This is a genomic window from Acinetobacter sp. XH1741 (genome assembly GCF_041021895.1).
GTDB lineage: Bacteria > Pseudomonadota > Gammaproteobacteria > Pseudomonadales > Moraxellaceae > Acinetobacter.
In genome coordinates, this window is record NZ_CP157428.1 from 113,714 (window position 1) to 171,384 (window position 57,671).

A 57,671-nucleotide genomic window follows, 5' to 3' on the forward strand; every position below is an offset into this window, starting at 1 on the left:
TTGAGAACTTGAAACTGATCTACGAAATGACCTGTTAATAAAGCGTAGGCAAAATAAATCCCATTGCACAAAGCAAGTACAATAAAAAGATATGGCAAACCATGTTGAAGTAACATTTTACTCAACCCTGCCCAAGGTGGTTCTTTTCGATTAATTTTACGCATTATTACAATAAATGTTGAACTATTTCACACTTTGTTATTTTATAACAAAACTGAAAAATAAAAAAGGCCAGTATTTCTACTGGCCTTTCTTTAAACTAAATACTTGCTGATTAACGGTCGAATTTACGACGCGGTTTATCATCAAAGCTACGACGTGGACGATCTTCACCACCGAAGCTGCGTTTTGGACGATCTTCGCCACCAAACGCTGGACGCTCACCACGTGGTTTGTCGTCAAAGCTACGACGTGGCTTGTCATTAAAACCACCTTCGCGACGTGGACGATCTGAGTTGAACTCACGACGTGGACGGTCTTCACCACCAAACGCTGGACGTTCACCACGTGGTTTGTCGTCAAAGCTACGACGTGGACGATCTTCACCACCGAAGCTACGTTTTGGACGATCACCAAAACCACCTTCGCGACGAGGTTTATAATCTACACGGTTACCACGGTTGTCATCATTCGAGTCAAAACGCGGTTTATCATTGAAACCACCTTCACGACGTGGACGATCTGAATTGAACTCGCGACGTGGACGGTCTTCAAAACCACCTTCACGACGTGGGCGATCAGAATTGAACTCGCGACGCGGACGGTCTTCACCACCGAATGGACGATCACCACGTGGTTTGTCATCAAAGCTACGACGTGGACGGTCATCACGACCACCTTCACGACGTTTGAAGTTGCTTTCGCCTTCAAAACGACGACCACCACCGAAACCGCCACCACCACGACGACCATCACGACCACCGTTGCCACCACGACCACGACCACCGCCATCACGACCTGAACGAGCAGGAGGTGGAGATGGCTCTAAGCCTTCAATTTCAGAAACACTTAGACGTGCTTCTAAATATTCTTCAAGTGCACGAATCTTACCGCGCTCACGATAAGTCGCTAAAGTAATCGCTTGACCTGTACGACCAGCACGACCTGTACGACCAATACGGTGTACATAATCTTCGTGCTTCATCGGAAGACCAAAGTTAATTACGTGTGAAATAGTTGGTACGTCAAGACCACGAGCAGCAACGTCAGTCGCAACTAAGATCTTTGCACGGCCTTCACGAATGCTACGTAAACGACGGTTACGAACTGTTTGTGGCATTGCACCATGAAGCGCAACAACTGAATGACCTGCTTCTGCAAGTTCTTCAGCCAACATGTCTGTATCTTCTTGAGTGCTTGCAAAAACTACAGCTTGATCTAAGTTTTCATCACTTAACCAATGGGTAAGTAATTTTTTCTTATGCTCAAAACCGTCAGTCCAATGCAATGTTTGCGTAATATCTGTATTGGTTGAATGACCTGTTTCAATTGCGATACGCATTGGATCTTTCATCATGCATGCTGCAAGACGAATAATACGATCAGCAAATGTTGCAGAGAACATTAATGTTTGTTTACGGTTAGCCGCTAATTCACTAATTGCTTCTAAGTCTTCAGAGAAACCTAGGTCAAGCATACGGTCCGCTTCATCAACGATTAAAGCATCTACTTGGTCTAATTTAATTTGACGACGATTTACCAAGTCAAGTAAACGACCTGGTGTTGCAACAACAACTTGCGCGCCTTTTAACTGTTGGATTTGTTTTGCAAATGGCATACCACCCATAATGGCAGCAATACGAACACCTTTCATGTGACGTACAAATGCAATTGCATCTTGACTTACTTGCTGTGCCAATTCACGAGTTGGTGAAATTACCAAGATGTTCGGTTGAGTTACAGCTTTCATGCGTTCTTTGAATGGAACGAATGTTTCTTGACCTGCCAAGTTATTTAATGTTGGCAATAAGAATGCAGCAGTTTTACCAGAACCAGTCTGGCTTGAAACTAGAAGGTCTTTACCTTCTAAAGCTGCAGGAATAGATTGTTCTTGCACAGGAGTCGGGGTAGTAAAACCTAAACCTTCAAGCGCTTGTTGTAAGGTTTCATGCAAAGAAAATTCGGCAAAAGTTTTGCTCATAGAGAGTTTCACCCTAATGGGTGCTCCATTTTTAATAAATACAAAATAGACATCGGCACAAAGCGGCAAAGCAAAATGAGCTGAATCTTATTATTCAGCAGCGATCCGAGTAACGACGATGTGGACTAAACGCACGCTTGATTACGGCCGAACCTGAAGAATCGCTGAGCGATCGGGGCGCAAGTAATGGTCCTCTCTATGGACAGCGTGCGCTTACAATGAATAGAACAGAATGTTCAGGTAATGAACGGAAATTTAAGTGCGTGGGCGGATTATAGCAGAAAGAATTTAAAAGTCATGTGTTTTAATCAACTTTCTCGTTATTTCTATTATTATTTGTATTTTACCGATCATTAAAAAGTTAAAACCCTCTATAAAAAGAGGGTCTTAACCGAGAAACTATTTCTAAATTATTTTGCAGCTTTGTCCCAAGCTGGAACAACGGTTTGCATTAATGGCTTTAACATTTTAAGTGAACATGCAATCACTTGACCATTTTCAAGTGAATCATTTCCACCACGAGCATCAACAACTACACCACCCGCTTCTTTAATAATAAGCTCACCAGCAGCGATATCCCATGGTTTTAAACCAAGTTCAAAGAAACCATCAAAACGACCAGCAGCAACATACGCTAAATCTAGAGCAGCTGAACCACCACGACGGATTTGAGCACCCGCTTGAGTCACAGCTAATAATGAAGCAAAGTGTTGTTCTGCATAAGATACAATTTCACCAGCACGTTTAGCGCGGTAAGGATGACCTACTGCCAAGAATGTATTTTCTAAAGTATCTTTTACATTTACACGAATACGGCGTTGGTTCATCACTGCACCGCGACCGCGACTTGCAGAGAATAATTCGTCACGTACAGGGTCGTAAATTACGCCGTGCTGAGTAACGCCTTTGTGTTGAACTGCAATAGAAATACAGAAATGAGGGAAACCATTAATAAAGTTTTGCGTGCCATCAAGTGGGTCAATTACCCAGCACCAGTCTGCATCGTGGCCTTTACCTTCTTGCAAACCGAACTCTTCACCTAAGAAGCTGTGGTTTTTATAACTTTTACGTAATGTATCAATCGTCAATTGTTCTAAATAACGATCTACACGTGTTACTGGGCCATCAATGCCTTTCTCTTCAACTTGTAAATCGAGTTTATGACGATTTTGATGCGCTTTTAAAAGCTCTTGACCAACTGTTTGAGCCGCACGCGCAGCCATAACCACCATAGGTTCCATTGAACACCCACTACAAGAAATTTGAAGATTTTGACAAAGAATAATGCATAAAAGCGCAAACATTTTAGCAAATGAATGCGCTTTATGGGAAAAAATGTTTCAAAAATTTTATTAAAGGCTTAAACCACCTGATTTAGCTTAAGCCAAGCTCTCTCAATTGAGTTCAAAATTCCCTTAGCATCTAGGCCACAATCTTGGAGCATTTGATTATGTGAAGCCTGATGCAAGAATGAGTCTGGCAAACCTAAGTTGATGATAGGTTTCACAATTTGTTCTTGTGCCATGAACTCGTTCACTGCACTACCTGCACCACCCATAATCGCATGTTCTTCAACTGTTACGAATAAATGAGTGTGTTCAGCCAAGTCTCGAATTATTTGTTCATCCAGCGGTTTTACAAAGCGCATATTTACAACACGCACGCCAACATCATGTTTTTGTGCAAATTGCTCAGCAGCATCTATAGCCACCATGACACGACTACCAAATGCTAGAACCGTAATTTGTTCATCACTATTTGTTTTAATTTCTGCAACGATTTCAGCTTTGCCTAATTCAAGAACAGTCATTTCTTTTTGAATTTCGACACCCACACCTGCACCACGTGGGTAACGTACCGCAGCAGGTCCATTATAGACATAAGCTGTATGAAGCATTTGACGGCATTCATTTTCATCTTTTGGTGCCATGATGACTATATTTGGAACAGTCCTCATATAGGCATAATCATATGCACCAGCATGTGTTGGGCCGTCTTCACCCACTAAACCCGCACGGTCAATCCCGAAAGTCACATCCAGATTTTGTAATGCAACATCATGAATAAGCTGGTCGTAACCACGCTGCAAGAAGGTCGAATAAATAGCGACAACTGGTTTTAAACCTTCACAAGCCATACCTGCTGCAAGTGTCACAGCATGCTGCTCTGCAATGGCTACATCAAAGAAACGCTGTGGAAATTGCTTGGCAAATTTAACCATGCCTGAACCTTCACACATCGCAGGTGTGATCGCAAGCAGGCGTTCATCTTGCGCAGCTTCATCGCATAACCACTCACCAAACACATCAGAATACTTAGGTGGTGTTTTACCACCTGAAGTCGCATTAATTTTACCAATGGCATGATAAGTAATCGGATCTGCTTCAGCAGGAGCAAAGCCTTTACCTTTTTTGGTATAAACGTGGACTAAACGAGGACCTTTACGTTTTTTGAGTGCATTAAAAACTTGAGCTAACTGAGTGACATCATGTCCATCAAATGGACCAAAATAATCAAAACCAATTGCTTTAAATAAGTTATCTGCTGCATCGGTTGCTGATTGGTGTAAACGAGAGTTATAGGTCCATTTTGGGTGGGGCTGAATATAAGCCTCACCATGTTCATCTACATTGACTAAATGACCTTTTTCCCAGATTGCAGCCAAATGCTTAGCGAAACCACCTGTACTACAAGAAATCGACATATCATTGTCATTAAGTACAACAATCAAGTCAGCATCATGTGCAACAGCATCATTCATCGCTTCAAAAGCCATGCCTGCTGTCATCGCACCATCGCCTACGATACAAACCACTTCACATGGGTCATTTTGATAACGGCGTGCAAGTGACATTCCCAAACCAGCCGAAATAGCTGTTGATGAATGCCCTACCCCGAAGGTGTCAAATACCGATTCATCTCTGGCAGGGAAAGCAGCTAATCCATTTTTTGAACGGATAGTGGTAATTTGATCACGGCGACCAGTCAGGATTTTATGTGGATATGCTTGATGCCCCACATCCCAAACTAAACGGTCATTTGGTGTATTAAAGCAATAATGCAGCGCTACCGTCAGCTCAACCACGCCGAGGTTAGCACCGAAATGGCCACCACTCTGGCCTGCTGCATATAAAATATATTGACGCAACTCATCAGCCACCTGTAGCAATTGGCTATGCTCGAGCTGACGTAATTGTTGAGGATGATCAATCGCATCTAACAATGGCGTAACAGGGCGTTGAGTAGGAATTTCGGTATACAACATATGTGGCAAAGCCTTTATAAGCCTGGCAAATCCTAAGCTGGGTCAAAATGGGTCGATCATACAATCGAATGAAGTCACCTTCAATCAGCCACATTTGCGAACGAGATCATGCAAAGCAGTCTCTCATACATTATGGGTATGGTTGGCAGATTATCCTGAATAATCTGACTATTTATCAACTATTATCGTCTTCTTTATACAAAAAAGAAAACCTTAGTGCGCAAAATGATTATGACAATTCGACCAATCTCCCAGCATTACGCTATACTTTAAACCGTTTTCGGTTAAAAGATGAGTTAATCTGTGCCTATAGAGTTCATTGCAACATCAAAACTCCCGACCGCTTTTGGTGAATTCAATATTTCTGTGTTTCAAGATCCGGCAACTGGTGAAGAACATGTGGCACTTTCTAAGGGGTTAGAAAATCCACCCACAGGCCCTGTTTTAGTCCGTGTACATTCTGAATGTTTAACAGGTGATGCTTTTGCGTCATTGAAATGTGACTGTGGCCCTCAATTACAAGCGACACAAAAACTCATCAATGAAGCAGGACAAGGTGTAATTTTATATTTACGCCAAGAAGGCCGTGGCATTGGTTTAACCAATAAAATTCGTGCTTATGCCCTACAAGATCAGGGACACGATACTGTAGATGCCAACTTGCTACTCAATTTACCTGCCGATGCACGTCGTTATGATATGTGTAGCATTATGCTCGACCACTTAAAAGTAAAAGAAGTGAAGTTAATTACCAATAATCCTTTGAAAATTCAGGCACTCAAAGATCAAGGTATTAACGTCGTAGACCGCGTACCTTTAACCGTAGGTCGTAATCCGTTTAATGAACAATATTTAAAAACTAAACGCGAAAGAATGGATCACCTTTATCAAAAAGATGATTTTTAATTCCGAGTCTAAAATTTTAAAACGAATACTTAAGGGATTTTTTCAAGATTTAGAAAAAATCCCTTACTTTTTTTATGGTTTTATGTTTTGATGTATTTAATTTATATCAATCATCTTTGAGGGTCATTATGCAACATCCGACTTCCACAGATATTCAACGTGTCCGCGAATTTCTCCTCGATTTACAAGCCCGTATTTGCGCTGGTTTAGAACAACAAGAAAAAGCTGGCGGTGGTACGGCAGAGTTTATTATTGATGATTGGGAACGCCCTGAAGGAGGCGGCGGTCGTTCACGTGTACTGCAAAATGGCACAGTGATCGAAAAAGGTGGTGTGATGTTTTCTCACATCAACATTAGCAAACTCCCTGCCTCTGCGACAGAACGTCATCCTCAAATTGCAGGTGCTAAAGCTCAAGCACTTGGCGTGTCTTTAGTTATTCACCCTAAAAATCCCAATATTCCAACCTCTCATGCCAATGTTCGTTTATTTGTGGCAGAACGTGAAGGACAAGACCCGATTTGGTGGTTTGGAGGTGGCTTTGACTTAACGCCTTTTTATCCAGATGAACAAGATGTTTTAGCTTGGCATCAAGCTGCTCATGATTTGTGTAAACCCTTTGGCGACAACGTTTATGCCGAACACAAACAATGGTGTGATGACTATTTTTATTTAAAACATCGTGATGAACAGCGCGGTGTCGGTGGTTTATTTTTTGATGATTTAAATTGCTGGGATTTTGAGACTTGCTTTAAATATATTCAAGCTGTAGGCAATGGTTATTTAAACGCCATTTTGCCTATTTTCGAAAAACACCGTGAACAGCCTTATACCGAAGCTCAACGAGAGTTTCAGCTTTATCGCCGCGGCAGATATGTTGAATATAACCTAGTGTATGACCGTGGTACTTTATTTGGTCTGCAAACAGGCGGCCGTATTGAGTCTATTTTAGTGAGCTTGCCTAACTTAGCTGCATGGTCGTATCGTCCTGAATGGGATGAAGACTCTCCAGAGAAACGTTTAACAGACTACTATTTAAAACCACGTGATTGGTTAGGTCTAAAAGAAAAAGTCGCTTAATTTTTTGTTTTGGAGATTCTTTGGCTTCCACCCTAAAGAGTCTCCTTTTTTGATTTCAACTTTTCTAACACCCTCCAAATATTTTTTCTTGTGCTAATTTGTCTTATAGTGAGGTCTGCTGAATATTCAGTATAGGCTTTATCTGCTTCATGCCATTTTAAAATTTTGGATACAAGAATGACCAAACAGTTTGCAGTAATTGGCAACCCCATCGAACAATCACGCTCTCCTGAATTGCATCATGCTTTCGCTGAAAAAACAGGTGTTGACCTGAACTATCAAAAACGTCTCGCCCCTCTCGATGGTTTTGAATCAAGCATGCGCAGCTTCTTTGCAGAAGGTGGAAGTGGGATGAACGTTACGGTTCCGTTTAAAGAGCAGGCTTTTGCTTTATGTGATGTATTAACCGAGCGTGCTCAAATTGCTAAAGCTGTAAATACGCTATGGATGAAAAATGGCAAATTGCATGGTGACAATACTGACGGTCAAGGCTTAGTTGCCGCAATTCAAGCATTAGAGTGGAACATTGAGAATACAACTATTTTAATTTTAGGAGCTGGTGGTGCAACTCGTGGTGTCATTTACCCACTTGTACAAGCTGGCGCTAAAAAGATTGTGGTTGCAAACCGGACTTTGGCTCGTGCAGAGCAACTGGTAAACGACTTAAAAACAGCAGTTCCACAAGCTCAATTACAAGCAATTTCTCTAAACGATTTAGAAGGAAATTTTGATATTGTCATTAATGCAACTTCTGCAAGTCTTTCAGGTGATGCTCTACAATTACCTGAAAAATTACAATTCAAACATGCTTACGAAATGGCTTATGGCAAACCTTCTAGTTTTCTAGATCAGGCGAAACAACGTAATGTGCCTTATGCAGAAGGTTTTGGCATGTTAGTTGGTCAAGCGATTGAAGCTTTTTATATTTGGAATGGTGTAAGACCCGACTTAAAAGATTTCCTATAAACAAAAAAAAGAACCTACATAGAGTAGGTTCTTTTTTATCTCATTTACTATTTTTTAGTAGCAACCATTTGCTTATAAACATCTCGGAAAATTTCATAATCAATAAATTCATTATGTTCAGGTTTTAAGTTCTGAATTGTTTTTTCCGTGAGCTGTTGTTTACGAGCGGCCACATAAACGTTCCCTAAAATATCAGCCGTTTCTGATAACAAATGCTTTTCTTCAGCAGAAACACCATTTTGTTTTTCAAATTCTAACTGATACTGTTTTGAGAACAATTGAGCTGGCTGTTTATATTGCTTCTGTAGCTTCTGCCAAGCTTCACGACCTGTTTTACCTTGTATCGTCGTGATGACAACATGATCGACAGCACGGCCTAATTCATGGTCAAACTGTTCATCTTGCTCAAGATGATGTTTTTTCTGTAAAGCAGTAATACGTTCTAAAGCTTTACCTTGAGGATTATAGGTATCTTCATCTGAGAACCAATAAGCATAAACCTCAGCAATTTCTTGTAACTGTTGAACCGAGTAATATTTAATATACGACGGTTTTTCCGCAGTCAATTTGGCAATGAATACGGCTTTATAAGTTTTGTCATAAGCATGCGTTGCATCATAGGTTTTATCTGCAAGTACAGCTAGATTGGTATCTAGATCTTGTACATCGCTATGCGTGCCCACTGGATGTTCTAAAACATCACCTTGACCCAGTTTGTCTCCAAAGCCTTTGATAAAGTTTTCCAGCATAGAACCTTTACTTGCTTCAGCTACAGACTTGGCTTGTTTAAGCTGATGTTGATCAATTGAGGTTGCTTTACCGTAGTTTAAAATTTGCATATCAGCTTTAATATTAAAGCTGTGTTTAAACTCAACTGGCGTATAAGCAACATCATAAGTCATGTTGACTGCACGACCTTTGTCATCTAAAGCCACATCAATCGTGATTGGATTTCTTTGCTTCGGTAAAGCTTGTTCAATCTCAGTCTTATGTTTTAACCATAAAGCTTTGAATGCTTCATCATTGATAAACTGGTTTTGGTTATAAGCTTCAAATGTTTGTTTTAAAGCGTCTCGGCGAGACTTGGTTTGAACTTTTTCAGCACTTGCAGCGCTCTGATCAAGCACATCTATACCGTAGACTTGGCAATAATCAATATCACCTAAAACAACTGGTTTTTTCAGTAACTTTAATTCAATACATTGATCTTCGGTGAGGGTTACAGCATCTTCACCTTGCGCATCTTGTACACCATCTGCAGCAGCGTCATCACTGGCACTATCTTCATCTGTTGAAGCAGAGGCAGCAGCCACGGCTTCTTTTGCAGTAGGAGTATAAGTATCCTCTTCATCACCATATTCAGAAGATGATGTATGACCAAAGTGAGCATTAACAAGTGAATAAAGTTGTTGGCTCACGGCAGCGGCATCATCAGAAGAAATCTTTTGTTCTTCTTTATTCGGAGCACCTTTTTTTGCCTCAGAGGCAGCGAGCTCGTTTGCTACCTTTTCAGCCATCTTTTGGTTGTCGAAACCTAACACACTTTTTTGCAAATATTTATCATTGACCTGACCATACAGCTCAACTTCTAAAAGCAACTCTTCAATGGTGGTTTTCAAACGAATTTTATCAACGGCTCCAGCCTTACGATCGGTATCTGTCAAAGATACACGTTGTAAGTTTTGCGGGTCAGCCAAACGATAAGAGACCGCACTAGATGATTTAACATATTCAATAAACTTCTTCATATCGACATTTTTAAAGAAGTCTTTGTACTTTGAAAAATCGATATAAGCTAAATTATTTTGATTCTCTTTGTTGACTAAATACGGCATCAAACCAAAATAATTTACGTAAAATTTATAATTTTCTAGATCAAGCACCATTGGCAATTTTGCCTGAACCAAAAGTGTCGGTTTTTCATATTTCGCAGTCAGGTTAAATGAACCCATTTTTTGACGATAATGAATTGAGCCGTCATAACTAAACTGAAGATCATTTAATAAGTTAAATAATACGGTATCAACTTTTTCTGAACGTGCTGATGAAGTAAGCCCCAAACTGCCTTGTTCATTCGCAATTGCTGCGTATAAGGTCTGTTTCTGCGCTTTATTTAAAGTAACTTTTTGCTCACGTAAATATTGATCTACTTTCTTTTGTAATTCAGCATCAAGTTTAGGTTTGTTCTCGGCTTTTACATTTTGTTTTGTTTGTGACGGGTCAACCGTGATTTTAAAGTTTCCGCGATAATCATAACTTGGGTATTCATACATCGCATTAACACTTTGTATGGCTTTTTGCTCTAAATTCGCAGATGCCACTTGTGGACGTACGCCATGCTGTGCACATGCCGTCAAACCCAAACTAAACAAACATAAACTGAGATATTTTAAATGCATAACTTTTTTTAAAACCTTATCGCTTTATCTTTTCAGCAAAACTTGCTAAAAATAAAAAATTAGTTGTTTTTTCACATAAAAGTATAAGATCTGACTTTATCAGAAAATATAATTTCCAGTGTATTTATTTTCGACAAAATTCGCTTTTCTGACACTCTTTTCGAGTGTGATTAACATTGTATTTTTATCATGCGAGTGAATAATCAAATCATCGATTCAGATAATCCCACAATGATTCAAAATTAGGATTAAAGCCATGCCAGCATATAAAGCTCCCCTACACGATATCCGCTTCTTAATGAATGAAGTACTAGATTACCCTGCTCACTACAAAACTTTATCAAACGGTGAAAATGCAGATCCAGATACAGTAGATATGATTCTTGAAGGTGCGGCAGATTATTGTGAAAACGTATTGTCACCTCTTAACCAGTCTGGTGATGAAGAAGGTTGCCATTTTGACAACGGCGAAGTTAAAACACCAAAAGGGTTTAAAGAAGCTTATGACCAATTTGTAATGGGTGGTTGGCAAGGACTTTCTTATCCAGAAGAATTTGGTGGTCAAGGCCTCCCAATGTCTTTAAACCTCATTAAATCAGAGATGATGGGTACTGCAAACTGGTCATTTACCATGTACCCAGGTTTAAGCTCAGGTTGTATGAACACTATTTTGCAATTCGGTACAGATGAGCAAAAGCAAACATATATGCCTAAACTTGTTGAAGGTACATGGAGCGGCACAATGTGCTTAACCGAACCTCAATGTGGTACAGACTTAGGTCAGGTTAAAACCAAAGCCGAACCTCAAGCTGACGGTACTTACAAAATCACGGGTACAAAAATCTTTATCTCTGCCGGTGAACACGATTTAACTGAAAACATCATTCACATCGTGCTTGCTCGCCTTCCAGATGCACCTGCGGGTACTCGTGGTATCTCATTATTCATCGTACCAAAATTTATGCCTACAGCTGATGGCGGTGTTGGTGAACGTAATACAGTAACTTGTGGTTCAATCGAACACAAAATGGGTATTCGTGCTTCAGCAACTGCTGTGTTGAATTTTGATAATGCAACAGGTTACCTAATTGGTGAAGTAAACAAAGGTTTACATGCCATGTTTACCTTCATGAATACAGCACGTATTGGTACGGCTGTTCAAGGTATTGCACATGCTGAGTTATCTTTCCAAGGTGCTCTACCGTATGCTAAAGACCGTATGTCTATGCGTGCGCTTTCTGGTAAGAAAGATCCAGACAAAGTTGCGGATGCAATCATTCACCATGCAGACGTACGTCGTATGCTCTTAACTCAAAAAGCAATCGCTGAAGGCGGTCGTTCAATGATTTACTACGCTGCTCAAATCGCTGACAAAATGACAGACGCTTTAACACGTGGTGATCAAGCTGCTTTTGAAGACTACGATGACAAACTTGGCTTCTATACACCGATCTTAAAAGGTTTCTTAACTGAACTTGGTTTAGAAGCTGCGAATCACGGCATGCAAGTTTACGGCGGCCATGGTTATATTAAAGAATGGGGTATGGAACAAATCGCACGTGATGCACGTATTGCGACCCTATACGAAGGCACAACAGGCGTTCAGGCACTCGATTTGATTGGTCGTAAAGTGTTGTTAAGTTCAAAAGGTAAAGTGGTTCGTGAATATACTGCTGAAATCTTAAAATTCTGTGCTACACATGCTCGTAATAAATACTTACGTCGTTTCGCTTGGGATTTAACAAAGCTTTGTGCGCAGTGGAATACCTTAACAGTTCGTATCATGCTTGCTGCACGTAAAGACCGCGACATCGTATCTTCTGCTTCTGTCGATTTCTTGATGTTCTCAGGCTATGTCATGATGGCTTACTTCTGGGCTCAACAGGCAGTTGTCGCTTCTGAGAAATTAGAGGCTGGTAATGGTCAAGAAACTCCTGAATTCTATAAAGCAAAAATTAAAGTTGCTGATTTCTACTTCGACCGTTTACTACCACGTGCTCAAGGTCATGCAGAATCAATGGTGACCACATCTCGTACACTCACTTCATTACCTGTTGAACACTTTAGTTTCGACTACTAATGACTTGTAAATACTGAAATTAAAAGAGCGCAATTTATATTGCGCTCTTTTTTATTATATTAAAATTAACTCTATTCTTTTTTAAGGATATAAGCTTTTGTAGGAACAAAATAATTTTGTTCTAGAAACTCACGATTTTTACCATAATCACTATAAAAGAGTTTTTCTACATTCACAGATAATAGTCGTGCTGAATCGATATTAAAGTAAAAATTCACATCTGATGTTGGACAATGAATAATTAGATCATGTTCTATGTCATCTACCTTCCACGTTAAAGTAGGACACAACTGATTTACAGCAGCACTTTTAGAACCATCTTTAGTACCTATACGCCCGTAATGGATTACGTTCCAATAAGCAGAGCCGTCCGCTAATAAATTTAAAATGTATTCAGCTTCACCGCTCTCACAATCGGCAAAAGTATCTGCACAAGATATTCGCGTATGGTAGCGACCAACGTATTGTAAGGATGTCCCTGACAATTTCTGTATTTGGTCTTGTGAATTATTCGGTAGAAAAGTCCGCCCGGCTACATCATCTAAAGTTTTTACTGCCGAATTATTTTTTATTGAATTATTTTCATGCTTAGAAGCCGTCGTAGATACAGGGGAATGATCTTTCGATTCCGTATGGTTTACATCACAGGCACTTAACCCTATACCTAGGATAATCATCAAACCTAAATGCTTTATTACAAAACCAGACTGCTTCAAAGATATATACATCATTTAAGTACGACAGCAATGTTACAAGTTTATCTTTAATCCAAGACGTATTTACTCATATTAAAGAGTTTTAGCCCTGAAAAAGTGCATTTTAGTTGATGTTTCTTTCATTCCCTTAAATCGTTTACATATTTTAACTATTTTTAGTTTGAGTAAGGTTTAATTCATTAATTTTGACTCCATATTTCTATTAACCAAGTGAATAAATGATTGCTTGTAACTTATATATATTTTAGGAGAAATAAATGGCCAATTCTGGTTTATATCGCTCGAACCGACAAAGCATGATCGCCGGTGTAATGGGCGGTATTGCTGAACGTTTTGGTTGGAACGCAAATTTATTACGCATTATTTTCGTGTTGGTTTCGGTAATGAGTGCGGCTTTCCCAGGAATTTTAGTGTACTTGGTTTTATGGTTAGTGATTCCAAAAAGACAACCTGAACAAGTCCAAGGTTATCAACAACCTGTTCGTACTGTACGAGAAGAACAAATCCATTAAGTAACTTAGTTTATTTTGGTCGCTACGGTTGCATCCCCTAATCAACCGTAGCTTTTTTTATTCTGAAAATCACAACTTACGATTTAACTGTTGCTGTAAAGCCGCAATCATATCTGCACGACTAATTATTCCAATCAGTTTACTTTCCTTGACCACAGGAATGTAGTTAAACGACTTTTCAACAAAATATGGCACAAGATCTTGGATAGGTTGGGTTGGTAATACAGTGACCACTCGACGGCTCATAATCTGCTTTACATAATGCTGCCAAGAGTTTCTTGGATCAGCTGCGCCTTTAAACCATTCTACAACTTCATACAAAGCCAAGGTCCCTACCAAATGATTGTCTGCATTCACTACAGGCAAACTCATCAGATTTTCATGCTTAAATTTATCTAATGCTTGATGAATATCGTCATCTTCATGCAACTTAATCACATCACGGCTCATAATATCTTGACAGATATATTGGTTCACCATGCGTTCATTGGCATGTTCTTGCGCTTCTAAAATGATTCTTTCTAAGTCGTACTGGCTGATATCTAATAGTTCAGTGTGATGCTCTAATGCGTATTCAATATCTTTTGGCTGAATCGATACCTTTTGGGTAGGTGTTGGATCTTTAGTACGTTCATTTAAATGCGCAGTCACTGGATAATGCCGCCCAATGAGTTTATTAAAGAAAATAGCAAAACCAAGTAAAAGTAACGAGTTGAGTAAAACCGGATAAAAAACGAAATAAAAACCTAACTTATGGATGGCTGCACCACCCAGCACAGCCGTAATCGCAACCGCTCCACTCGGTGGATGTAACGAGTCGGTGGTCATCATTAGGAATATGGCAAGCCCTACCGCCACACTAAAAGCCGTAGTTAAATCAGGAATCCACTGTGCACAAGCAACGCCAATAATACCTGCTAGCGTATTACCAACAATGATATTCCACGGTTGAGCCAATGGGCTGTTCGGCACAGCAAACAACAAAACAGATGAAGCGCCCATTGGGGCAATGTACCAAGCATTAATTCCGCCAAGAACATACCAGCTAATTAAGGAAGAAATTGCTAAACCACATAGCGCTCCTACGCCACAAAGCAACCGTTCTTTTAGTGGTAAAACCTTAAAATTTGGCTTTAAAATCTGTAACCATTCTGGCTGTATAACACTCACAGTACACCTTTGGGGATATGCCGTTATTTATAACGGGCAAAAGTATACGCCCAAAGCCACATAAAGTGCATTTAAATTATATCTTTTAATGTTCAGAGAACTTCTTGAAGGTATTCTTACTATTTTAAGGTTTTAATATTCCATCATTTTTTCATTTAAGTAGCGCCAGTAACGTTTTGGCAAATACTGCACGTGAAGTTTTATATTCTGGCGTTCTGTAATATTGACGCTATCAAAATAATCTTTCCAAAGCTGATCATATAAGACCTCTTGCTCATCTAGCTCAAGCTGAAAGCTTTGACTCATTCCATTTTTTAAATTACGGTCAATGTCAAAAGCTTCGAGTGAAACTTCATGTACTTCTCTTAAGTCATAATAAATACCAAACTTACGTTGCTCGTCATAAATCAGCCAGCGTTGGTCTTGATAACGCCGTTTAAAATGTGGCTGAATAAGGGGTAAAACATTAAAATCTGGGCGTACTAAACTTAAAAAAAGCTCATCTTTGGTTTTTTTAAAACGAATAAAAGCTTCCATTCGATGCTTCTCACGTCCCACCTTTTTCGTCCACTGTGCAATCGCTAAAACACTAGGATTTGAATAATCTTTTTCTACAGACGAATGGCTAGTAAACACATAAATACAGTAGTTAAATAAATGTTGATAGGCATCTAAAGATTCAGACAAATAGGCAAAATAAAATTGTCTTAATGAAGAAGATAAAAGCTTGTTTTGTAGCGCAGACCAAACACGTTCAGCATGGTGCTCGTTATTTGCAACCTCAATTTTATCGGTAAATAAGCCATGTTGAGCCGCATCATTTAAACAGAGTCTGACCTTTAATTCTTTAAACTGAAATGCACGAAACACACAACTCAGTAGCCCCACCATTGAACCATCAAAATAGTAAGCGACTTCCTCATTAAACATGGCTAAAACCCAAGACTTAATTGTGGCGAGAGTTGCTGCACATATTTAGAAGATCCCTGCGTTAAAATCTGCTGTCGAATGTACCCTGAAGATAACTCTTTTTGGAATTTTGGACTGTCTTCACAGCGAATAAAGTATTTGGCACGCTGGTAAGCCACACCGAGTTTTTTAAGTAAATCGATATGGATTTTACCAAAACGACGAGCCTGCACAATTTTCTTGGCCGATTTCACCCCTATACCCGGCACACGTAAAATCATTTGATAATCTGCACGGTTTAAATCTACTGGAAACTGTTCAGGATGCCTTAAGGCCCAGCTTAGTTTAGGGTCTACATCAAGATCCAAATTTGGATGTTTTTCATTGACGATTTCATTGACTTCAAAACCGTAAAAACGCATCAACCAATCACTTTGATAGAGTCTGTTTTCCCGTAATAATGGCGGCGCAGAACCAACTGCTGGCAAGTAATTATTTTCGGTATTAATTGGGATATAACCCGAAAAATAGACGCGCTTGAGTTTAAATTCTTTATAGTGCTTGTCTGCCATAAACAAAACATCTTGATCTGACTCTTGATGAGCACCTACGACCATTTGGGTGGTCTGCCCTGCTGGTACATATTTTGGTACATGCTTAATGATTTGACGTTCATCTTTAAGCTGAATGAGTCTGTCACGGACTAGTCCTAAATCTTTTTGTACTTCCTGATGTGATTTTTCTGGCGCAAAAGTCTTTAGCCCAATCTCGGTTGGCATCTCTAAATTAATACTCATACGGTCAGCATATAAACCTGCTTCATGAATTAGTTCAGGCGATGCTCCGGGTATGGTTTTTAAATGAATATAACCATTAAAATTTTCTTCAAGGCGCAATTTCTTCACGACTTGAAGCATACGCTCCATCGTATGATCGGCTGATTTAAAAATGCCCGAGCTTAAAAATAAGCCTTCGATATAATTACGGCGGTAAAAATTAATAGTTAAGTCTACGACCTCTTGCACCGTAAATGCTGCACGCTGAACGTCATTAGAACGGCGTGAAACACAGTAGGCACAGTCAAAAATACAGACATTACTAAATAGAATTTTTAAGAGAGATACACAGCGGCCATCTTCAGTATAGCTATGGCAAATCCCCGAATGACTGGCATCTCCCAAACCTTTATCTTTATTTTTACGGTCACTGCCACTTGATGAACAAGACACATCATATTTAGCAGCATCAGCAAGAATTTGTAGTTTTTCTCGAATGCGATCAGACATATCAAACGACTCATTTATGGCATCGTTTAAAAAATATCATTTCGCATGCGTAAATTTAATCCAGTGAAGTACGCTCAGCGTCATGAGGTGACGTTTAAATTGAACTGGCTTAATTAACGTATTCTTCTAATTGCTTTACACGCTTTGCATACTCCTGCATTGGGCAATATGAATACATCGGTGAGCCAATGTATGAACCTGCATTACTACATTCTTGATCTACATAAGCTTTCCAGAGTCGCTGAGATTTTAAAATATTTTGGTAACGCTCTGGCTGTTTGTATTCTTCGCTTTGTGCACGAATTTGATCAATGAGAGCAACAATTTTTTCCTCATAAGTCTTTTTAGCTTGTTCAGAACAGCTATGCACGACCATGTTATTAATGCTTTCAAGCTTCATTTCTTTAATAGTCTGGTCTACGCATTGACTGTATTCATCTTGCTCATCAGGCTCGGTTTGTGCGTATAGCCATGGACTATAAAAAAGGCTGGATAAAACAATGAGTTTGCAGCAAAATTTCAACATAACTTCTTCTCATTTCTATAATTTTTAATATGCTTCAATATAACAAAAAAACGATTATTCGCGCACTTGCGCTTGCGCCCATCCCATTGCTGAGTTTATCTGCCTTAGGAGTAATGACATTAAATGCTGAATTTAGCTTTTATTCGATTGGAGTTATTTTTCTAGCCCATTTCTTATTTTATTTACTTTTTTATGGCGTTCTGATTATTCCTTTCGCATATATCATTTCATATTTTCTTGCCCGTAAAAATGGTTTAAATCTGATGAGCATTTTCGTCAGCGCAACTGCAATCTGGATTTTGATTAGCCCTATTGCACGTTTGATTTTTGTCGGATCATTCCCATCTCCTTGGTGGCATATTTATAAGATCTACAGTTTTTATCTCATGATTTTATTTACCAGCTTTTGCTACTGGTTAAGCTTGAAGTGGCTAAGCCGAAAACAAATAGGCTAATCATGCATTCCTTTGATTAAGCCTTTGCCACTCCCCTATAAAATCCTTATACTTAGGGGCAATTTTTCTCATAAATTCGTGGATGCTACATGAGTCGCGCCATCTCGCATATTGATACATTTCAGGGTTTAATTCTTGCCCTACAAAATTACTGGGCCGAACAAGGCTGCGTCGTATTACAACCTTACGACATGGAAATGGGCGCTGGAACATTCCACACCGCAACATTCTTACGTGCTTTAGGGCCTGAGACTTGGAACGCGGCATACGTTCAACCTTCACGTCGTCCAAAAGATGGCCGCTATGGTGAAAACCCGAACCGTTTGCAACACTACTACCAGTTCCAAGTGGTACTTAAGCCAAACCCAGACAACATCCAACAGCTATATCTTGATTCTTTAAAAGCAATCGGGATTGATACGCTTACTCACGATATCCGTTTCGTAGAAGACAACTGGGAATCTCCAACTCTTGGGGCTTGGGGCTTAGGTTGGGAAGTTTGGCTTAACGGTATGGAAGTAACTCAGTTTACTTACTTCCAACAAGTGGGTGGCGTTGAATGTTACCCAGTAACAGGCGAAATCACTTACGGTTTAGAACGTCTTGCCATGTATCTTCAAGGTGTTGACTCGGTTTATGACCTTGTTTGGACCAAAGGCCAATTTGGTACTGTGACTTACGGCGACGTATTCCATCAAAATGAAGTTGAGCAATCGACTTATAACTTTGAATACGCTCCAGTTGAAAAACTATTTGAACTGTTTGATTTCTACGAGTCAGAAGCAAACCGTTTAATTGAAGCAAAACTTTCTCTTCCTGCTTATGAGCAAGTGGTTAAAGCGTCTCATACCTTTAACTTGCTTGATGCACGTGGCGCAATTTCTGTAACTGAACGTCAACGTTACATTTTACGTGTACGTACTTTAGCGCGTGCTATTGCACAAAGTTATGTACAAGCACGTGCAGAGCTTGGCTTCCCAATGGCAGAACCACACTTACGTGATGAAGTATTGGCACAGTTAAAAGCACAAGCTGAAAGTGAAGCAGCAAAGGCGGAGAAAAACTAATGAGCAAACATACTGTTTTATTCGAACTTGGCTGTGAAGAGCTTCCACCAAAAAGCTTAAAAACTTTACGTGATGCATTACAGGCAGAAACGGTAAAAGGCTTAAAAGATGCGGGCTTAAACTTCGCATCAATTGAAGCTTATGCAGCGCCACGTCGTTTAGCACTTAAAATTGTTGATATCGATGCTGCTCAGGCAGATACACAAAAGCGTTTTGACGGCCCTGCTGTTCAAGCGGCTTACGATGCAGAAGGCAAACCAACTAAAGCACTTGAAGGCTTTATGCGTGGTCAAGGTATTAGTGTTGATCAGCTTTCTACATTCCAAGCAGGTAAAGTTGAAAAAGTTTGCTATTTAAAAGATGTAAAAGGTCAAAGTCTTGATACTTTACTTCCACAAATTTTACAAACTGCATTAGACAACTTGCCAATTGCAAAACGTATGCGTTCTGCTGCAAGCCGTACCGAGTTTGTACGTCCAGTGAAATGGGTTCTTTTACTCAAAGACGATCAAATTGTTGACGCAACTATTCAAGATCATAAAGCTGGTAATGTGACTTATGGTCACCGCTTCCATGCACCTGAAGCTGTACCTTTAGCACATGCAAATGACTACTTAGCTGCGTTAGAAAAAGCTTACGTCGTTGCAAACTTTGAAAAGCGTCAAGCAACCATTCAAGAACAAGTGAAAAAGTTAGCTGATGAAGTTAATGCAACTGCGATTGTTCCAGCTGACTTACTTGATGAAGTAACAAGCCTTGTCGAATGGCCTGTGGCTTTACGTGCAAGTTTTGAAGAACGTTACTTAGCTGTTCCTCAAGAAGCACTTATTACCACTATGCAAGACAACCAGAAGTATTTCTGTTTAATCAATGCAGAAGGTAAATTACAACCTTACTTCATTACTGTTTCAAACATTGAGTCTAAAGACCCGACTCAAATTATTGAAGGTAACGAAAAAGTTGTTCGTCCTCGTTTGTCAGATGCTGAATTCTTCTTCTTACAAGATCAAAAGCAACCGCTTGCATCTCGTAAAGAAAAATTAGCAAACATGGTATTCCAAGCACAGCTTGGTACGCTTTGGGACAAATCAACACGTATTGCAAAACTTGCTGTTGCATTATCTTCAATCACTGGTGCAAATCCAGCAGATGCTGAAAAAGCGGCATTACTTGCTAAATGCGACTTAACGTCTGAGCTTGTAGGTGAATTCCCAGAACTTCAAGGTATTGCGGGTACTTACTACGCGCGTATTGAAGGTGAAAACACTGAAGTTTCAGAAGCTTTAGGTGAACAATATTTACCAAAATTTGCTGGTGATGTTTTACCAAAGACTAAAACTGGTACAACCATTGCTCTGGCTGACCGTTTAGATACGCTGGTTGGTATTTTCGGTATTGGGCAAGCGCCTACAGGTTCTAAAGACCCGTTTGCTCTTCGTCGTTCAGCAATTGGTATCTTACGTTTAATCATTGAAAATGAATTAGATGTAACGATTGAAGAGCTGGTTAATCTTGCACTTCAAGGTTATGGCGATATCGTTAAAGACCACGACAAGACGCGTGCTGATGCTGTTGCGTTCTTGGAAGGTCGTTACCGTGCTAAGTATGAAGACCAAGGCGTTGCTGTTGACGTACTTCAAGCCGTTCAAGCACTTGCACCAAAATCTCCACTTGATTTTGACAAGCGCGTAAATGCTGTTAACCACTTCCGTACATTACCTGAAGCTGCTGCACTTGCGGCTGCAAACAAACGTGTTGCCAATATTCTTGCAAAAGAAGCAGCACCGGAAGGTTCTGTCGTTGAAGCGAACTTGGTTGAAGATGCTGAAAAAGCATTATTTGCTGAGCTTCAAGCAGTGACTCCTGTAGTTGAACCATTACTTGCAGCAAAAGACTACACGGCTGCTCTTTCTAAGCTTGCAGCACTTCGCGCGCCGATTGATGCATTCTTTGATGGCGTAATGGTTATGGCAGATGATGCTGAACTAAAAGCAAACCGTTTACGATTATTGGCTCAGTTACGTAACTTGTTTACTGCTGTAGCTGATGTAAGTGTGTTGCAGGGTTAATTCTTTCGTTATTAAATAAAGGGATCTTTTATAGATCCCTTTATTTTTTAAATTAAACAAGCTCTTTAATTTTTTCTAAACTTTTCGATGGCTCAAACCACATAAAATCATAATCAGCCACATCATGAATATAAAATGGGTCATTTTTCATGATTTCTTCTGCTTCTTGAATCGAAGGGCTTAAAACTAAAATCACCCCTCCTACTCTATTTTCGCGGCGCCCTGACGCCAAGAATTTTTTCTGTTCATAGTAATGGTCTAAAAATGCAATATGCTCTTTTAATACAGCATCAACTTCAGCCAATGATTTTTTATAGGTCAAGGTAACAACAATCATCTCATTCTCTTAAAGCAAGTAACACATGACATAGCATCAATCTACAGATTGTTTAATTATCTATAGCTTATCCGATAGTACGCCTATTCCCCCAATTCATCCACACCAAACTTTCTCCAATAATCACTCCACCGAGTAGCACAATTATTAGAGCTACATAATTTTTTCACCATGCTATCTAACACAAATATTTTTGCATATATAACTCGACATAATAGTTTGATATTTCTAAAAAATTTCGTTATAAGTTTTCGGGTTTTAGCATTAATATCATCTAGAGTTATAAATAAATGAAAAAGAATATTTTATTACTTGTTATTTCTATGTTGTCTGTTGGACAAATGGGCTGTTCTATAAATCCTCATCGGATCAATTTACCTAAGACGGCAAATCCACCTACTGTAGAAAAGATTAATGTAGTTGGAATGTCTCGGAATGAATTTCTAAATAAATTCCATCCGCCTGTAGTAAGTAGACTCATTGGTGATAAGAGGATAGATACCATCACTTCCTATAAAATTAACAATAAATCAAAAGCCTATGGAGTAGCTTTATATAACGGTTTAATAGCGAATACAATTGTGTCGTCACTACATAGTGTAATGCCGAGTGAATTATCGCTCGATTCCGTGGACGAAACTCTATTAATCCCCGACTCAGTAGTTAGCAGAGAGAAAGTAGTGATTGCAATTACATATAATTCTTCTGACTATATTGAGAAAGTAGAAAGGATAGAATAATTCCATTATCAATATTTTTGAGTTCTATCTAATTTTTATACTGCAATAATTAAGCTATAAGATATAGATATAGCTATCGAGATATGCTGATTTAAATGATCGTTTTTTTAATAGAATTTATCCTCTCATCTTAAATCAGCTCTCAATAACAATAATATTCAATTATTAATTATTGAGCGGCCTTAAAGAATTATTTTTTCCAATTCATCCACACCAAACTCCCCACAATAATCATTCCACCGAGCAGTACAATCATTGATGGTTTTTCATTTAAGAAAATGACTGCCAAACTCATTGCGACAATGGGTGAACAATATAAAAAGTTGGATGCAATCGTTAACGGCATATTTTTAAGTACATAGCCCCAAAGTACATACGCCATTGCACTTGGGAAAATACCCAACAAGACAACCGACATATTGGCCTGCCAAGTGGCATGTAAAATCTCATTAGGCAAATGAGCACTATAAAATAGTAAAGGAATGGTTCCAAACCAGATGATGTAACACATCATGCTCAAGGCATCATAATTTAAAGCAAATTTTTTATATAAATTAAAGTAAAGTCCCCATGCTATTGCGGCTAATACAATCAACAGACTATAAGGACTTGGTACACCCAAACCATGATCTCCACTGACCACTAATACGGCGCCGCAAAGCCCTAGCAAAATACACAACCACTGTTTAAAACTGATTTTTTCTTTAAAAAGCAAAGCTGAAATAATAAAGGTAAATAACGGAATAGATTGACTTAAAATACTTGACGCGACAGCAGTCACGTATTGCTGCCCTGTATTTATAAGCAAGTGATGCAAGGTTACAGAGAAAAATCCTAATACTGCAAGTGCAGGAGCATCTTTCCACTTTAAAGGCTGTATGCCTTTTTTCATAATCAATAAAAATAAAAAAACTGATGCAATCAAAAAGCGAAGCAAGGCTATATGCTGCGGTGTATATGAATGCAAAGCACTATGTACTCCAATTGGTGAATAACCCCAACAAAAGACAGTCACAGCAATACATAAATAGAGCTTAAATGCGGGAGGCTGGGTTTCGGCAGCAAGAGAAATTGCCATGTTAAATCTACACGAATGAAATGGTACTCTTTCATCATATGCGCATGGATAGTTGAATAAAATTAACTTATATTGATTCAAATATTCATTAAAAGTGAATGATAAGACATGGATATCACCCAGTTAAAAATGTTTCAGACCGTGGTTGAGTGCGGCACAATGGCTAAGGCATCACTGCAATTACACTGCGTACCATCAAATATTACGGCGCGTATTAAACAACTTGAAGAAGAGCTGGGTACACCGTTGTTTTATCGTGAAGGGAAAAGTTTAAAACTCAGTCCTTCTGGAGAGATTTTTCTTAATTATTGCCATCAAATTTTAGCGCTCTGCGATGAAGCAAAACGAAGTATTCATCCTGATGCCCCACCTTCTGGTCCATTAAAAATTGGGGCGATTGAATCTTCTGCTACAACCCGCCTCCCTAACTTACTTGCCAAATATCACCAACGCTACCCAGAGGTTTCCATTCAAATTATTACTGGCACATGGAAACAGTTACTAGTCGATATTTCTCAGCACAAACTTGATGGTGCAATTGTCGCAGGCAATATTGAGTTTCCCCTACTGAATAAATTGGGTATCTATCAAGAAGAAATTGTTTTGATTGCTCCTGAATCTTTTGGTGAAATTCACTGCCAAGAAGACCTGATTGGTAAAGAAATTTTTATGTGGACTGAAGGATGTCCTTATCGTGCTGCTCTCGAAGACTGGCTGAGACTTAAAAATATTTCTCTACCCATTACTAGCATTACCAGTTATGCAACTATTCTTGGTTGTGTAAGCGCCGGTTCTGGCGTGTCTTTGGTTCCGAAAAGTCTTTTTGAGCAATATAAAAATTTAACCAACATTCGTGGTTATAAATTTGAACACCTTGCCTTTATGCAAAATCACTTTTTCTGGCACAAAAATGTCAGCAACCATAAAGCAAGAGACATGTTTTTAGAGCTAATTAAGTCTGAATTTTATTTATAAGTACTCTTAATAGTGATTCTATTGCTATCAAATGATGATTTATCGTAATCAAATCGTATGGGTTTTATCTCATGACTGCACAAGGTTTATTTTTAACAGTAAGATCAGCACTTCATCTTTTAAAGTCATTGGGGAGTTTGATCTAAAATGAAAACCATACAAGTGTTATGTGTTGCAGGCGCTATATTGGCTTCATCAACCCTCTTTGCTGAAACCAACCAACCTTCGCAAATTAAAGATACATCTTCTAAAGAAATCCCTTATGGTGACAACCCAAGTTTAGGCCGTGTACTTTTATATAAGACAGGCAAAGGCCTACAAAATTTAGGTGGTTCTATTCAAGGTGCTTCAGAAAAAACCTCGAATAAAATTAGTGAAAAATGGCAAAGTACTAAAGAATTTACGGCTGAAAAAGCAGAAGTCGTTCAACAAAAAGCAGATACAGCAAAAGTATTTACTGAACAGAAAATAGAGCAAGCCAAACAAAATATGACCAGTAGCCGACATGGTGAAAGCGTTCCGATAGAACAAGGTGAGTTAAGCAAATCTAGTACCACTGCTAACTAATTTTTTGGATAGCGCGATAACTTCGCGCTTATATACAAATATAAATACTCAATTACAAAGAGCTAGGAATCTGCCTTATGAATAGTCAAAAACTTCTCTTTTCAACACTATGCTGTGTCGCATTAACTGCATGTGCGACCACTAGACCGATTTCTTCTTATTCTCAGGCACAAGTTTTAGAACAAGATACCAATATTGAAGCTTACCCAACCACAACAGGTAATGTAGCCAAGCTCATTAAACATGATAAACAAACTTGTATGATTGAATTTACGGGCTATTTGGGTGGTGGCCAAGTCACTGAACACTGGATTTTCAACGATAAAGGCCTAATTTCAGCTCAATCATTTACCCAGCAGTATCCGGATTCTTCCGGCATATTAAGTCAAGCCATCAATTCAACAACCAAAAGCTCAACCACTTTTAATATTCAAGATCCAGAGATTCAAAATAATTTTAAAAAGCTCCAGAGCAATTTTAGTAAAGCTAATTTAGCGAAGTGTGATTAAATAATTTCATAAAAAAACTCGTTGCAGAAGCAATCTTTTGCAACGAGCTATAGCCATTTAAATTTCTTGGACCTAATAAAAAATTATAAATGTGCCATTTAGTTAGCGATTAAACCATTAGTCGCTGCCAGTAAATCAATACGCGGGAAAACTAAGCCTGTTCTTGTGTCAGTGATAGGTTTACCCGTAGTTTTTAATCGATTAATGGTCTGGTCTATAGTTTCAGTTGGCGTAACATTATTTGCTCTTAATAAAGCAATCGCACCAGCCACATGTGGTGTCGCCTGAGACGTACCCCCCATAGTATAGCCACCTGCGGTAATCATTGCTCCTGGTGCTAATAAAGTCACAAGGCTTCCCCCGTTACTAAAGCATGCCACCTTGTCCGCTGCCGTAGTTGAGTCCGTACATTTCAATGGATTCCCCCATGCTGCACGACCAATATTACTATCATACACAGCGCCTACCCTTACAGCACCAGCAACACAAGCAGGTGACGAAATACCATCAGGGAACGCATCATTACCTGATGCTACTACTGGCACTACACCGGCAGCTCGAGCATTTGCGAACGCTGTTGCATAACTACTATTACTACATTCAGATGTGTATTTAACACCGGGAACACCAAGGCTCAAATTTATCGCTTTAATATTGTATGTTTTAGCGTTATTTACTGCCCAGTTAATGCCCGCAAGGATATCACTATCATAGGCTGAGCCTGATCGAAAAACGTCTATTCCAATAATTTTTGTTTTGGTTGCAACTTTAGACACAATCGCTGAAACGTTACTACCATGACCATTATCGTCTAGTGCGCCATCATCTGGGGCACTATCAAATGAATAAACGACACGACATGTACTAGATGGTGTATTGACTGCCGTACAGCCAAAATCCGAATGTAAATAATTTACCCCTGTATCCAATACAGCAACACTAGAACCAGCTCCCGTAAACCCTTTGGTGTTGGCCTGAGGTTGATTAATTAAAGGCAAACTTTCTGTTGTGGTAGGCTGATTAATTCGATTTGGATAAACTGCTTTAACATTTGGATCGTTAAGCAACTCGACCAAAGCTTCTCGATTACTAATCCGATAAAAGGCTAAAGGTAAATTATTGTAGTCCCGAAGTACTTGTACCCCAACACCACGATTAAATCTTGACTGTATATTTTTTTTATTTGTAGCAATATAACTCCGCCGTTCCAAACCGGAGACTATACTTTCCGAAGGAATATTGTATTCAACAATAAGGTCATTAGACTCGTTAGTGACCAAGGTATCTAAGTTAATTTTACCCTGAAACACTTTTTGTTTTGCTGCCTGATTTAACTGCTGTTTGGCACCATTAGAGTCCAAAGGAAGAGCAGATGCAGTTGTACTCAAGATCGTACATAGACCTAATAGAAATAACGTTTTACTTTGCATTATTTTTCTCCGTAGTTTTTTCAACTAACAATTTACTTATTTCGCTTTTATTTCATTTGCTGGATCTTTGTCTGGATCAATCGGTTGAATAGAAAGATCACTTTTTGTGTCATAAAAAGGAACAGTATCTGTTGATACTGGTTTGGATTGAGTTGCGTTTAAAGATACGTTTTTAGGTTGAGCAGGCTCCTTAAGTTTAGAAAGAAAAGATGAAGTGGCTGGTTGTGATGAATTCGGCTCATGTAAAGCAGAGTTGAACACCTCAGATGCATCGCTTGTTGGCTTAAAATAGAGAACAACGGCGACTAAGCCGACCAATATAAAAAGGGAAGCAATAATTTTCATCATTTAAGATCTCTGTTTTTTTGTTTATAGACATCTATATTTATTTTTGATTATTCGAAATAAAGTGCTATTTCTTAAGATATATTTCATGTGAAATTTCTATTTCATAAAATATATAAACATGAGAAAAGCTAAACTACCTTTTCCCGAATAAGCAAAAATACTGTTCTACCCTCTACATTTATATTTCTGGCAGAATATGGTTCATAAAAGCGCAAAAAAGCGCCTTATTCTCATAATAAGCAATAACTATGCCGTTAACTCCAATAAAAAATGGAAAAAGAATCATCTTTAGAGATATAGAAAAATAATCGTACTGAATGCTTATAGTTATTTTTATTTCGGAAAATGAAAAAATGAAAAATACTTTGCTCGTTTTTAAATTATAAAATATCGATATCTATTTCACTTTATTATTAATATTTCTTCTTCTCCACAATTTCTCCCTTATGTGTTGATTGACTGTAATGCTGTTGTAACGTTTTGATGAAGGTGATTCCCAAGCGAATCAAGGTTTGACTATGATGCGATTGCGTTTATGAAATACCTCACTAAAAAGGTATATTCTTTGAAGGATATCGCAATGAAAATGATGAAAACAGCTATCGTGACTGCAAGTGTTCTTGCTTCTGCTTCTATTTTTGCACAAAGTGCGGGCGTTAATGCAGATGCCTCTGCCCAAGTTAATGTACAACCAGGTGGACTTGTTAGTGGCGTAGCCAATACAGTCAAAAATACTGCTCATACGGTAGATCATACTGCAAAACATGCTGGTCATGTCGCTGCGGACACTACAGTTAAAGCAACTAAAAAAACAACAGGTAAAGTGACTGAACTTTCTTCTGAAGCTGCAACAGGCACTAAAAATTTAGCTGTTGAAGCAAAAGCAGGGACAAACGCGCATCTTAAGGCTGTAAAAACTAAAGTTGCAGAAAAACAAGCTGAACAAAAAGAATTTACCGCTGAAAAACAAGCTGATGCTCAAGCACGTGTAGATGCTGTTAAAGCTCGTGTAGCTCAAAATCAAGCTGAGCAAAAAGAATTCGTAGCAGGCACTAAAGCTGATGCTCAAGCACAATTAAATGCAGCTCAACCAGCTCACGCAATTAATGCTCAAACTGGTGTAAATCTTGGCGTTAATGTTGCTCCAGTTGGAATTAGTGCAAATGCAAACGTAAATGCAGGTGCTCAAGGTTCTACACAAAAAACTGAAAAGAAATCTTTCGTTAAAGGCCTTCTTGGTACTAACTAATCAATTATCAATAAAAAAGGGCAATAAATTGCCCTTTTTTATTTACTTAAAATGAGTCATTTATTGCGTTTCAGTTAACACTAAACCTGCGCGTAGACCAATCTTTACATTTGGATTTGGAAATAAAATCCAGACCTGATCTTGCTCAACCACATAATGACCAGAAGGTTGCATCGCAATGGTTTCACCTTTGGTAAATGTAGAAAAGTTCGGAGCCTCAGCCGATAAATTCATTTGGAAATCTTCATCTTTTTTAATTAAAGAGTCAGATACCTGAAACACTCGAATTTTCGATTTATGTCGCGTCGGTAAAGCCAGCTTAGAAACTACACTACGAATGACTTCATCAATTGCAGCAAACTGACTCAAGTCATTTTGTCCAAATGGCAATGCCTTACCTAACTCTAAAGTTGCGCTCGCAGCTTTAAAGCTCTCACTGGTAAAATGTGTGAACGTTTTACCCGCAGCACGATGATAAACCAAAGCATCTAAATCGGCAGCCTCAAGACTTGCTGTCAAATCAGCATCATATTCATGAGTTTGATAAGGCAACAAAGCAAAGGTCGGTAATAATGAAGCACGAATTGCTGTATGCAAATCATAGTGATAGCGCTTAGCCTCACTCGCACTTTCTTGAAAGAAAGTAGCAAGTGTGTGTTCTAAAACCTCAGCTCGCTTTGATTCCTCAGTTACAGGTAGATTTTTATATCCACCACAAAACATTCGGTTTACATCATCGTGCACATAACGCTTGCCTTGACGCATTGCATACGGATTACCCAATACAAGTAATAATCTCACTGCAAGTTTTAAGTGCCCGGTAAATAAATCAGTGCAAAGTTGAGACAACAACTCAATTGGCGCTGTTTCATTACCATGTACCCCAGCTGACAGTACGACAGCTTTGTCGTACTGGGTATGTGGTGTACATTCAAGAAGCCCCTCTCCTAGCCAGCGCCAAGAAAAGTTATCTTGTTTTCCCTCACACACGGTAGGTTGCTCACCTTGCAAGGTTAATGCTAGAAAATCTTGCATGTCACCTCCTCATTATTTTTGGAAAGGATAAACTGAACCCAAACCTAAAATTTTGGTGAGCTCATCAAGTGCCATACGGCTTTCCATGAGTAGGTGCGGATCTGCTAAATCTTCTTGAGCTAAACGATCACGATAGTGTTTATCTACCCATTGATTGAGCGTACCAAATAACTGATCGTTCATAAGGACTTTTGGATTTACAGCATTTAATTCTGTTTCATTTAATGCCACGCGCAAACGTAAACATGCTGGTCCACCACCATTACGCATACTTTCACGTAGGTCATACACCTGAATTGCATCAATTGGTGTACCCATTTGAATCATGTCACTCAAATAGCTCCACACTGCTGCATTTTGACGAGACTCTTCTGGCACAACAATCGTCATTCCGCCATCTGGACGTGTCAAAATTTGGCTATTAAACAAATAGGTAGCGACAGCATCATCTACAGTCACACGGTTTTCAGGTACTTCAATCGAAATAAAGTCTTCACCAATGCTTGCCATTTTTTGACGAATTTCAGCAAAAGCTTGATCTTGATTTAAAAAGGCATGTTGATGATGGAATAAAACCTGTTGGTTACTTACCGCGATCACATCGTTATGGAAAACACCTTGATCAATTACATCTGGGTTTTGTTGAACAAAAACGGTATGTGCATCATCTAAACGATGTAAACGTGCAATTGCTTCACTTGCCTCGCGTGTTTGACGAGCTGGATAACGCTTTGGTCCAGGTAAACCATTATTTAAATGTTGTTGACCATAAACAAACACCTGAACACCACGCTTAGCATAATCACCACCTAAACGATTGTGATTTGCTGCCCCTTCGTCACCGAACAAAGCCACTTGTGGTAAGGCTTCATGGTGTACAAAGTGACGTTCGTTTTTAAAGATCGCTTGTAAAACCTGACTTGTAGTTTCAGCTTCAATTGAACGGTGAAACTTATTGTTCAGGTTCGCTGCAGTAAAGTGTACACGTCCATCTTGGCTATCAGCCGAAGGTGAAACTGTCGCAGCATTTGCAGTCCACATTGGAGAAGCTGAACTTAAAGATGATAATAGTTCTGGTGAATAACGCATTGCTTGAGCAACAACACTAATGTCATCTCCAGTAAAACCTAAACGGCGTAACATTGGAACATGTGGGCGTTCATGCGGAGCAAGTACACCTTGCTTCATTCCCATGTCAGCCAAGGCTTTCATTTTTAATAAGCCTTGTTTCGCTGCCAATTTTGGATTCGAGGTGTTATTACGGTTTTTGGTTGATGCTTCATTACCAAAAGACAAACCCGCATAGTGATGTGTTGGTCCCACTAAACCATCGAAATTTACTTCATATCCTTTCATTTTTTTCTTTCCCTAGTGTTTAAGGCAACACAATCCCTGGAGATAATTTTTCTGGCAAAGTTAAGCTTTCACTTTCAAGTGAAGCCATTGGCCAAGCACAATAGTCGGCAGCATAAAACGCGCTTGCACGGTGGTTACCTGATGCCCCAACGCCACCAAATGGTGCAGCACTTGAAGCGCCAGTTAATGGCTTGTTCCAGTTCACAATACCGGCACGAGCTTCAATGAGTAAGTCATCAAACAATTCGCGTTTTGGAGAAACCAAACCAACAGACAAACCAAAACGTGTTGCATTGGCAATTTTCAATGCCTCATCAAAGCTGTCATAACGTTGAATGGTTGTAAGCGGACCGAAATATTCTTCATCTGGAATACCCACCACACCTGTCACATCAACAATACCCGGAGTAAGTAATGAGCTGTCTTCTTGTGGACGCGTCATTAGCAATAAGCTTTTTGCACCAAGCTCAAGTAGCTTTTGCTGAGCATTCATCATGTTTGTTGCAGCAACTGATGAAATCACACCACCCATAAATGGTTGTTGTTCGTCATTCCAGCGACCTACTTTTAGGTTTTTAGCCACTTCAACAAAACGTTGAATAAATGCATCACCTTCTGCACCATTTTTGACTAAGATACGGCGCGCACATGTACAACGCTGACCAGCCGAAACAAAAGCCGATTGAATAGTAAGGTTAACTACAGCATCAATGTTTTCGATTTCATCGATAATCAATGCATTATTGCCACCCATTTCGAGCGCAAGAATTTTTTCAGGTGCACCCGCCATTTGTTTGTGCAGGTGATAACCTGTGTTTGCACTTCCGGTAAACAATAGACCATCAATTTCATGTGAAGCAGCCAGTGCTTCACCAGTAGTACGCCCACCTTGAACCAAATTCATCACACCATTTGGTAAACCAGCCTGTTGCCAAAGTTTTACAGTTTCTTCAGCAGTCCACGGTGTTAATTCACTTGGTTTAAATACAACTGCATTGCCTGCAAGTAATGCAGGAACAATATGTCCGTTTGGTAAATGGCCCGGGAAGTTATATGGACCAAAAACTGCAAGTACACCATGTGGACGGTGACGTAAAGATGCAACACCATCTGCCATTTCAGTTGAGCTTTCGCCAGTACGCTGATGATAAGCACGAATCGAAATTGCAACTTTGCCAATCATTGATTGAACTTCAGTTAATGTTTCCCAAAAAGGTTTGCTGGTTTCTTGGCTAATGACTTCTGCCAAATGTTTTTTATTTTCTTCAAGCAACTTTGCAAACTTTTCTACAATCGCAACGCGTTCTGCGAAAGGTAAACGTGCCCATGTAGGAAATGCTGCACGTGCAGCTTGGCACGCTTTATCAACATCAGCAGCCGTAGCTTCAGCACCTGACCATACAGTTTGGTTATCAACTGGATTTGTTTTTACAAATGTTGTACCGCTGCCTTGTAACCAGACACCGTTTATAAATAAAGAGTTTGACATCAGGAAACTTCCATAGGATTTAGTGATAACACACGAACAGCATGACCTTCTTGTACACCGAGTTTTTCAGCTTGTTCATGGGTTAAATTTAAATTGTTATCTACAAGATCAAGCTTCATTAACATAGCTCGATAGTCGTGATAGTTATCATTGGCAACGAGGTATTGTGTTTTTCCTACTGCTGCTTCATTGGTAATTTTGACATTTAAGAATTGGCTTTCTTTAACTGCACGCAACTCATCAATATTGGCTTCAATGGTTGGGCCTGCATCAAAAATATCGACATATCCCTGATAGCGTAAGCCTTCGGACTCAAGCACATGATAAGCAGGCAGAGTATGTGGATGCATTTTCCCAATCACTTCTTGTGCAGACTTTGGTAATAGGTCTACATAGACTGGAAAACGCGGCATAAGTTCCGCAATAAAAACCTTTTGGCCAATTCCACTTAAATAGTCTGCTGTCGAGAAATCCATATTGAAGAAATGGTGCCCAATCGCATCCCAGAAAGGTGAACATCCATTTTCATCAGAAAAACCACGCATTTCAGCAATGAGCTTTTTTTCAAAATATTGCTTAAATGCTGCAATAAACATAAAACGGATTTTTGATAAGAATTTACCGTTTTGGTTTTCACGACGTTCCGGATCTAAAAATAATGTACAGAGCTCACTACTTCCTGTTCTGTCATTACTTAAAAATAAAGTGGGTAATGCTTTATAGACATTCAATGCTTTTGAAGCGTGTACTTGTGTTCCTACATGAAAGTTGTACCAAGGTTCGATTAAACCTACAGCAACCTCAATTGCACTCACCCCAATAACACGTTGAGCTTCTGTATCTTCAAGAACAAACAAATAACCCTGTTCGCTCTTATGAACATTACCATTTAAAGTATTGCGAGTACGTGAAATTCGAGCCGAAAGCGTATCCATATTTTGTGGCAAGGAAGTCAGGCCAACACCCGACTTACCTGCTAATTTATAAATATCTTCAAGATCTCGAAACTCGGCATGACGGACAATCATCATGGCTAGCTTTCCTTTTTTTTATTTAGCCAACTTTGCCAAAGCTCTTTTTAAACGAGCAATCCCTTCATCAATATCTTGTTCAGGGATAATGAGAGATGGAGTAAAACGAACTACGTTTGGTCCTGCGATTAAAGCAAGTAGTCCTTCTTCGCCTGCCCAAGTTGTAATGTCTTTTGCTTTACCTGCATATTCAGCTTTTAATACACAGCCAATCAATAAACCTTGACCACGAATTTCATCAAAAACCTGATATTCAGCATTTAAAGTATTTAAGGCATCAAGGAAATACTGATGACGGTGTTTTACACCTTCAAGTACTTCTGGCGTATTAATAAACTCAAAGACTGCACCCGCAACTGCACTTGCTAATGGGTTACCACCGTAAGTTGTACCATGTGTACCTACTGAAAAATGCGGCGCAAATTTATCAGTTGTTAACATTGCACCAACAGGGAAACCACCGCCCAATGCTTTTGCAGTAGTGAGTACATCTGGTGTAACACCAGAATTCATATAGGCATAAAGTGCACCTGTACGGCCGACACCTGTTTGTACTTCATCAAAAATAAGTAAGGCACCAAACTCATCACACAGCGCGCGTAAACCTTTTAAAAATTCGATGTCAGCAGGAATAACACCGCCTTCACCTTGGATCGGTTCAACAATAACTGCACATGTTTGTTCATTAATGACTGCTTTTGCAGCTTCTAAATCGTTAAAAGCAACATGATTAATGCCGTTTGGAAGTGGTGCAAAGTCTTGTGAATATTTTGGTTGACCACCTGCTGAAACGGTAAATAAAGTACGACCGTGGAAAGCATTATTAAATGCCACAATGCCGCTTTTACCCGCAACACCGCTGTCGAGTCCTACTTTACGAGCCAGTTTTAATGCGGCTTCATTGGCTTCTGCACCTGAGTTACAGAAGAATACTTTATCTGCAAATGTATTTTCGGTGAGTTGTTTTGCAAGACGTAGTACAGGTTCATTGGTATAACCGTTCCCTACATGCCAAAGTTTTGTTGCTTGTTCTGTTAATGCATTTACTGCCACTGGATGCGCATGACCTAATGCGTTTACTGCAATCCCGCCTGCAAAATCGATATATTCTTTATTTTCTTGATCCCAAATACGTGAACCTTCACCACGTACAGGAATGAAATTTGCCGGTGCAAAAACTGGAACCATCCAGTCATTAAAGTTGCTTCGAGTTACAGAAATTGGCTGTTCCATGCTTACCTCAGTATCTATTTAATTTATTTAATCTGTCTTACTGTCTTTCATTTAATTTATTTAGAAAAAGGGACCGAGCAAATATCCCTATAACATCCTTTATATTTGCTCAGACCACTCTTCCTAAAAGGTAGTTTCCTCAGATTAGCCTGGGAAAATACCGCGTTCTTTACGAGCTTTTAAGATACGCTCACATGCCAAGATGTAAGCTGCTGTACGTAAAGTACAAGCGTTGTTGTTTGCTGTATTCCAAACGTCACCCATTGCTTGAACCATCAACTTGTCTAAACGTTCGTTGATTTCTTCTTCGGTCCAGAAGTAGCTCGCCATGTCTTGAACCCATTCGAAGTAACTTACAGTTACACCGCCGGCGTTACATACCACGTCAGGAACTACAACAATGCCACGCTCAACTAATACATCTTCAGCTTTAGGATAAGTCGGGCCATTCGCGCCTTCTAAAATCAACTTAGCTTTAAGTTTTTGAGCACGCTCAACTGTGATTTGACCTTCTAATGCAGCAGGAATAATGATGTCTACTTCCGCAGTCCAGAAATCTTCATCAGCAATTGCTTGCGCGCCAGCGAAACCACCAACACCACCTTGGTTTGCATTTACGTGTTCACGTAATGCAACAAGATCAATACCATCAGCATTGAAAATTGTGCCAGTGTGATCTTGAACGTGAGTGATTTTTGCTTTTGACTCAACAAACAAGAAAGCAGCTTCACTACCTACGTTACCAAAACCTTGAACAGCGATTTTCGCGCCTTCAATTGGTAAATTGATTTTTGCAGCCACTTCGCGACCTGTAACAAATACACCGCGACCAGTCGCTTTAACACGACCTAAAGAGCCACCTAAGTGAACTGGCTTACCAGTTACAACACCAGTTACTGTATAACCTTGGCTAGTCGAATAAGTATCCATCATCCAACCCATGATATTGGCATTTGTACCAACGTCTGGAGCTGGGATATCTTTTTGAGGCCCGATAATGTGACCGATTTCAGTCGTATAACGGCGAGTTAAACGTTCTAATTCACGATTTGAAAGTTTACGTGGGTCAACACGGATACCACCTTTTGCACCGCCAAATGGCAAGTTCAAAACAGCAGTTTTAATTGTCATCCATGCAGATAACGCCATCACTTCATTTAAATCAACGTTTGGATGGTAACGTACACCACCTTTACCAGGACCACGAGACAAGTTGTGTTGTACACGGTAGCCTTCAAAGTGCTGAATAGAACCGTCATCCATTACGATTGGCACGTCAACAATAAGCGCACGCTTTGGACGTTTTAATGTATCGATAAACTCAGCTAAGTGGTCTAAGTACGGAGCAACACGGTCAATTTGTGCCAAGTAAGTTTGCCATGCATCGCTATGTTCGTTTACGTATGAAAGATCTGACATCTTTTTTCCTATCTACCTATACAGACTCAGATGTGATAAATCCGCAGTCTTTATTATTCAGCAACCAAAACCTTGCAATAACAATGTTTTGATTTATTTATAAAATCTTCAGCCCTTTTAAAGCTTTAGACCCTTTAAATTCCATCTTGTGATATCAAAAGTACAATTTACTTTTATATATCGATATCTTTTACAATCTTTCTTTTGCCTCATCTGCTGTTTATAAAAACCTCTTTATAAAAGCAAAAGTTCCACCGCAACCAACTCAAACAAGTCGATTGGAAATAAGTACAAAAGAGGTGATATAACCGTTTGGGAGTTAAAAAGAACTTGGGTTCATAAAACGAAAAAACCATAAGTCCATAAAATTATTTTTGACTAATCGATAGATCCCTCCATTAGTCTTTTTAAATAAAAATTGTTCAGTAATACTGCAAGTTTTACATCCCGACTCGAGCAGGTTAATCGCGCTCTAATATAGACATAAAATCTTTAAGTAAATATAGCACAGAGCAAGGTAATTTAGAACATTTTAAAATAAACAAGCAGAGAAAAAATAATCAATTCTTGCTCTTTTTTATAATAAAAAAGTAACTACACCTAAAAAAACCTTAAGCCATAATAATTTTATTTTATGGAAATTAAAAAAATATTAAAAATAAAAATGATCAAAAAATTACCATTTAATAACAACAACTTAATTAACAAAAAATTTCAAAAAACTCTCAAAAATTGTAGAAAATTTCATAATATTTATTTGTTCACTACAATTCAAAATAAAAAACAGAAATATAAAAATATTCTTTTAATTAAATAACCATGATAAACATAGACTTATTTAAAAACTTATAATAATTAGCTATTAATAACAATCCGACAAAAGGTTAATTTACGAATCAATATTTGATTTTATTATTAAAATAAAAAAAACATTTTTAAAAAAAATATATGACAAGACCCTTTTTAGCTCAATTTTAAGCCACAAAAAAAGGCCCCTTTAGGGACCTTCAATCAACAAAATATGCTGTTTAATTTTGAATCAATTCTTTCTTACGATAAAAGATAAAATAGCTGGCATAGCACAGTAAGATAAAAATTATGCAACAGATGAAACCGACTTGCATAGATGGATCAAAGACCATGCTGACACAGGTAACAACACAGAATAGCCCACCCACAATTGGAGCGAGAGGAAAAAGAGGTGCAGCGAACCGTAAATCTTTTGCTGTGTTGCCTGCTTTATACCATTGTCTACGGAAATTAAACTGTGAAACACAAATTGCGATCCACACCACAACCATTGTAAAAGCTGCAACACCGAGCAAGTTCTTAAATATGGTTTCTGGCGCAAATTGCTCTGAAAGCAACCCAGGAATTGCACCAAACATGGTTACAATAATGGCAACAATAGGTGTTCCAGAAGGTGTAAGTTTGGAGAAAATTTTAGGTAATTGATTTTTTGCTGAAAGCGACCACATCATACGTGATGCAGCAAACAAACCAGAGTTAGCAGCCGAAAGTAAAGCGGTAATAATAACGAAACGAATAATATCTTCTGCGTACGGAATACCAATGTAATTAAATACTGTCACAAACGGACTGCTACTCACGTCATTTGCATTAAGACCAGCAAGATGAAATGGAAGCAAAGAGCAAATAACAACGATAGTACCAACAAAGAATATAAGTAAACGCCAAATTGCAGCATTAATTGCTTTAGGAACAGTCTTCGCTGGCTCCTCTGCTTCACCTGCGGCGACACCAATGAGCTCTGTACCAGAGAAAGCAAAGTTTACGATCAGCATGGTAGTAAAAATTGGAAATAACCCATGCGGGAACCAACCTTGTGCCGTTAAATTAGTAAATAATGGCGCTGTTTCATGACCGTGATAAGGAATAAAGCCAAAAATTGCCAATAAACCCAAGGCAATAAAAACAATAATTGTTATAACTTTAATGAGAGCAAGCCAAAACTCAGATTCAGCAAATAGACGTGTTGAACTAATATTAAGAAAAAAGACGAGACCACCAAAAAATAAAGTCCATGCCCAAACCGAAGTACTTGGGAACCACTCCTTAACCAGTAAAGCTGCGGCAGTAAACTCGGTTCCTAAAGTGGCAGTCCAAGTGAGCCAATATAACCAAGTGATCATATAACCTGTGCCTGGACCAATATAACGTCGTGCGTATTCACCAAAAGAACCCGACTCAGGCACATGAACAGCGAGCTCACCTAAGCACAACATAACAGTATAGGCAATCAAACCGCCCAAGAAATAAGAGATAATTGCGCCAATGGGACCTGCTTGAGAAATTACGTCGCCAGACCCTAAAAAAAGACCTGTACCTATGGCACCGCCAAGGGAGATCATCACCAAATGTCGAGTACTCATTGCTCGTTTCAAAGGTGCAGAACTTCCATGTTGCGATGCATCATTATTCCGATAATTTAATGATTGCATATAAAAAACTGTAACGACAATTTAGTAAAAAATCATTTTAGGAGAAAAAAATAAATATGCAATTATCTTTGAATAGTGAAGCTATTTTAAGCACCTTCTCCAATTACAAATAAAATAGCAATATAAAACAACACATTAATAAATACCAAAGCAATGATTGTATTTTAATTAACCCCTAACTATTTCTTTAATTTATATAAAATCAAAAACCATTATTTTTTAAATATAATATTTTTTCAGTTAATTTATCATGATTACTTTTAGCCCTATCTTTATTTAAAAATCAATCACACCATTTATTTAAATAATGACTTCTAATTTCATATACAAATAAATTAATAAAAAAATATTTTTTAAGCAAAAAATAAAGCTCAAATCTAAAGATTTGAGCTTTATTTAAACAGCTAAGCGACTTAGAAGTTCATCAATATAAATTGTTGAGAGGGCTGACCTGAACCTTCAACATAATGACACACGCCTTGCTCATCACAATCTAGGTTTAATTGTTTGTAGCTCAATGTAAAAAATTCAGAATATTGTTTAATCACAAATGGGCTCATATCCGAGCTTAACGCTTCCCCTTGTTTAAACAATTTAATGATTTTTCGGTCATTCATACCTAACAAATAAATTTCATTATTTAACCCAATGTGCGCAACTCCGGTCTGTTCTGCCACGATCGGGATCAAATACGAAGTGTTTGCCAGCAAAATATCTACAGCATAAGTTTCAAGCTTTAGATTGATTAAATTGAATACCAATATTGCTCCAGTATGGGTCTGCAAAGCTTTTTTGTAAGTTGCAGCCTGCTGGATGTATTGAATTTTAATTCCAAGCTTTTGAAAATCTTGCTCAGTTGCCTGCTTTGTTCTTACAAGGCTACGTGTAAGGGCTTGTTTGAGGGGGTTATCTAAATAACGCTCATCCAATTGAAAATCATTTTGACGTAAAATTTTCAATAGCATGCTGTCATGATGTGTCAGCACATTTGCAAGAACATTACGATAGTAAAATTTGCTTTGTTTTTTGATTTTACGAACCTGTTGATAGAAATATGTTTCATCAAATTCATGTTCAATAAAATCGTGTAAAAGGCTTGAGCTTGCCAATACCGATAAAGCCTCATGTCCCGTAAAAGGTAAGTGAACTGTATGTAAACTTGGCAATATTTCTTTGATTTTTAGGTAGTGTTCACGATCAATTGCAAAGTAAGGATCATAAACAATAATGTATTCGCGCTCTGCATCCACATCTTGCGGCTGAACCTGCATGTCTTGATTAGCAACGGCATCAAAAAATTCAGCGTAGCGGCGATCTTCAACCTGTTCAGGGTCAATTGAATATTGAGGTACAAAAGCAACTATTCGATTCATATTTAATAGGTTCGAATATTTGATTGCTGCATAACCGCCCATTGAGCCGCCATAACCCACAATATTTTTAAAACGCTGAATAATAGGCAAAATGGCTTTTGCCATTTCAACCATACTGGCTTTTGGGAACCATGATTTTTGTTTTGGCATAACCCCAATAACATTGTATTGGTACTTTATTAGAGACTTCTCAGCATTGATAGATAAGCCACTCGCTCGGGTAATCAAATCGCCAAAAGAGAAAACTAATGTATTAGAATCGCCTTGTAAAAAAATGGCTCTAATGTGTTCGTCTTCAAAAATAATTTGCTTATCCATGCTCACACCGAAAGAAAATTTACTCCCACATACATCGTCAAAAATGAAACAAAATAGGTGTTTTGCCAATTTATGATTGCGGAGTATCTTATTTTATAGATGCCAGTCAGATTAAAAAGCGCAAAATATGACACAATCCTTACATCCTGCCGCTCAAAAAGGCTTCAGCTCTGCTGCTGAACTTTATCAGCAAGTTAGACCCAATTATCCTGTAGAAATAGTCAGTTGGCTACAAGATCGACTCCAAATACATGAAAATTCTACTGTTATCGATCTTGGTTCAGGCACTGGCAAATTCTTATCCTACCTAAAACAAACACATGCCAATATTATTGCAGTAGAGCCAATTGGCGAGATGTTACAACAGCTTCAGCAAGCCTATCCCGATATCAAAACTTTACAGGCATTTAGTCATTCTATTCCGCTAGCCGATCAACTGATTGATGCCGTCATTTGTGCTCAATCTTTTCATTGGTTTGACAACATAGAAACACTCTCTGAAATATATCGAATATTAAAACCTCAAGGGCATTTGGGACTCGTCTGGAACCAGCGTGATGAACGTACAAACTGGGTAAAGGCTTTAGCAGATTTTTTATTGCCGCTTGAAGGTGATACACCTCGTTACCATAGTGAAAAGTGGAAAAATGTTTTTGAAGAGCAAAATTTATTTATTTTTGACAGTTTAGAAACTTTTCCGCAATCGCAGCATGGTACTGTCGAACAAGTCGTGAGTAAGAGATTACTTTCAACAAGTTTTATTGCAGCAATGACTGAAAAAGATCAATCGCAGCTCAAAGCTCAGTTTGAAAAAATTGTTTATGATTTTACTGGGCTAGGCCCACAAGACCAGATCGATTTTCCGTATGTCACATATGCATATCACTTTCGGAAAAGTACATCGTCAAATAATAGAGAATAGGTTCGGTTAAAAGCTATGTTTAAAAAAACGCCTCATATCATCTTCATGTCTTTGCTCAGCTCTAGCCTATTATTGACTGCTTGTAAAAAAGCAGATGAGCCGGCAAAGACTGAACAACATCATACGAATTCATCTACCGATCAGGTCATGGAAAAACTCAATGAAAGGCCTGTTAAAAAGTTTCCAGTCACTGCCGATGATGCACATGACATTGCGCTACTAGAAGACTATGACCGTCGCTTTACTGAAATGAGTGATGAGATGGAAACCGAGTTAGCAAAAATGCATGAGGCAGGTACGCTCACCACAGATTTTGAACAAAAACGGACGCTTGATAATGTCCGCTCAGCATTGACCATGTTAAAAGACCTCGATTTAAAAACTGAACAAGGTCGCTATATTCAGGGTTTACTCTATCAATATTGGGAAAACCAAGAAAAACACTTTAGTGATAAACAGGTCAATAAAGATGAACGAGTCAATCAGCTTGCTGACTACTTACAAGCCCAGAATCAGTTGAAATATTGGAAAGCTTCACAGCAGCATTAAGTTTATAAAGTGCAATAAAAAGCCTTCTGTTCGAGAAGGCTTTTTAATTTAAATATTTTGTTTTTCAACCCAATGAATCGATTGAACACGGAATAATTCACAAGCACCATCACCAGTATCACCTGGAGTTAAAGATGATCGCCAAACTAAATTTTTATCTTTAATTTCGACGAGTTCCCCTTTGAGATAAACCAAATCACCGCGTTTAACTTGTTTGATTTGCTGAGCAATCTGAGGGCTCGCAGGAATGATGTGCATATTTGACACCATTTGCATTGCTTGGTCAGCAGGTACCGGAAGCTTACTCATTTTCCAGTTCAAATAACGGTCATATTGCTTAACTGAAATCGTACGAGCAATATCTGGTTTGGCGAACAGCCCCCAACTTACGGCATAATCGATTGGAGAAAATTTAGCTTGTTCATCATTTTTATATATTTTTGAACCTAAGATTCGAAAATTACCCTGAAATGGCTGTAATACAGAAATTGACTGATCTTTTTCAATGGGTAACAAGCCATTAGCAATATTATATTCACCAGAGGTAGAGGATGTCGAAGCAAAAGCCGAGCTGATACATAAAGAGGCCAATAAGCCTATCATTACATGTTGTTTTTTCATCGCTTTATACCTCAAATATTGCCAGATCAAATACAGTAGATCTCTAATTTATGGTAGCTCTAAGCGATGAAAAAAATATCGGAATTTAGTAACAATACAGATCAATTTCGTCTATTTTTGTGCTTAATTAAATAGATTATAAATCTTCAAAATCTATTCTTAAGGTTTCAAAACGAACCTTCCCTTCTCTTACCGCTTGAGCAATTGCTTGCTGACCTTTTGTTAGACGAGCACCGCCACTTTTTACATCAAGTAAAATAATCTGAATGTCATCGGCAGTCCCATCACCATCTCTAAAATCGGTATAACCATCAAAAATAACATAATCAACCGGATCGCCTAAAAACTTGGCATCACTCGGTAAATATTGAAACTCAGGTAAAATCGGGGCAAATTGTTCTGCCATTTTTCCCTTTAATACTGCACGGCTTGTATTAACACTTCGCTTTTGTGCTTGAGCAAGGGCTTGTTGATGCTCAAGCTCTAACTCAGCAATATATTGTTCATATTCAGCCTTGATTCGGCCATTACGGGTATTTGATAAAATGAGTGTAGTGATAATAATACCAATACCAGCACCAATAAGCATGGCCAGCCATACAGACATAAATTTTCCTTAACAAATACAAATCACAGCAACAGATGAGCAATCATATCTAAAATTACGAAGCAGCTTAAACTTTTGTCAAAGGTGGTCCTCTACTTCACCTAAAAAGATGCTAAGGTATAAGTAAAACAAGTGTGCTGCTGAATATAACTGAATTTATGAAAACGATACTTATTGCAAATCAAAAAGGCGGATGCGGAAAAACCATGACAGCCATTACGCTGGCAACAGCTTTGGCACAAAAAGGATATAAAGTAGCATTGGCTGACTCTGATAACCAAAAATCTTCCTTACAATGGTTAAAGCAACGTCCAGAAAATGTAGCTGCGATTCAAAGCCTCGACTGGCGTCATGAAAAATCAATTGGTGATGCGCCTAAAAATTTAGATTATTTAATTATTGATGCGCCGGGTGCTCTGTCAGGCGACCATGCTGAACAATTAGTCAGCGAAGCTCATGCCATTATTACACCGCTTCAGCCTTCATTTTTTGATATCGATAGTACACGTCGTTTTCTCAAGCATTTGCAAGATATTAAGCGTATTCGTAAAGGTAAAGTACAAATATTACTGCTTGCAAATCGCGTTAAACCGAATAGTGCTAGCTCAAAAGATATTCAGCAATTCTTTGAAAAAATCGAACATGAACCTATTGCGTGGATTGCAGAGCGTAGTGCTTATGGCAGTTTAGCAATGCAGGGTTTAAGTGTATTTGATAAACCACAAAAGAACTTTGTTGCAATTCAAACTCAGTGGCAGCCTCTTTTAAATAAACTGATTGAAGATAAATCTGAGTGGTTTTAAAAACTATCTTTTTAGTTTCATTGTGCAAGATGAATAAATAAGCACGGCTGCTTAAAATTTGCCTCAAGTCATTTTTCAGTTAATATGACTTTATTCGATTTAAAAAATTAGAGACATTTTGTTCGTGCATCAATACGCCCCTACTTTACAGCGCGTTTTATTATTTGGATTATTTTTCATCCTGATATTTTTAGGATTTAACATTCTAAAGTACTTTATTGTACCTGTAGTTTGGGCTGCCATCATTGCCTATATGACTTGGCCTATTTATTTAAGAATACAGCGTTTTTTTGGTGAAAACCGTAATAATTTAAATGCCACAGTCATGATTAGCTTAGTCATCTTAGTGGTTGGTATTCCACTTATATGTGCTATTTTTATTTTGCAACATGAAGGCCGTAACCTCTATCTTGATTTACAGCGGCAGGTCTTTTCTGGTCATTTAAGCGTTCCTGATTTCATTACAAATCTTCCTTTTATTGGCAAAGAAATAACTCGAACACTCAATGATATAAATACTGATCCCAATAGTACGATTCAGAGTATTGCCGCTTGGTTTCAAAGCAATTTAAGTTATGGACGTGTATTACTCAATGAAATTAGTAAAAATATAGTCAAACTTGGATTTGCAATTTTAACGCTTTTCTTCTTTTATCGTGACGGCCACACCATCTTGACCCAAGTAAGTAAAGCTTTAGAAATGGTGATCGGCCTACGTATTCATCATTATCTTGATACGATTTCAGAAACTACGCGTGCCGTTGTTTATGGTGTGGGTTTAACTGCAATTGCTCAAGCAGTACTTGCTGGATTAAGTTATTTCGTCGCAGGTGTACCCAATCCAATGGTACTCACCATTGCAACATTCTTATTAGCACTCATTCCTTTTGGTACCCCTGTTTCCTATTTAGGCGTTGGCCTATGGTTGTTCTCTCAGGGACAAACTATGGAAGCGATTGGAGTTATTGCATGGGGTGTTCTGATTGTAAGTAGTGCAGACAATGTGATTCGCCCTCTTGTTATCTCTGGTGCGACCCAAATTCCGTTTTTAGTCATTATGTTCGGCGTACTCGGTGGTATTGCGAGTTTTGGTTTAGTAGGCTTGTTTATTGGACCAGTTATTTTAGCTGTTTTATTAGCGATTTGGCGTGAATGGCTTCATGAAACAATTGACCCTGAACCACTGCCAAAAACAACCATGATTTATGATTCTGACGATGATTTACCTCCGCCTTAAAACTAAACTAATGATTTAAAAATGTTTCAGGATACAAAGTGACTATTTAAATTAACTTGTAGGGCTAACGTACCTTTGCTTGAATGAGAAAATCAGATTTATATTTATAAGGACAATTAATAATGACAGCATTTAATAAAATTAGTGCAGTATGCGCACTTACAGCTTTTTTAACAGTTGGTTGTAGCACGGTAAGCAAAACAGTATCTGACACGACTCATGCATTAACCACCATGCATACCAAAAAAGTAGTCGATGTAAATGAAGTAACAGCCAATGGTATTGGTAAAAAAATTGGTACGATTAGCTTTCAAGACAGTGATAAAGGCTTAATCATTACCCCTGCTTTGGCGGATTTACCAAGTGGTACTCGAGGTTTTCACATCCATGAAAATGCATCTTGTGCTCCTGGTGTTAAAGATGGAAAACCTGGTGCTGCTTTAGCTGCAGGTAGCCACTACAACCCTAACCAAGCACCACACCATGGTACTCCGACCACAGGTCACTTAGGCGACTTACCTGTTTTAGTAGTTGATAACACAGGTGTTGCGACAACTGCTGTCATCGCTCCACGTCTAAAACTTGCTGATATAAAAGGTCATGCCATCATGATCCACGCTGGTGGTGATAATTATTCAGACTCTCCTCAACCATTAGGTGGTGGCGGAGCACGAATCGCATGTGGTGTCATTCAGTAATTTATTATTGTTTTAAATTGTGGGTATCTAAAAAGATATCCACAATTTAGCTATTTTATTGAACACTTTAATTGATTTAACCATTATAAAATCTTAAAAAATTAACTGACTTTCTTAGATAAAACGCATAATATTTTTCACGTAATAAAAATTTAAATATTCCTTTGTCACGTACCCTCTTCTAGAAAAAAGCCGTGAATTATCTAATCCAAACATTTAATCGTTTTAAATCGAATTCAATTTTAATTTACTGTCTGCAAATTTTAATTGTACTCACAGGCACAACCTTAGGCTTCCGCTGGTTAGGCCATAATGAGCTTATTGTCCCTGTGACTTTAGGTGCAATTGCTGCTGCACTCACCGATTTTGATGATCGCTTAAGTCTTCGTTTACGTAACCTGCTGTATGTTTGCCTACTCTTTTTTACTGTCAGCACTATTCTTGGATTTTTAGCACCTTATAAAATTTTATTTATTTTATATCTATCAATTTCAAGTGCTTGTTTTATTTTATTAGGTGCTTTAGGTCAGCGCTACGCTACTATTTCTTTTGGTACAATTTTACTTTCGATCTACAGCATGTTTGGTTTAGGAGAATATGCCCATTGGTACCAACAACCGATTTATTTTGTATATGGTGCACTATGGTACGGATTAACTTCTATTTTATTTTTCATTCTCAAACCTACACTTCCTTTACAAGATAAACTTTCACAAATTTTTGAAGAAATCTCGGCTTTACTTCAGGCTAAAGCACGTCTGTTCGATCCAGACAACAAAGAAAATGTAGAGCAGCTTTTATTTGAGTTATCGCTACAAAATACACAAGTTGCGCAAAGTCTTAATCAAATCCGTAGTTCCCTGCTGACCCGACTTAAAGCCTCACGTGTCAGTAATAAAAGTATTTACTGGCTAAACCTGTATTTCTTTGCACGAGATATACATGAGCAGGCAACGTCTAATTATTTACATTACGAACAGATTCAGCAGAATTTTAGCCGCAGTGATCTCATTTTTCGTTTTCAAAAAAATCTGCGCTTACAAGCCCAAGCTTGCCAAGATTTAGCCCAATGTATTTTGCATAATCAACAATATCAGTCTTCCGAGCAAGGACAGCTTGTCTTAAACCATTTAGAAAGTTCTTTAAAAGACTGGATAAAACAGCATCCACAAAATTTTGAAGTTAAAAATTTAAAGCTGATTTTTAATAATTTAAAAGGAATGCATGAACAGTTTGAACAACTTCAATATGCTCAACCATTTGGTGAAACGCTTAATCAGAACAAGCAAGAACATCTCAACTTACTTGATGATGATATTCAAGGATTTTCAGACCTTGTCTTAAAAATTCGGCAGCAGCTCACCCCTCAATCGGCTTTATTTAGACATGCAATACGAATTGCATTCGTGTTTGCTGCAGGTTACGTCATTTCATTATTACCTTTTGCTCAGCATGGCTACTGGATTTTGCTCACCAGTTTATTTGTTTGCCAAATTACTTATTTTGCAACCAAAAGCCGTTTAAAACTCAGAACAATTGGAACCTTACTTGGTGTTTTATTAGGGATTCCTATTTTATATTTTGTTCCAAGTATTGATGGCCAACTCATTCTTACCATTATTTGTGGTGTGAGCTTTTTTTACTTACGCCAGAAGAAATATGCCTTGGCAACGCTCATGGCAACCCTTATGGTATTGCTTATTTTCAATTTAAAAGGTGCCGGCTACAGCATTATTTTACCCCGCCTCATCGACACATTATTAGGCTGCTTTATTGCTTGGCTTGCCGTTAACTTTATATGGCCGGACTGGAACTTTCGAAACATTCCAAACAATATTAAAAAGAGTAGCCAAGCCACACTGGATTATTTCAATGTGATTGTTGAGCAATACCAGCATGGTAAAAACCAAGACATTGAATATCGTAGAATTCGCCGCGCTGCACATAATGCACAGATTGAGCTATCTAATATGATTTCAAGCTTAAGTGCTGAGCCCAATCCAAAACCAGAGCTGATTCATTATGCTTTTCGTTATCTAGTTTATAGCCATAGCCAGTTGAGTTATGTTGCAGCCTTAGGTAGCCAAAGACAAAAAATTGAGGATCATCAGGTATTACAGCTTTTACTAGATTGTCAGCACATTCTTAATCAAAATTTGTTTGAACAAGCTCCCGTTGACTTTAACTTTCTTGAGCAAACTTTAAAACAAATTCAACGCCTAACAACTCATGAGCAACTCTCGGAAAGTTATTCCCTCGTCTTAAAACAAATGAGTTTATTATTAGAAACCTTGCCTGAATTACTCAACCTTAAAGGCAAACTTTTAGAACAAGAGATTAAGTAAAATAGAAAATACCGGAATATAAATTCCGGTATTTTTTTTAATGTAAGTCTTGAGCAACTCTTTCCTGCATTTCCCGTTTTAAAGCTAAACGTGGTTGAGTAAACCATAGCGCAATAAAAGCAAAAGCAGATAAGACGAAAGCCCATAAATGAAATTGAGTATAGAGATAACGCACCAGCTCAATCATTGCAAAAAAGCTCGTCATCAATAACATTGAAACAGCCGCAGCCACAGTTCCTTTTGACACTTCAGATGACATGAGTGCAAAGCGGTACAAGACTGAGAAACTAATTCCTTCCCCAAAGCAAATGAGCGTCATACCAGTGAGCAAGCAAGGAATTAAATAGGTCTGCCATACAACACCTAATATTAAAATGAGTGTACCAGTGAGCATAATAGGTAAACCGATTAGCACTGTTTTACCTAAAGCCAAACGGTCAATAATTTTAATTAAAACAATGTTACCTACGATCAAACCTAGAAATACTGGAAACTGTGCTAAACCATATTGCACACTCGTGAGCTTGAGTTCATCTACCAAAATAATTGGCGATAATGCAATCCAGAGCATCAGCGGCATACCGACAAGCGGTAAGGCTAGCGTTAAACCAAGAAATTGCCGATTGCTAAATACCTTTTTAAAGTCATCAAAAAGATAGCTAAAAGGTTGTTTGGTTACACTTACCTTCTGACCAGGCATTTGTTTCTTTAAACCCACCCAACTCAGCAGTGCAAGCAGCGCAATTGCTACAAAGCCCCAATGCCAAGAAACATAGTCAATAAGAAACGCACCCAATACTGGTCCAAGTAAAGGAGCGAGCAAGGAAATATTCGCCATGAGTGCCATGACTTTAATGGCATCACGCTCCGCAAAATTTTCTTGAATCGCTGCATATCCCACTGCTGAAATTACGCTTAAACCAATACCTTGTAAAAATCGTAATGTTAGAAAGTGTTCAATATTTCGCGTTAATAAAATTAAAAAACAGCATAAGGCAAAAAATAAGACACCAGCCAAAAGTACTTTTTTACGACCTAAACGATCTGATAAAGGCCCAAGTAACCATGCAACAGATGCACCACCTAATAAATAAAATGACATTGAAGATGGTGCCCAAGTTGCACTTACACCAAAATCTTCAGTAATCGCCAACATCGCTGGCTGAATCAGGTCATTACCAATATAAACCGCAAATTCAAATAGCACTAAAGCTAAAGGAAACATCAACGTTGTACGGTTCAACGCTGTCGTTTGAATATTTTTCATGAGTTTGTACACTTCAAAATAGCAGCCAAAATGTCTCAGTAACTACATATTGAAATAAATAATGTAGTCATGACGATGACAGTAAGGTCAGTCAATCTTTAGTTAAGTTGTTATATGCCGTGAGAGTGCATGTTTTGAATGTGAAACACCGTATTCACAAGGTGTCTAAGACAAGAAAAAACGTATGACGTGAGATTCGGTAATTTTTACCATTTGGCCTAATTGCCGCGTGACACAATATCACTTTTTAAATTGATCAGCAATCGGGCAATTCTTTCGATTTTAAATTCTATATTTTGGTTATTACCATCTCATTTTTAAGTTGTGGATAACCTTAAAGTTATCCACATATCCCGTAAACATTTGGCCTTAAGGACAAGGATTGACTTGAAAATCCGCTGTTTCCTGCCCTTTTGTACATTGATAACTTTGTTTTTTATTAACGATTTTCCAAACGGTTTGATCTCGTTTTAATAAATATTCAGTACGTGTTTTTGATATAGCATCTTCACTAGGCATGGTCTGTAAAATGGTTACTTGTGCATTAGAAGCGTTATCTAAAGCATTCATTTGCTGAGAAATACTTAAGTTACTTGCATTATTTAAAAGATTGGGTTGATCCAACAAAACAGCTTGTATCGGACTATTGGCTTGAGGGGGCGGTGGATTCACATGAGGTGTACACGCACTCAGAAACAATACATTCAACACCATGAGTAAACCAATTTTTTTCATACTCAACTCCACCACACTTCACCTTGATGCTAAAGGCTTCACACAATTTTTTCCGTTCAACTTTGTAAAGTGCTTATCTTTGAAATGCTAGAGCATAGAGTGTTTAACTTAGTATTAGTGATTTTTAATCAATAATATTTTCCAAATTACTGCATTTTTCTATAAGAGTAAGTTCTCTAAAGTACCCAGCAAGTTTAGGAATTTAATTAGAGTAACTCCCCCATGAGTAATATTTTAGTCATTAATGGCGCCAAACAGTTTGCACACTCAAACGGTGAACTAAATGACACACTCACCACATTGGCAACTGACCATCTCAGTAATTTAGGTCATCAGGTACAGGTCACTCGTGCAGATAGCGATTACGATGCAGAAACCGAAGTAGAAAAGTTCTTATGGGCCGATGTGGTAATTTACCAAATGCCAGGTTGGTGGATGGGTGCACCGTGGACAGTCAAAAAATATATTGATGATGTATTTACGGCAGGTCACGGCTCATTATATGCAAACGATGGCCGTAGCCGCTCTGATGCTTCAAAAAAATATGGCTCAGGTGGCCTAATTCACGACAAAAAATATATGCTTTCTCTTACATGGAATGCGCCGATAGAAGCATTTGAGGATGGAGATCAGTTCTTTCACGGCGTGGGTGTAGATGGTGTTTATTTACCATTTCATAAAGCAAATCAGTTTTTGGGTATGAACACGCTGCCAACGTTTATTGTAAACGACGTGATTAAAATGCCTGACGTTGATAGTTATGTTGAAGAATATAAAGCACACTTAAACACCGTATTTACAGCAGTTTAATAAGGAGAGAATCATGCTTACCATTATTGCGGAAATTCGTACTCGATCAGGCGGACAGCACCGCCAAAACGTACTGAATGCATTTCAAAAAATCATTCCAACTGTTTTAGCAGAAGAAGGTTGCCATGGTTATGAACCTTTAATTGATCACAAATCAAATGCAAGCTTCCAGACTCAAGAGCCAGATACCATTGTCATGCTAGAAAAATGGGAAAGTGTTGCTCACCTTGAAGCCCATTTAGCGACACCTCATATGCAAGCGCATCATGCAGCTGTTAAAGACGATGTAATTGATGTCAAAATTAAAATTTTAGAAAGTGGCATATAATTTAGTGCATAAAAAAAGACGATATATTTATCGTCTTTTTCATTTTTAAGAACAAAGCTGTGTTTGGAGACCTCTAGAACCCTTCCCTCTCGCACATTGATAGCTCTTTTGCTTATTTTGCAATAGCCACTTTTCATCGATCAATTTAAATGAATATTCTGTTCGAATCGCGGAAACAGAGTCATCCATTAAACCAGTTTGAATGACCGTAATGCGGGAAACTGTTGGAGATTCTACACGGTTAAAGACTTGCTGAACCGAAGTATTATTATGCTCTTTTACGATCTCAGGTTGAGCTTTAAGTACTTGTTGCATTGGGGTTTCCGAACCCACAAAAGGAATTAATTTACTCGTTGTTGCACAACCAGTGATAAGTCCAGCACAAAGAACTGGAATCAAAAATAAGCGTTGCATCGTTATCACCAAAAACAAAAGGCATAGCTTTATGATGCTATGCCTTTGTTGGTTACTCTGTAGAAACTATGTAGTTCTACGAAAGAAGCCTTATTTAAAGATCAAATAATTTACCTGGGTTCATCAAACCTTTCGGATCAAATACTTTCTTCAAAGCCTTCATGTATTCAATTTCTTCAGCTGAACGCGAATATTCCAAATATGGCTTTTTCGTCATGCCCACGCCATGCTCGGCAGAGATTGAACCATCATATTTTTTCACGGTATCAAACACATATTTATTGACCACCTGACACTTCGCAAAGAACTCATCTTTGGTTAAGTTTTCAGGTTTTAAAATATTTAAGTGCAAGTTACCGTCACCAATATGGCCGAACCAGCAAATTTCAAAGTCAGGATAGTTTTCTTGAACAATCGCATCAATTTCACGAATAAATGCAGGCACGTGAGTAATTAATACTGAAATATCGTTTTTATATGGAATAAACGGCGCGATTGATTCAGAAATATCTTCACGTAAACGCCATAAGCTTTCTACTTGGTCAAGACTTTGGCTCATAACGCCATCCAGTACCCAACCTTGCTCCATACAATGCTCGAAAATTTCCATCGCTTTATCGATAATCGGCTCGTATGGTGCTTCAAACTCAAGCAATACATAGAACGGGCATTCAGTTTCGAATGGACGTTGTACATGACCATTATTTAAAACTTTTTGCATTGCAAGTTCACCAAAGAACTCAAATGCTGTTAAATCGATATCTTTTTGGAATGCATGTAATACAGGCATTACTGCATCAAAATCAGGAACACCTAATACTAAAACTTGTAAGTTTTGTGGTTGGCGCTCAAGTTTAATTTCTGCTTCAGTCACTAAACCTAGTGTACCTTCACCACCAATAAACAAATGCTGTAATGCATAACCAGTTGCATTTTTAACCATGCCTTTGTTTAAACGCAGAATATCACCTTTACCGGTTACTACAGTTAAACCAAGTATCCAGTTACGTGTCATGCCATATTTAATAACTTTAATACCGCCGGCATTTGTTCCGATATTACCGCCAATCTGGCTAGAACCTGCTGATGCGAAGTCCACTGGATAATACATGCCTTGTTCTTCAGCATAATTTTGCAATTGCTCAGTCACAACACCCGCTTGTACTCGAACCATGCGATCTGCTGGGAAGAACTCAAGAATCTGGTTCATTTTGTCCATGCTAATGACAATTTCACCATTAGTTGCAACAGCACCAGCAGAGAGACCAGTACGACCACCTGACGGTGTAATCGCGACATTAAACTGGTTTGCAAGCTTTACAACTGCCTGAACTTGTTCAGTCGTTGATGGAAAAACGATGACCGATGGGTTCGGATTAAAATGCTTGGTATGATCTTTACCCCAGTTTTCGAGACTATCAGCATCGGTTTTAATACGGTTTTCACCGACGATTGCTGTTAATTGGGTAAGTAACTCAGGTGTTAAAGCGACTGGAGCATTCATCGTTTGCAGACCTAGCAAGAAGTAAACTGTGGTGGGACTATGACCTCATATTTCTCAAGGTTTTCACCTGAGCAAAGCCATAATGTTCAAGGAACTCCTATATTCTACATGTAACCGCACAAGCGATAAAGTTCAGAATAGAGATACTGTCACTACAAAACATGTTTAACGCTAATAAATGCTTTTCTATAACGCTTTCAAAGAAAAATCGAGTTGAAATGATATGCCAAGCATATTTTAAAACGCTCGACAAGCCATAAACAGAAGTGATTAGACATAGCTAAAATTGCCATAAGGCGATGGTATAAACGAAATATCTATAGCACCGCCCAATATGTTATTATACCGCCACCAAATTTGGCCTTTGTAGCGGAGCCGTAATGAGCCAACATCTTTCACTACCTAAAGATAAAATCCGTTTCCTTTTGTTAGAAGGCGTTCACCAAAACGCAGTCGATACTTTGAACGCTGCGGGTTATACCAATATTGACTATCGTAAAACTGCTCTTGAAGGCGAAGCGCTTAAAGAAGCGGTTAAAGATGCTCACTTTATTGGTATTCGTTCGCGTACCCAATTGACTGAAGAAGTTTTCGAAGCTGCAAACAAATTGATCGCAGTAGGTTGTTTCTGTATCGGAACAAACCAAGTTGATCTTAAAGCAGCGATGGCACGTGGTATTCCTGTATTCAACGCACCGTATTCAAATACGCGTTCGGTTGCAGAGCTTGTACTTGCTGAAACGATTCTTCTTCTTCGCCGTGTTCCTGAAAAGTCAGCGGCTTGTCATCGTGGTGGTTGGGACAAATCTGCTGTGGGTTCTTTCGAAACTCGTGGCAAAACTTTAGGTATTGTGGGTTACGGTTCCATCGGTTCTCAACTTTCAGTTCTTGCTGAAAGCATGGGTATGCATGTCATTTATTATGATGCAGTAACTAAATTACCAATGGGTAATGCTCGCCAAGTTGGTTCTTTAGATGAACTTTTAGCAACTGCAGACGTTGTAACGTTGCACGTGCCAGATGTTCCATCTACACGCAACTTCTTCACTAAAGAACAATTTGCGAAAATGAAAGAAGGCGCGATCTTCTTAAATGCTGCACGTGGTACATGTGTCGTAATTGAAGACTTAGCTGATGCAATCAAATCTGGCCATATCGCTGGTGCAGCAGTTGATGTGTTCCCTAAAGAACCAAAAGCAAATGGTGAAGAATTCCAATCTCCACTTCGCGGCTTAGACAATGTGATTTTAACGCCTCACGTTGGTGGTTCAACCATGGAAGCGCAAGCAAACATCGGTTTAGAAGTTGCAGAGAAATTTGTTGCTTACTCAGACAAGGGTATGACACTTTCTGCGGTTAACTTCCCAGAAATCGCATTACCATTGACCGCTGGTCAACACCGTTTATTGCACATCCACAAAAACGTACCAGGTGTATTGTCTAAAATTAACAACTTGTTTGCTGAACAAGGTATCAACATTTCTGGTCAGTCACTTATGACTAAAGGTGACATCGGTTACCTTGTAATGGATGTTGACGCTTCTGCTTCTCACGAAGCTTTAGATATGTTGCATGAAGTTGAAGGTACAATTCGCGTGCGCGTATTGTTCTAATACGAACTGTAAATTTAAAAGCCACAGCATTGTCTGTGGCTTTTTTATGGGTATTTACATTATCATGTGAAAAGTATACCAATTGAACAAATAATAAAATGTCTAGTCCAAACCAGAAATCTCAGCTACATGCTTTGGGCTTTCTTATTCTTGCCATGTTAAGCGTCCAAAGTAGTGCATCTTTAGCTAAAGTCCTGTTTCAGAACTTCCCAGTGCTGACAGTATCGGCCATGCGCCTATGTATTGGTGCATGTATTCTGGCTATTATTTTTAAAATTTGGCGAATTAATTTTAGTCAGGTCCGCTGGAAAGCAATCTTGGCTTATGGATTTGCACTTGCAGGGATGAATGCCCTTTTTTATATGTCAATTGAACGCTTACCAATTGGTATTGCAGTTGCTTTTGAGTTTATTGGTCCTTTAAGTGTGGCGTTATATCACGCACGCCAGAAATATGATTTTGTCTGGGTCAGCTTCGCAATTATTGGTCTTATTTTACTGTTCCCCTTCAATCAAGCACATAGTTTGGATTGGGTCGGAGTTTTATTTGCAATGAGTGCAGGTGCTTGTTGGGCACTTTATATTATTGCCGGACAAAAACCTTCTGGTATCTCAGGCAACCATACTGTTTGTTTAGGGATGAGTGTGGGCGCATGCATCTTATTACCTATTACCCTGTTTTCAGGCTCAATGGGGCAAGTCATAGAGTTACCCTACCTTTTCTATTTTATTGGTCTAGCAATTTTAGCCAGTGCATTACCATTCTCTTTAGAAATGTTAGCACTACGCAATTTGACGCCTTTAAGCTTTGGTACATTGATGAGTCTCGAACCGGCAGTTGCGGCACTTTCTGGTTTTATTTTCTTAGGTGAATATCTGTTATGGAACCAATGGTTGGCACTAGCAACTATTATTACGGCTTCGGTTGGTTGCACCATTACCACCCAAAAAGCCCGCCAACAACGTGAGAAAACAGCAGGTTAACACTGTTAAATCTACTGGCTAAAACCCAGTATTCGTTATAATCGGTCAGTATTCGTTTTAAATATTAAATAAGGCGCTAAGGTATTTTTTCCATGCAAAATCTTCCCATTATTGCTGTGCTGTATATGATTTTGTCGATGGTCTCATACCAAATTAGTGCTTCATTTGCTAAGCAACTTATTGCAGCTTTAGATCCTCTTACTGTTACTGTTTTAAGGCTAAGTTTTGCGACTATTATTGTTGCTGTCATGTTTCGCTCATGGAAAATCTGGTCTCGCTTACCTTATTTAAAATGGCGCGATTTACTCATGTACTGTGCTGCTTTGGGCTTAATGAATATTTTATTTTACACCTCGCTTGGAAAACTTCCCCAAGGGATTGCTGTAGGCTTAGAATTTATTGGCCCATTAGGCCTTGCTTTGCTTTCGATTAAACAAAAAAGTGACTACATTTGGGTGGCTCTTGCCATGTTAGGTATCGCACTGATGGTGCCTTGGCAAGATCCTATACAACACCATTTTTCTTATATAGGAGCAGCCTGTGCACTTGGCGCAGGGTTTTGCTGGGCCGTCTATATTTATTTTGGTCAGAAAGTTGTGACTCAAAATATAGGTATGCATGCTTTAACTATCGGGATTGCTTTATCTGCCCTTACTTTATTGCCAATTGGTATCTGGCATAATGCCCCCGCATTACTTGAAACCCAGTACTGGGGAAAAGCTTTGTTAATTGCTGTTTTAGCCACTGCCATTCCCTATGCGCTCGACTTAATGGCACTCAAACAGCTGAGTAAATTAACTTACGGCACCCTATCGAGTTTAGCGCCCGCATTGGCAGCATTAACAGGTTTCTTATTACTTCACGAAGAAATCAGTATGCTGCAATGGGTAGCTTTAGCTTGCGTAATGATGGCCTCTATTGGAGTTACTTTAAGAAGTACTAAAAAAACTTCCTAGATTCGCTCTACTGCTGTTTTTTATATTTTTTATATTCCTTTAAATATTTATTGCCAAGTGTTTCTTTTTCGCTGTCTTTAAGAATTTTGCCGGCTTGCTGAAAAAATTTATGTTCTTCTTCTTTTAAATGGTGATGCACTTTTTCACTCAACTGTTTTGCAGTTGCTAACCAGCTTGGACTACTCATATCCGTTTTTTCTAGTTGTTCAACCAACTCATCCATTTCATGATGTTCAGATAAAGCATGTCGGGTAATATCCAAACCGACATCATCAAACATTAAAGGGATATATAAATAACGGTCTTCGGCAACTGAATGGGCATAAAGTTCATTTTTCAATGCATCAAATAATTCTTTTCGTTCTTCGGTTAAACCATGTGTCTGGATTAATTGTTCAGAAAGGTTGCGTTGATTTTCATGGCTTTCTCTTAATGCTTCGAAAATATTCATTCTCTTCCTCATTTTTAGCTAAAAAATCTTTTTTATTTCAAGGATTATCATACATTGAAATTGATGTTGTTTACGTAGCTTAAAATGAGACTATTTTTTACACAGTTTTCTTTCTAGTAAATTTCTGTAATGATTTTTATATTTCTAATTTTAAATGATACATAAAAGTATGAACTGTTATTTAACCTCAGTTCATACTTTCAATACCGTTGTTAGCCAGTAACAAACATTTGATAACCCAAACGACAAATCAAAATACTGACCAAAATTAAAAAGATAATACGAACAAATCCACTACCGTATTTAAGCGCGATACGTACTCCAACAACAGAAC

At 38.5% G+C, this 57,671-nt stretch carries 54 protein-coding genes (2 of these 54 running past the window's edge); 24 read left to right on the top strand and 30 right to left on the bottom strand.

Annotated features, from left to right (window positions below):
• The 4 genes from ABLB96_RS00655 to dxs form a co-directional block, all read right to left on the bottom strand.
• Window positions 1-164, bottom strand: the 5' portion of a protein-coding gene (locus ABLB96_RS00655) for a hypothetical protein (protein WP_348895723.1). It extends 7 nt beyond the left edge of the window; the window shows 164 of its 171 coding nt (coding positions 1-164); its start codon is at window positions 162-164; its stop codon lies off the left edge, out of view.
• 110 nt (window positions 165-274) lie between these two features.
• Window positions 275-2,140: a DEAD/DEAH box helicase gene (locus tag ABLB96_RS00660; protein ID WP_348895724.1), complete on the bottom strand. Its 1,866-nt coding sequence runs from the start codon at window positions 2,138-2,140 to the stop codon at window positions 275-277.
• Window positions 2,141-2,550: 410 nt separating this feature from the next.
• Window positions 2,551-3,381 carry an inositol monophosphatase family protein gene (locus ABLB96_RS00665; RefSeq protein ID WP_348895725.1) on the bottom strand — a complete coding sequence of 277 codons (831 nt, stop codon included), beginning with the start codon at window positions 3,379-3,381 and terminating at the stop codon, window positions 2,551-2,553.
• A gap of 119 nt (window positions 3,382-3,500) precedes the next feature.
• Window positions 3,501-5,405, bottom strand: a complete 1,905-nt coding sequence (gene dxs, locus ABLB96_RS00670; RefSeq protein ID WP_348895726.1) for a 1-deoxy-D-xylulose-5-phosphate synthase — start codon at window positions 5,403-5,405, stop codon at window positions 3,501-3,503.
• A 303-nt stretch (window positions 5,406-5,708) separates the two neighbouring features.
• Between dxs and ribA the strand changes: the two genes are divergently transcribed.
• The 3 genes from ribA (at window position 5,709) to aroE (ending at window position 8,356) form a co-directional block, all read left to right on the top strand.
• Entirely contained in the window at window positions 5,709-6,311 is a 603-nt protein-coding gene (gene ribA / locus ABLB96_RS00675) for a GTP cyclohydrolase II (RefSeq protein WP_001121170.1), read from the top strand.
• A 128-nt stretch (window positions 6,312-6,439) separates the two neighbouring features.
• On the top strand, window positions 6,440-7,390 hold the full coding sequence (gene hemF, locus ABLB96_RS00680; protein WP_348895727.1) for an oxygen-dependent coproporphyrinogen oxidase: 951 nt from the start codon (window positions 6,440-6,442) through the stop codon (window positions 7,388-7,390).
• A 177-nt stretch (window positions 7,391-7,567) separates the two neighbouring features.
• The gene (gene aroE, locus ABLB96_RS00685; RefSeq protein ID WP_348895728.1) at window positions 7,568-8,356 is read left to right on the top strand and encodes a shikimate dehydrogenase; all 789 of its coding nucleotides are present in this window, start codon (window positions 7,568-7,570) and stop codon (window positions 8,354-8,356) included.
• A 47-nt stretch (window positions 8,357-8,403) separates the two neighbouring features.
• On the opposite strand, the gene ABLB96_RS00690 is transcribed toward aroE, so the two are convergent.
• Entirely contained in the window at window positions 8,404-10,755 is a 2,352-nt protein-coding gene (locus ABLB96_RS00690; RefSeq protein ID WP_348895729.1) for a hypothetical protein, read from the bottom strand.
• Window positions 10,756-11,011: 256 nt separating this feature from the next.
• Here ABLB96_RS00690 and ABLB96_RS00695 point away from each other — a divergent pair, with 256 nt between their 5' ends.
• A complete protein-coding gene (locus ABLB96_RS00695) occupies window positions 11,012-12,835 on the top strand; it encodes an acyl-CoA dehydrogenase C-terminal domain-containing protein (protein WP_348895730.1) in 1,824 nt (607 codons plus the stop codon).
• 71 nt (window positions 12,836-12,906) lie between these two features.
• On the opposite strand, the gene ABLB96_RS00700 is transcribed toward ABLB96_RS00695, so the two are convergent.
• Complete coding sequence (locus ABLB96_RS00700; protein ID WP_348895731.1) at window positions 12,907-13,566, bottom strand: hypothetical protein; 660 nt, start codon at window positions 13,564-13,566, stop codon at window positions 12,907-12,909.
• Between the two features lie 242 nt (window positions 13,567-13,808).
• On the opposite strand from ABLB96_RS00700, the gene ABLB96_RS00705 reads away from it, so the two are divergent.
• A complete protein-coding gene (locus ABLB96_RS00705) occupies window positions 13,809-14,063 on the top strand; it encodes a PspC domain-containing protein (protein WP_004705323.1) in 255 nt (84 codons plus the stop codon).
• A 69-nt stretch (window positions 14,064-14,132) separates the two neighbouring features.
• On the opposite strand, the gene ABLB96_RS00710 is transcribed toward ABLB96_RS00705, so the two are convergent.
• The 4 genes from ABLB96_RS00710 to ABLB96_RS00725 all read right to left on the bottom strand — a co-directional run bounded on the left by ABLB96_RS00710 (window position 14,133) and on the right by ABLB96_RS00725 (window position 17,954).
• Window positions 14,133-15,233: an HPP family protein gene (locus ABLB96_RS00710; RefSeq protein ID WP_348895732.1), complete on the bottom strand. Its 1,101-nt coding sequence runs from the start codon at window positions 15,231-15,233 to the stop codon at window positions 14,133-14,135.
• 132 nt (window positions 15,234-15,365) lie between these two features.
• On the bottom strand, window positions 15,366-16,163 hold the full coding sequence (locus ABLB96_RS00715) for a TIGR03915 family putative DNA repair protein (RefSeq protein ID WP_348895733.1): 798 nt from the start codon (window positions 16,161-16,163) through the stop codon (window positions 15,366-15,368).
• A 2-nt stretch (window positions 16,164-16,165) separates the two neighbouring features.
• Window positions 16,166-17,428: a putative DNA modification/repair radical SAM protein gene (locus ABLB96_RS00720; protein WP_343568770.1), complete on the bottom strand. Its 1,263-nt coding sequence runs from the start codon at window positions 17,426-17,428 to the stop codon at window positions 16,166-16,168.
• A gap of 109 nt (window positions 17,429-17,537) precedes the next feature.
• Window positions 17,538-17,954, bottom strand: a complete 417-nt coding sequence (locus ABLB96_RS00725) for a lysozyme inhibitor LprI family protein (protein WP_348895734.1) — start codon at window positions 17,952-17,954, stop codon at window positions 17,538-17,540.
• A 29-nt stretch (window positions 17,955-17,983) separates the two neighbouring features.
• Here ABLB96_RS00725 and ABLB96_RS00730 point away from each other — a divergent pair, with 29 nt between their 5' ends.
• From ABLB96_RS00730 to glyS, 3 genes are all read left to right on the top strand, one after another.
• Complete coding sequence (locus ABLB96_RS00730) at window positions 17,984-18,409, top strand: hypothetical protein (protein ID WP_348895735.1); 426 nt, start codon at window positions 17,984-17,986, stop codon at window positions 18,407-18,409.
• A gap of 89 nt (window positions 18,410-18,498) precedes the next feature.
• A complete protein-coding gene (gene glyQ / locus ABLB96_RS00735) occupies window positions 18,499-19,476 on the top strand; it encodes a glycine--tRNA ligase subunit alpha (RefSeq protein ID WP_002044989.1) in 978 nt (325 codons plus the stop codon).
• A complete protein-coding gene (gene glyS, locus ABLB96_RS00740; RefSeq protein WP_348895736.1) occupies window positions 19,476-21,545 on the top strand; it encodes a glycine--tRNA ligase subunit beta in 2,070 nt (689 codons plus the stop codon). Before glyQ ends, glyS begins: the two co-directional genes overlap by 1 nt.
• A gap of 52 nt (window positions 21,546-21,597) precedes the next feature.
• Here glyS and ABLB96_RS00745 read toward each other — a convergent pair whose 3' ends face one another.
• Window positions 21,598-21,882, bottom strand: coding sequence for a YciI family protein (locus ABLB96_RS00745; RefSeq protein WP_348895737.1), 285 nt, complete (start codon window positions 21,880-21,882; stop codon window positions 21,598-21,600).
• Between the two features lie 290 nt (window positions 21,883-22,172).
• Here ABLB96_RS00745 and ABLB96_RS00750 point away from each other — a divergent pair, with 290 nt between their 5' ends.
• On the top strand, window positions 22,173-22,622 hold the full coding sequence (locus ABLB96_RS00750; protein ID WP_348895738.1) for a hypothetical protein: 450 nt from the start codon (window positions 22,173-22,175) through the stop codon (window positions 22,620-22,622).
• Window positions 22,623-22,812: 190 nt separating this feature from the next.
• Here ABLB96_RS00750 and ABLB96_RS00755 read toward each other — a convergent pair whose 3' ends face one another.
• Window positions 22,813-23,700, bottom strand: coding sequence for a DMT family transporter (locus tag ABLB96_RS00755; protein WP_348895739.1), 888 nt, complete (start codon window positions 23,698-23,700; stop codon window positions 22,813-22,815).
• A gap of 108 nt (window positions 23,701-23,808) precedes the next feature.
• On the opposite strand from ABLB96_RS00755, the gene ABLB96_RS00760 reads away from it, so the two are divergent.
• The 3 genes from ABLB96_RS00760 (at window position 23,809) to ABLB96_RS00770 (ending at window position 25,751) form a co-directional block, all read left to right on the top strand.
• A complete protein-coding gene (locus ABLB96_RS00760) occupies window positions 23,809-24,675 on the top strand; it encodes a LysR family transcriptional regulator (protein WP_348895740.1) in 867 nt (288 codons plus the stop codon).
• 147 nt (window positions 24,676-24,822) lie between these two features.
• On the top strand, window positions 24,823-25,242 hold the full coding sequence (locus tag ABLB96_RS00765; RefSeq protein WP_348895741.1) for a hypothetical protein: 420 nt from the start codon (window positions 24,823-24,825) through the stop codon (window positions 25,240-25,242).
• 77 nt (window positions 25,243-25,319) lie between these two features.
• On the top strand, window positions 25,320-25,751 hold the full coding sequence (locus tag ABLB96_RS00770) for a hypothetical protein (protein WP_348895742.1): 432 nt from the start codon (window positions 25,320-25,322) through the stop codon (window positions 25,749-25,751).
• A gap of 98 nt (window positions 25,752-25,849) precedes the next feature.
• On the opposite strand, the gene ABLB96_RS00775 is transcribed toward ABLB96_RS00770, so the two are convergent.
• Together ABLB96_RS00775 and ABLB96_RS00780 are read right to left on the bottom strand one after the other, a co-directional pair.
• The gene (locus ABLB96_RS00775) at window positions 25,850-27,181 is read right to left on the bottom strand and encodes a S8 family serine peptidase (protein WP_348895743.1); all 1,332 of its coding nucleotides are present in this window, start codon (window positions 27,179-27,181) and stop codon (window positions 25,850-25,852) included.
• Between the two features lie 36 nt (window positions 27,182-27,217).
• On the bottom strand, window positions 27,218-27,526 hold the full coding sequence (locus ABLB96_RS00780; RefSeq protein WP_348895864.1) for a hypothetical protein: 309 nt from the start codon (window positions 27,524-27,526) through the stop codon (window positions 27,218-27,220).
• A gap of 583 nt (window positions 27,527-28,109) precedes the next feature.
• On the opposite strand from ABLB96_RS00780, the gene ABLB96_RS00785 reads away from it, so the two are divergent.
• Window positions 28,110-28,778, top strand: a complete 669-nt coding sequence (locus ABLB96_RS00785; RefSeq protein ID WP_348895744.1) for a hypothetical protein — start codon at window positions 28,110-28,112, stop codon at window positions 28,776-28,778.
• Window positions 28,779-28,838: 60 nt separating this feature from the next.
• Here ABLB96_RS00785 and astE read toward each other — a convergent pair whose 3' ends face one another.
• The 8 genes from astE to ABLB96_RS00825 all read right to left on the bottom strand — a co-directional run bounded on the left by astE (window position 28,839) and on the right by ABLB96_RS00825 (window position 40,494).
• On the bottom strand, window positions 28,839-29,813 hold the full coding sequence (astE, locus tag ABLB96_RS00790; RefSeq protein WP_348895745.1) for a succinylglutamate desuccinylase: 975 nt from the start codon (window positions 29,811-29,813) through the stop codon (window positions 28,839-28,841).
• 12 nt (window positions 29,814-29,825) lie between these two features.
• The gene (gene astB / locus ABLB96_RS00795; protein WP_348895746.1) at window positions 29,826-31,169 is read right to left on the bottom strand and encodes an N-succinylarginine dihydrolase; all 1,344 of its coding nucleotides are present in this window, start codon (window positions 31,167-31,169) and stop codon (window positions 29,826-29,828) included.
• A 19-nt stretch (window positions 31,170-31,188) separates the two neighbouring features.
• Window positions 31,189-32,658, bottom strand: a complete 1,470-nt coding sequence (gene astD / locus ABLB96_RS00800) for a succinylglutamate-semialdehyde dehydrogenase (protein WP_348895747.1) — start codon at window positions 32,656-32,658, stop codon at window positions 31,189-31,191.
• Complete coding sequence (gene astA / locus ABLB96_RS00805; protein ID WP_348895748.1) at window positions 32,658-33,689, bottom strand: arginine N-succinyltransferase; 1,032 nt, start codon at window positions 33,687-33,689, stop codon at window positions 32,658-32,660. The genes astD and astA overlap by 1 nt, the downstream gene beginning before the upstream one ends.
• An 18-nt stretch (window positions 33,690-33,707) precedes the next feature.
• Window positions 33,708-34,922 (bottom strand): aspartate aminotransferase family protein, encoded by a 1,215-nt coding sequence (locus tag ABLB96_RS00810; RefSeq protein ID WP_348895749.1) that lies wholly within the window; start codon window positions 34,920-34,922, stop codon window positions 33,708-33,710.
• 144 nt (window positions 34,923-35,066) lie between these two features.
• Complete coding sequence (locus tag ABLB96_RS00815; RefSeq protein ID WP_348895750.1) at window positions 35,067-36,341, bottom strand: Glu/Leu/Phe/Val dehydrogenase; 1,275 nt, start codon at window positions 36,339-36,341, stop codon at window positions 35,067-35,069.
• A 1,028-nt stretch (window positions 36,342-37,369) separates the two neighbouring features.
• Window positions 37,370-38,803: an amino acid permease gene (locus ABLB96_RS00820; RefSeq protein WP_348895751.1), complete on the bottom strand. Its 1,434-nt coding sequence runs from the start codon at window positions 38,801-38,803 to the stop codon at window positions 37,370-37,372.
• 413 nt (window positions 38,804-39,216) lie between these two features.
• Window positions 39,217-40,494, bottom strand: coding sequence for a hypothetical protein (locus ABLB96_RS00825; RefSeq protein WP_348895752.1), 1,278 nt, complete (start codon window positions 40,492-40,494; stop codon window positions 39,217-39,219).
• 127 nt (window positions 40,495-40,621) lie between these two features.
• Here ABLB96_RS00825 and ABLB96_RS00830 point away from each other — a divergent pair, with 127 nt between their 5' ends.
• A complete protein-coding gene (locus tag ABLB96_RS00830; RefSeq protein WP_348895753.1) occupies window positions 40,622-41,416 on the top strand; it encodes a class I SAM-dependent methyltransferase in 795 nt (264 codons plus the stop codon).
• 15 nt (window positions 41,417-41,431) lie between these two features.
• Window positions 41,432-41,965, top strand: coding sequence for a hypothetical protein (locus ABLB96_RS00835; protein WP_348895754.1), 534 nt, complete (start codon window positions 41,432-41,434; stop codon window positions 41,963-41,965).
• A gap of 48 nt (window positions 41,966-42,013) precedes the next feature.
• On the opposite strand, the gene ABLB96_RS00840 is transcribed toward ABLB96_RS00835, so the two are convergent.
• Together ABLB96_RS00840 and ABLB96_RS00845 are read right to left on the bottom strand one after the other, a co-directional pair.
• Window positions 42,014-42,586 carry a hypothetical protein gene (locus ABLB96_RS00840; protein WP_348895755.1) on the bottom strand — a complete coding sequence of 191 codons (573 nt, stop codon included), beginning with the start codon at window positions 42,584-42,586 and terminating at the stop codon, window positions 42,014-42,016.
• 136 nt (window positions 42,587-42,722) lie between these two features.
• A complete protein-coding gene (locus ABLB96_RS00845; RefSeq protein WP_348895756.1) occupies window positions 42,723-43,193 on the bottom strand; it encodes a Holliday junction resolvase-like protein in 471 nt (156 codons plus the stop codon).
• A 158-nt stretch (window positions 43,194-43,351) separates the two neighbouring features.
• Here ABLB96_RS00845 and ABLB96_RS00850 point away from each other — a divergent pair, with 158 nt between their 5' ends.
• The 4 genes from ABLB96_RS00850 (at window position 43,352) to yccS (ending at window position 48,276) form a co-directional block, all read left to right on the top strand.
• On the top strand, window positions 43,352-43,996 hold the full coding sequence (locus ABLB96_RS00850) for a ParA family protein (RefSeq protein ID WP_348895757.1): 645 nt from the start codon (window positions 43,352-43,354) through the stop codon (window positions 43,994-43,996).
• A 124-nt stretch (window positions 43,997-44,120) separates the two neighbouring features.
• Window positions 44,121-45,233, top strand: coding sequence for an AI-2E family transporter (locus ABLB96_RS00855; protein ID WP_348895758.1), 1,113 nt, complete (start codon window positions 44,121-44,123; stop codon window positions 45,231-45,233).
• A gap of 122 nt (window positions 45,234-45,355) precedes the next feature.
• Window positions 45,356-45,931, top strand: a complete 576-nt coding sequence (gene sodC, locus ABLB96_RS00860; protein WP_348895759.1) for a superoxide dismutase [Cu-Zn] SodC — start codon at window positions 45,356-45,358, stop codon at window positions 45,929-45,931.
• Between the two features lie 194 nt (window positions 45,932-46,125).
• Window positions 46,126-48,276 carry a YccS family putative transporter gene (yccS, locus tag ABLB96_RS00865; protein ID WP_348895760.1) on the top strand — a complete coding sequence of 717 codons (2,151 nt, stop codon included), beginning with the start codon at window positions 46,126-46,128 and terminating at the stop codon, window positions 48,274-48,276.
• Between the two features lie 37 nt (window positions 48,277-48,313).
• Here the strand turns inward: yccS and ABLB96_RS00870 are convergent, their stop codons facing one another.
• Both ABLB96_RS00870 and ABLB96_RS00875 read right to left on the bottom strand, forming a co-directional pair.
• Window positions 48,314-49,543: an MFS transporter gene (locus ABLB96_RS00870; protein ID WP_348895761.1), complete on the bottom strand. Its 1,230-nt coding sequence runs from the start codon at window positions 49,541-49,543 to the stop codon at window positions 48,314-48,316.
• A gap of 369 nt (window positions 49,544-49,912) precedes the next feature.
• A complete protein-coding gene (locus tag ABLB96_RS00875; RefSeq protein WP_348895762.1) occupies window positions 49,913-50,278 on the bottom strand; it encodes a hypothetical protein in 366 nt (121 codons plus the stop codon).
• A gap of 222 nt (window positions 50,279-50,500) precedes the next feature.
• On the opposite strand from ABLB96_RS00875, the gene ABLB96_RS00880 reads away from it, so the two are divergent.
• Together ABLB96_RS00880 and ABLB96_RS00885 are read left to right on the top strand one after the other, a co-directional pair.
• Window positions 50,501-51,088 (top strand): NAD(P)H-dependent oxidoreductase, encoded by a 588-nt coding sequence (locus tag ABLB96_RS00880; RefSeq protein ID WP_348895763.1) that lies wholly within the window; start codon window positions 50,501-50,503, stop codon window positions 51,086-51,088.
• Window positions 51,089-51,101: 13 nt separating this feature from the next.
• Entirely contained in the window at window positions 51,102-51,416 is a 315-nt protein-coding gene (locus tag ABLB96_RS00885) for a putative quinol monooxygenase (RefSeq protein WP_348895764.1), read from the top strand.
• Window positions 51,417-51,461: 45 nt separating this feature from the next.
• Here the strand turns inward: ABLB96_RS00885 and ABLB96_RS00890 are convergent, their stop codons facing one another.
• Window positions 51,462-51,830, bottom strand: coding sequence for a hypothetical protein (locus tag ABLB96_RS00890; RefSeq protein WP_348895765.1), 369 nt, complete (start codon window positions 51,828-51,830; stop codon window positions 51,462-51,464).
• A gap of 94 nt (window positions 51,831-51,924) precedes the next feature.
• The gene (locus tag ABLB96_RS00895) at window positions 51,925-53,334 is read right to left on the bottom strand and encodes an FAD-binding oxidoreductase (RefSeq protein WP_348895766.1); all 1,410 of its coding nucleotides are present in this window, start codon (window positions 53,332-53,334) and stop codon (window positions 51,925-51,927) included.
• A gap of 380 nt (window positions 53,335-53,714) precedes the next feature.
• Between ABLB96_RS00895 and serA the strand changes: the two genes are divergently transcribed.
• The 3 genes from serA to ABLB96_RS00910 all read left to right on the top strand — a co-directional run bounded on the left by serA (window position 53,715) and on the right by ABLB96_RS00910 (window position 56,886).
• Window positions 53,715-54,947, top strand: a complete 1,233-nt coding sequence (gene serA / locus ABLB96_RS00900) for a phosphoglycerate dehydrogenase (protein ID WP_348895767.1) — start codon at window positions 53,715-53,717, stop codon at window positions 54,945-54,947.
• A gap of 98 nt (window positions 54,948-55,045) precedes the next feature.
• Window positions 55,046-55,930 (top strand): EamA family transporter, encoded by an 885-nt coding sequence (locus ABLB96_RS00905; protein WP_348895768.1) that lies wholly within the window; start codon window positions 55,046-55,048, stop codon window positions 55,928-55,930.
• A gap of 92 nt (window positions 55,931-56,022) precedes the next feature.
• Complete coding sequence (locus tag ABLB96_RS00910; protein WP_348895769.1) at window positions 56,023-56,886, top strand: EamA family transporter; 864 nt, start codon at window positions 56,023-56,025, stop codon at window positions 56,884-56,886.
• Between the two features lie 7 nt (window positions 56,887-56,893).
• Here the strand turns inward: ABLB96_RS00910 and ABLB96_RS00915 are convergent, their stop codons facing one another.
• Together ABLB96_RS00915 and ABLB96_RS00920 are read right to left on the bottom strand one after the other, a co-directional pair.
• Window positions 56,894-57,337, bottom strand: coding sequence for a hemerythrin domain-containing protein (locus ABLB96_RS00915; RefSeq protein WP_001019905.1), 444 nt, complete (start codon window positions 57,335-57,337; stop codon window positions 56,894-56,896).
• 212 nt (window positions 57,338-57,549) lie between these two features.
• Window positions 57,550-57,671, bottom strand: partial view of a TSUP family transporter gene (locus tag ABLB96_RS00920; RefSeq protein WP_348895770.1) — the final stretch only. Its footprint extends 655 nt past the window's final position; 122 of the gene's 777 nt are visible here — the last part of the coding sequence; its start codon lies beyond the right edge, outside the window; the stop codon is at window positions 57,550-57,552.

Coding starts and splice junctions, on each gene's coding strand:
- hemF (WP_348895727.1), top strand. CDS start 6,440: ATGCAACATCCGACTTCCACAGATATTCAACGTGTCCGCGAATTTCTC.
- ABLB96_RS00850 (WP_348895757.1), top strand. CDS start 43,352: ATGAAAACGATACTTATTGCAAATCAAAAAGGCGGATGCGGAAAAACC.
- astD (WP_348895747.1), bottom strand. CDS start 32,658: ATGTCAAACTCTTTATTTATAAACGGTGTCTGGTTACAAGGCAGCGGT.
- astA (WP_348895748.1), bottom strand. CDS start 33,689: ATGATGATTGTCCGTCATGCCGAGTTTCGAGATCTTGAAGATATTTAT.
- glyQ (WP_002044989.1), top strand. CDS start 18,499: ATGAGTCGCGCCATCTCGCATATTGATACATTTCAGGGTTTAATTCTT.
- ABLB96_RS00690 (WP_348895729.1), bottom strand. CDS start 10,755: ATGCATTTAAAATATCTCAGTTTATGTTTGTTTAGTTTGGGTTTGACG.
- serA (WP_348895767.1), top strand. CDS start 53,715: ATGAGCCAACATCTTTCACTACCTAAAGATAAAATCCGTTTCCTTTTG.
- ABLB96_RS00780 (WP_348895864.1), bottom strand. CDS start 27,526: ATGAAAATTATTGCTTCCCTTTTTATATTGGTCGGCTTAGTCGCCGTT.
- ABLB96_RS00750 (WP_348895738.1), top strand. CDS start 22,173: ATGAAAAAGAATATTTTATTACTTGTTATTTCTATGTTGTCTGTTGGA.
- ABLB96_RS00810 (WP_348895749.1), bottom strand. CDS start 34,922: ATGGAACAGCCAATTTCTGTAACTCGAAGCAACTTTAATGACTGGATG.
- ABLB96_RS00830 (WP_348895753.1), top strand. CDS start 40,622: ATGACACAATCCTTACATCCTGCCGCTCAAAAAGGCTTCAGCTCTGCT.
- ABLB96_RS00890 (WP_348895765.1), bottom strand. CDS start 51,830: ATGCAACGCTTATTTTTGATTCCAGTTCTTTGTGCTGGACTTATCACT.
- ABLB96_RS00815 (WP_348895750.1), bottom strand. CDS start 36,341: ATGTCAGATCTTTCATACGTAAACGAACATAGCGATGCATGGCAAACT.
- ABLB96_RS00835 (WP_348895754.1), top strand. CDS start 41,432: ATGTTTAAAAAAACGCCTCATATCATCTTCATGTCTTTGCTCAGCTCT.
- ABLB96_RS00725 (WP_348895734.1), bottom strand. CDS start 17,954: ATGTTGAAATTTTGCTGCAAACTCATTGTTTTATCCAGCCTTTTTTAT.
- ABLB96_RS00760 (WP_348895740.1), top strand. CDS start 23,809: ATGGATATCACCCAGTTAAAAATGTTTCAGACCGTGGTTGAGTGCGGC.
- ABLB96_RS00915 (WP_001019905.1), bottom strand. CDS start 57,337: ATGAATATTTTCGAAGCATTAAGAGAAAGCCATGAAAATCAACGCAAC.
- ABLB96_RS00665 (WP_348895725.1), bottom strand. CDS start 3,381: ATGGAACCTATGGTGGTTATGGCTGCGCGTGCGGCTCAAACAGTTGGT.
- ABLB96_RS00885 (WP_348895764.1), top strand. CDS start 51,102: ATGCTTACCATTATTGCGGAAATTCGTACTCGATCAGGCGGACAGCAC.
- ABLB96_RS00745 (WP_348895737.1), bottom strand. CDS start 21,882: ATGATTGTTGTTACCTTGACCTATAAAAAATCATTGGCTGAAGTTGAT.
- aroE (WP_348895728.1), top strand. CDS start 7,568: ATGACCAAACAGTTTGCAGTAATTGGCAACCCCATCGAACAATCACGC.
- ABLB96_RS00720 (WP_343568770.1), bottom strand. CDS start 17,428: ATGTCTGATCGCATTCGAGAAAAACTACAAATTCTTGCTGATGCTGCT.
- ABLB96_RS00875 (WP_348895762.1), bottom strand. CDS start 50,278: ATGAAAAAAATTGGTTTACTCATGGTGTTGAATGTATTGTTTCTGAGT.
- ABLB96_RS00775 (WP_348895743.1), bottom strand. CDS start 27,181: ATGCAAAGTAAAACGTTATTTCTATTAGGTCTATGTACGATCTTGAGT.
- ABLB96_RS00905 (WP_348895768.1), top strand. CDS start 55,046: ATGTCTAGTCCAAACCAGAAATCTCAGCTACATGCTTTGGGCTTTCTT.
- ABLB96_RS00755 (WP_348895739.1), bottom strand. CDS start 23,700: ATGGCAATTTCTCTTGCTGCCGAAACCCAGCCTCCCGCATTTAAGCTC.
- ABLB96_RS00705 (WP_004705323.1), top strand. CDS start 13,809: ATGGCCAATTCTGGTTTATATCGCTCGAACCGACAAAGCATGATCGCC.
- astB (WP_348895746.1), bottom strand. CDS start 31,169: ATGAAAGGATATGAAGTAAATTTCGATGGTTTAGTGGGACCAACACAT.
- ABLB96_RS00870 (WP_348895761.1), bottom strand. CDS start 49,543: ATGAAAAATATTCAAACGACAGCGTTGAACCGTACAACGTTGATGTTT.
- ABLB96_RS00840 (WP_348895755.1), bottom strand. CDS start 42,586: ATGAAAAAACAACATGTAATGATAGGCTTATTGGCCTCTTTATGTATC.
- ABLB96_RS00730 (WP_348895735.1), top strand. CDS start 17,984: ATGCTTCAATATAACAAAAAAACGATTATTCGCGCACTTGCGCTTGCG.
- ABLB96_RS00700 (WP_348895731.1), bottom strand. CDS start 13,566: ATGATGTATATATCTTTGAAGCAGTCTGGTTTTGTAATAAAGCATTTA.
- astE (WP_348895745.1), bottom strand. CDS start 29,813: ATGCAAGATTTTCTAGCATTAACCTTGCAAGGTGAGCAACCTACCGTG.
- ABLB96_RS00910 (WP_348895769.1), top strand. CDS start 56,023: ATGCAAAATCTTCCCATTATTGCTGTGCTGTATATGATTTTGTCGATG.
- ABLB96_RS00880 (WP_348895763.1), top strand. CDS start 50,501: ATGAGTAATATTTTAGTCATTAATGGCGCCAAACAGTTTGCACACTCA.
- dxs (WP_348895726.1), bottom strand. CDS start 5,405: ATGTTGTATACCGAAATTCCTACTCAACGCCCTGTTACGCCATTGTTA.
- ABLB96_RS00785 (WP_348895744.1), top strand. CDS start 28,110: ATGAAAATGATGAAAACAGCTATCGTGACTGCAAGTGTTCTTGCTTCT.
- ABLB96_RS00895 (WP_348895766.1), bottom strand. CDS start 53,334: ATGAATGCTCCAGTCGCTTTAACACCTGAGTTACTTACCCAATTAACA.
- ABLB96_RS00845 (WP_348895756.1), bottom strand. CDS start 43,193: ATGTCTGTATGGCTGGCCATGCTTATTGGTGCTGGTATTGGTATTATT.
- glyS (WP_348895736.1), top strand. CDS start 19,476: ATGAGCAAACATACTGTTTTATTCGAACTTGGCTGTGAAGAGCTTCCA.
- ABLB96_RS00825 (WP_348895752.1), bottom strand. CDS start 40,494: ATGGATAAGCAAATTATTTTTGAAGACGAACACATTAGAGCCATTTTT.
- ABLB96_RS00765 (WP_348895741.1), top strand. CDS start 24,823: ATGAAAACCATACAAGTGTTATGTGTTGCAGGCGCTATATTGGCTTCA.
- ABLB96_RS00660 (WP_348895724.1), bottom strand. CDS start 2,140: ATGAGCAAAACTTTTGCCGAATTTTCTTTGCATGAAACCTTACAACAA.
- sodC (WP_348895759.1), top strand. CDS start 45,356: ATGACAGCATTTAATAAAATTAGTGCAGTATGCGCACTTACAGCTTTT.
- ABLB96_RS00715 (WP_348895733.1), bottom strand. CDS start 16,163: ATGTTTAATGAGGAAGTCGCTTACTATTTTGATGGTTCAATGGTGGGG.
- ABLB96_RS00820 (WP_348895751.1), bottom strand. CDS start 38,803: ATGCAATCATTAAATTATCGGAATAATGATGCATCGCAACATGGAAGT.
- ABLB96_RS00695 (WP_348895730.1), top strand. CDS start 11,012: ATGCCAGCATATAAAGCTCCCCTACACGATATCCGCTTCTTAATGAAT.
- ABLB96_RS00770 (WP_348895742.1), top strand. CDS start 25,320: ATGAATAGTCAAAAACTTCTCTTTTCAACACTATGCTGTGTCGCATTA.